The following is a 57,671-nucleotide window of genomic DNA, read 5'->3' as shown; positions in this document are numbered from 1 at the left end:
CCTGGCGAATTAACTTTTTTAAGTAAGCAATGTATTTTAAGGCAGAATTATGGGAAAGTTCAAGTTCGGCCTTCAGAAAGTAAATGAAGCTGTTGATGAACTTAACATCTATCTTATTTAGAGAGAGGTCCTCGGAATTATAGTTTGAAATCATAAATTTTTGGAGGTGTTTCTTGGTGGTCTTATAGCGTTGAAGCGTCCTAAAGGAGAATTCCCGTCCCACCAGTTTTTCCATTCTTTGGTTGTGTTCGTTAAACATTTCCATGATCAACTTTTTATTGGTATTTGCTCCTATAAATTCATCCCTTATTCCTTTTGCCGATATATAATTATTACCATCGTTCAAAAACTTTTGATGGATATCATATATACGATTTTTAATAAAATCCAGTTGACGGTTGGTCTGTTTGGCTTCCGGGGTATAGCCAATAACCTTGTTCGCCTTAGCATTCCATTTGGAAATAGCAACTTTTCTCATGGTACTAACTTCAGCTCTTTTACCATTATAAGTAATTCGAAGATAGATTATGGCCTGGGAAGGATCACTCACCCCCTTTTTTCGTATATAAAACAGAATTGACAATAAATCTTGCATAATTTTGAATTTTTTACTGCCTAAATATAGGGAAATAAAAATAAAATTATGTATCGTAATACGCTGTTTATAAGGTATTTATGATTGATTCGGTGGCACTAAATTCTGGAGTGTTAGTGCCACCGAATGGGACACTTTTTGGATGGTATAATATGGCATCAAATGTGATTAAATAAAATGAAAAACCCTGTAAATATTGATATTTACAGGGTTTTGGTTGAATTTGATATTCAAATCGTACTCGAGGTGGGAATCGAACCCACACTCCAAAGGAACTGGATTTTGAATCCAGCGCGTCTACCAATTCCGCCACTCGAGCAAGGTAACTATTAATTATTTTTCAATTTTCTCAGTTGTTGTTTTCCAACACCTGATTTCCAATATTTTTCTCTTTTCCTACCTTCGGCCCAATTCCCACAACGTTCTGTGAAAATCAATTCGAAGGGTCGGTATGGTTTGGTCGTTTTTTCTCTACCACTATTATGTCTTGCTATCCTTGCCTCCAAATCCGTCGTCATTCCCACGTAGATATAGTTGTTAGTCAAGCTAGATAAGGCGTAAATCCAAACCATCATTCAAAATTTCAATCCGAGCGCGCCTGCCTGTCGGCAGACAGGTCTACCAATTCCGCCACTCGAGCATTTTTGATTGCGACTGCAAAATTAAAGAATATTTTCTTTACTTCAGCAAAAAAATAACAACATTTATACTTTAGCAACCCAAATTAATTTCTAAATTTGCACCTCCTTATAAAAAGGAGTTCCAATAAACTAATAAACAATACGTTAACAATGCCATATCAAGTACCGGAGCCTAAAATTTTTACCTGTACCCAAAGTACTAAGTTATCTGAAAAAATAGCGGAGTCTTTTGGTTCTAACTTAGGCAACGTTATTTTTTCTAGATACAGCGATGGGGAGTTTCAACCTTCCTTTGAAGAATCTATTCGTGGAATGCGCGTATTTATTATTGGTTCAACCAATCCTAGTTCGGAGAACTTGATGGAAATGTTGTTGATGTTGGATGCTGCAAAAAGGGCGTCTGCAAGACACATAACTGCGGTAATGCCGTATTTTGGATGGGCCAGACAGGACAGAAAGGACAAGCCTAGGGTTCCTATTGCGGCAAAATTAGTAGCCAAAATGTTGGAAGCTGCGGGTGCCACCCGAATCATTACTATGGATCTGCATGCCGATCAAATTCAAGGATTTTTTGAAAAGCCGGTAGATCATTTGTTCGCTTCCACTTTGTTTTTGCCCTATTTGAATAGCCTTAATCTAAGTAATCTGACCATAGCCTCACCGGATATGGGGGGATCTAAAAGAGCCTATGCCTATTCTAAGGCACTTAGTTGCGATGTGGTTATATGTTACAAACAAAGAGCACAGGCCAATGTAATTTCACACATGGAACTGATAGGTGATGTACAAGGGAAAAATGTGGTTTTGGTTGATGATATGGTAGATACGGCAGGTACCTTGACAAAAGCGGCCGATTTAATGATGGAAAGAGGAGCCTTAAGCGTTAGGGCAATTACTACCCACGCACTTCTTTCAGGGGATGCATATGAGAAAATTGAAAAGTCTCAATTATCCGAGCTTATTGTAACCGACTCCATACCTTTAAAAAAGGAAAGCAAAAAAATAAGGGTAATAAGCTGTGCGGAGTTGTTTGCCGATGTAATGCACAGAGTACATCACAATACTTCCATTAGTTCCAAGTTTCTAATGTAGGTAATTCAGAATAAGAGAGTAAATTAATTAATATTTAATAAATAAAATGAAGTCAATTACAATTAAAGGATCAGAAAGAGAAAGCGTAGGCAAAAAAGCAACAAAGGCCTTACGTAATGCTGGAAAGGTTCCTTGCGTTATTTACGGAGGGGAAAAACCATTACACTTTTCAGCTGAGGAACTATCGTTCAAAGATTTAGTGTACACTCCAAACGCACATACTGTTGTGGTTGAATTGGAAGGCAGTAAAAAGTACGATGCGGTTATGCAGGACATACAATTTCACCCTGTAACCGATAGCATTTTACATGTAGACTTTTATCAGTTGTTCAAGGACAAGGAAGTTACTATGGACATTCCTGTAAGATTGTTAGGTAATTCGCCAGGGGTTAGAAATGGTGGTAGATTGTTATTTAGAAAAAGAAAGCTTTCAATTAAGGCATTGCCAGATAATTTGCCAGATTTCTTTGATATCGATATCTCTAAATTAAAAATTGGCGGTAATATTTCAGTAGCCACATTAATGAAAGATGAGTTCACCATACTTCACCCAGAAAACACTGTAGTTGTTCAGGTTAAAGCTGCACGTAATGCAGTCTTGATTGATGAGGAGGATGAAGAAGGAGAAGAAGGAGCAGAAGCTACTGCAGAAGCACCAGCTGAAGGCGGTAACGAATAGATTTTATCTAAATTAAGTGTAAAAGCATCCCGTAACTGCGGGATGCTTTTGTATTTTTATGAATTCCTAAAAGAGAACAATGTTCCACATTTTTGAGTCATTTTTTAAAAAGAACAAGACATTGTTGGACGAATCGGACAGTATGAAGAAATTTTTGGTTGTAGGTCTTGGAAATATCGGGGAAGAATACTCGGAAACCCGTCATAACATTGGTTTTAAAATTTTGGATTCCTTATCCAGTAAAGAAGATTTTACCTTTGAAACAGCTAAGTTGGGAGATGTGGGTACTTTTAAGGTCAAGGGCAGGAGTATATTGTGCCTAAAGCCATCTACCTATATGAACAGAAGCGGAAAAGCTGTAAAATATTGGATGGAAAAGGAAAATATTCCTCATGAGAATGTGTTGATCATTACAGATGATATTAATCTTTCTTTTGGAACTATCCGTTTAAAAACAAAAGGAAGTGATGGTGGCCATAATGGATTAAAGGATATTCAACAGCACTTACTCACTACAAATTACAATAGATTGAGGATTGGTGTTGGTTCGGATTTTGGAAAGGGAAAACAAATAGACTATGTCCTTGGGGAATGGAATGAAGAAGAAAAGGAAGCTCTTGTAAAGCGATATGAGCGCATCAACGAGCTTGTCCGTTCGTTTGTATTGTCCGGGGTAAATAGAACAATGAACGAGTTTAACGGTACCTAAATAAGGTCTTAGCGTACTTTAAATTCGGAAATACTATTCGTTGCCGTATTTCCTTCCCGGTCCATGGTAACTACTCTCCAGTAATAGACCGTATTTGCCAATACACTTACCTTAAAATCGGATTTTCCGGAAGTTAGAGTGGCGATTAATGTGGTTGGCGGGTTTTCAGTTGAAAAATATACCTCATAATCTTCCAGGTCATTGTCCACATCTGCACCTTCCCAATCCAAGAGTACTTCATTGTTAAGATCCTTTGTTATGTTAGATCCCGTTTTGGGCGATATAACTTCTGCAGGAAAAGGGGCGTGGGTGGTTTCAACACCGGCGTTATAAAATCGCCAGGTTTCACTTCTTGCCGTTTCTGATACTTTGGTATTTCTGGAAACTACCAGCCATGAATACGGGGCTCCTTTTACAATAGGTAATTTTGCCGAGCTACCATTCACTACAATGGTTTGGGTGGTATTGCTGTTTAAATTGGTGGCCCTTAATTCATAAGATTCTGTGTGGTCCGAAGTTTGCCATCTAAACTCCACCGTTGATGTATTGGTTCCAGTTACATCTATTCCCGTTGTGCATTCGGAGTTTTTTTGAGGAAAGACCAAAAGAGCTGACAATGGTGGTTTTGGAGAATCTTTTCCTCCGCATCCCACTAAGGCCAAAAAACATAAAAATATGGCTATTGGTTTCATCCGCTTATTTCTTTACAACCTTAAAAGTACTATTTATCCCTTCACCCTTTACCTTAAGAATATAAATTCCTGAGGGTAATCCTAGGAAATCAATCTTAATTTCATTGCTATAAAGGGTGTAATCTTTATTACTTATCAATTGCCCATTATAACTAAAAATTTTGGTGTTTATCCTATCCGGGCCATTGTTGAACAATAGGGTTACTTCCTCCTCAAATGGGTTGGGGAACACCAAAGGCTCGTCTATGAGCAACAATTGTTCTTCAAATTTACCTTGACAAGGGAGATCGGTTGTTACCTTAATTTGGTTGATCCCTTTTTTTAGGTCCAATATTATGCTCGAAGATTTGGTTTGAGTTACAATACCATTTAATTCAACATTGTACAAATTGCCTCCTTCCAGATTCAATATGGTCTGATTTCCGTCTGCAATAAGTTTGGATGTCACGCTCAAGGGAGGGGGTTGGGTAACGATTACCTGAAAACAATAAGGTTCGTATACCTTGTCGTCTTCCGTGCCTACAATGCATATTTCATAAGTACCGGCCGCAAGGCCTTGTTCAAAATAGAAATTGGTAAAATTACTGCTCTTATTTATTCCATTACCAGTGAGGGTAACTTCGTAATCCATATTTATACCGGCTACGACGCGGATAGAGCCATTATTTTGGTTGCTACAGGATTCACTGTTGATCTCCACCTCAAAATTATCTACGGGGAATAAATAAACTGGACAACCGCTTAGGTCTACCAGAGCTCCCATTGGGGTGTTAAGGCATAGGTCATCCCCATCATCAAAAACGCCATCTTTATCCTCATCTGCCCTAAAGGTGCCTTCTACACAGATATCCAAAGAAAAGCCATTTATTGATCCTCCGTCCGATGCCGCTATGTCTTTTACCTCCAATATCCAATCACCGTAGGTAGATTCCCCGTTAAACGCTCCCAAAGACCCAAGAGGTCTTACAATACCCTGTATTGCCGGGCTTGTTCCGCAAACAAAGCTATTTCCTGTATCGTCAAATGTCGCCAAAATATCCTGATTTCCCCCGCAGGAATTGGATACGAGAATTACTCGGGTGCCAGCAGGTGAAATAAGGCTTATTTCCAAATCGGCCAGAAACGTATGGGTTATGTCCAAATTAACATTTACATCTGCAATGGGCAGGTCGTTCAATAGTGTAATTACAGAAGTTACCGTAGGGGCACCGGTTGTTGGTATGGTAAGGGGCAAATCCTTAGCGGCTTCCAAGGCACAATTCAATTCTAAAGTGGTAAAGCTAAAGGCTGGGCCAAAAGTCCCTTCCCCACAACTATTTTTGGGTTTAACGCGCCAATAATAAGTGGTTTCCTCTACCAAATTCGTGGTTAAATAGGAATTAAAAATAACACTTGCCGTCTCAATAATATTGGTAAAGGCTGGGTCATCTGCAATCTCCACATCAAAGGAAGTATGTGAAGTATTGGATTCCCACTCCAATAACGATGCTATACGCGCACTAGTAGATCCATTGGTGGGCAACTGTAGCACTATATCTGTAAATGTAGTTTCCAATATTTTCACATCTATAACAACCTCTTTGCTGGCCGTTGCCGAGGTGGCCACTATGGTTATGGGGTAATTTCCTGGTGTTACCAAATCGGTATTGGAAAAGGTAATGTCTACCAGGGTGTCGTTCACTATGGCGGAGGTAGGGGAAAAATCTATGGTCAAGCCCGGTGGCATTCCAGTGGCAGAAAATGTGGCTTCTTCAGAGAAACCATTGAACGTTTGGTAAGTAAAAGGCGCGATCAAGTCATTACCTTGACAAACCTCGTGTTGCAATTGTGCAAAATTCAATACAATGTCCGATGGGCTAATAGTAAAATTGGAGGAATTTAGCGCTAAAAAAATATTATCGTGTGCACTTACCATTATTCGGCCAGAGGGTGTTGCAAAACCCGGAATTAAAATATCTTGCTGTCCGTCATTGGGAACGCTATCAGCTAATTTTATGGGAAAGGAGGCACCTCCATTGGCAGAAAAGTAGATGTCTACCTTTTGTGCGTTCACTGGGCCTTGATCGGTATTGGCTACATCCCAAAGTACCTCTTGTCTGGTGCCCGCTGTATAAATTTCATTGGTTGATTGCGAGGTCACAACAAATGGCCCGGCATTGTCTATTACCGTAACCTTTACAAGGTCCGACGCTACTTGTCCTCCCCCTAAGGCATTGTCCCTTACCGTAAGTGCAAAATCCAGTTCTCTTTCTACATTGGAAACCGTTTCCCATGTGGTATTTACATTGGGATTGGTCTGGGTAAGATTACCAGATACTATACTGCTTAGCCTTGGAAAATATCTGGAAGGTTTTACTGTGGGTTTTAGGGATCTGAAGTTGGCACCACTAAGATTGGTTGGCCCAAAGGTATAGTGGGTAACTATTCCATCATTGATCTGTTCCCAATTGTAGGTAAGTATATCGTCCATATCCAAATCCGTGGCATTCCCCGTTAACTTAAATGCGGTAGATTTTGGAATGGTAAAGTTTCCAGAGGACACTATAGTGGGCGGGGAGTTTAAAATGGGAATTTCTTGTCCGCAACTGGTAGTCTTAATGTATTCCAGGATTTGAAAAATACTGTAATAATGAAAATAGTCGTCTCCGTTTAGGGCAACATTATTGCTGCCGGAAATTCCTGCATAGCCCATTATCGTTGTTCCGCTTCCAGGTTCTGCCTGTACCAGGGTACCTTCGGATTCAAAGGACCAAGTGTGGTTTGCACCAAACTGATGTCCCATTTCGTGGGCTACAAAATCCAGGTCAAAAATATCCCCTTGCGGAATTAATGCCGAAGAATACGCGCTACCTTTTCTGGAATCTATACATACCGAGGCTATAAACCCGGCATTCCCGCCATTTTCGTCCTTTTGAAACAGATGCCCCACATCGTAATTCACAGGTCCAATAACCGTAGTTAAGGTGTTCTGTACTTCTGAATTGAGATTTGATCCATAGGGGTCCGTCTCCTTGTCGGTGTAAATTACCTGATCGGTATTGGCAACAATTTCCAAACTGATTCCCAAATCGGTTTCAAAAATTTCATTAACCCTGGTAACGGTCGCATTTATGGCAGCTAGGGCGTTCGGTATCGTGCCACCATGAAACTCAGTGTATTCCCCCGTGGCGGAGATGGCCAGCCTGTATTTTCTTAGGACTTGACCGTCTACCAATTTTAAGGCAGATGGTCCTTTTTCCTTTTCAATTAGCGATTGGGTTTCACATATGAAATTGGTATTCATCATATAGGCATCCTTCCTGCTGTACACCAAATATTCCTCGTCGGAATTTGAAATTTTTTGCATGAAAGTGGCACTTTTGCTATCCCCGTAGACAATCATACTTTGTATGCCATTTTGGGAGACACTAAATCGAACCCTATCCTTGGCATTGTTTAAACCCCTGCCGACATATGATTTTATTTGCGGGTATTTTTTTGAAAGTTCTGGTGAAAGTACAGAGGATTCTTGAACAACAAACGGAATCATTTCCCCGTCTTCGTCAGGAAAACTCAGTATTTTGGAAGCCTTATTATAATGGGTTGACTTAAGTTCATTGACAAAAACATCTTTTTGCAATGAAAATGTGGCGCCGTGTTTTACCTCCAACTCTTTTGTTTGTCTTTGCGACCGGTTACTCCTAGAATCGGTTTTTTGCCAATATTTAGTTTGCCCAAATCCGCAATAGCAAAGAAAAAATATGGATATTGAAAAAACAAGACGTAATTTTACAACCATCAAGCGGGTTTTTGTACAAACTCAAAGATAAGTTTTTTTATTATTCCAATTTGTGATAACAGTTCAAAGCATCTCCAATTACGACAAAGCGCACCCTACTGCCATTACTATCGGCACTTTTGATGGTGTGCATATCGGCCACCGTAAAATATTGGAACGTCTCATAAATAATGCCAAAGTCCTGGAGCTAAAATCTACAGTACTTACTTTTTTTCCCCATCCCAGAATGGTCCTTCAAAAGGACGTGTCTATTCGGCTTTTGAATACCATTGATGAGAAGATCAAAATTTTAGAGGAAATAGGTATAGATTATTTAATTGTACACCCATTTACCAAGGAGTTCTCAAGGTTGTCGGCAACCCAATTTGTCCGGGATATTTTGGTCAATGATTTAAAGACAAAGAAAATCATTATAGGTTACGATCATAGGTTTGGAAGAAATAGGAATGCCAATATCAATGACCTAATGGCCTTTGGGAATGCATTGGAATTTGATGTGGAAGAAATATCTGCCCAGGAGATCGATGACGTTTCCGTTAGTTCTACAAAAATTAGGAAGGCACTGGAGGAGGGAGATATGAAAACTGCCAATTTGTATTTGGGTTATAAATATATGCTGACGGGAACCGTTGTAAAAGGAAGAGGTTTGGGGCGTAAATTAAACTTTCCCACAGCCAACATATCCATTCCAGAGGAATACAAGCTAATACCAAAGAATGGGGTCTATGTAGTGAGCAGTATTATGGACAACAAAACCGTTTATGGAATGATGAACATTGGTTTTAATCCAACGGTGGACGGCAAGAAGCAAAGCATCGAAATTAATTTCTTCGATTTTGATCAGGATCTATATGGAAAAAAAATTCAGATAGATATTATAGATCGCATTAGGGATGAACAAAAGTTTGCTTCCGTTGATGCATTAAAGATACAGTTGAAAAAGGATCGGGAGACCTCCCTTTCCATAATCTCCATGTAAATGTTAGATCGATTTCTTTTTAAGCAAATCGATAATAGTCCGCTCCTTATTTTTAGGATATTTTTTGGCATCTTGGTCAGTTTGGAATGCTACGGGGCCATTATTACGGGTTGGGTCAAAAGAAACCTGATAGACCCGCAATTTACCTTCACTTTTATCGGCTTTGAATGGTTGCAGCCACTACCTGGCTTAGGTATGTATTTTTATTTTTTTGTGATGGGAACCTTGGGGATATGCATTGCTTTGGGGTATAAGTACCGCTATAGTATTATTGCTTTTACCCTATTTTGGACAGGAGTATATCTTATGCAAAAAACAGCCTATAACAATCACTATTATCTATTGATATTGATTGCCGGCATAATGGCCTTTTTGCCAGCGAATAGCAATTATTCCCTGGACGCCAAAAGTAATCCTTCCCTTAGGGCCTTTAAGATGCCGGCATTTGTGAAATGGGTAATTGTTTTGCAGCTGTTGATAGTTTACACATATGCTTCCTTTGCAAAGTTGTACGGCGACTGGCTGGATTTCAGTGTTATTGGGATACTTTTTAAAAACAAGAGTGGCTACCCTGTAATTGGTGGACTCCTACAGGAACCTTTACTTCATAGGATAGTGGGTATTTCAGGTATTCTATTCGATTTATTGATAGTTCCGGCCCTTTTATGGAAGCCGACTAGAAAATGGGCTTTTGTGGTTTCGATTTTCTTTCACTTATTTAATTCCATCGTTTTTCAAATAGGTATTTTCCCGTATTTAGCACTGGCCTTTTCTGTATTCTTTTTTGAGCCGGAGGTGATTCGGAAAATATTTTTTAAACAAAAGGAACCTTATCAGAATGGTCCAGTTACCGTTCCCCCAAATAGAAAGTTCGTTTTGGGGATTTTGGGCATTTATTTTCTAATTCAATTGGGGTTGCCTTTACGGCATTATTTTATAAAGGACGATGTTTTATGGACAGAGGAGGGGCACCGTATGAGCTGGAGAATGATGTTACGGAGTCGCACTGGAATTACTTCGTTTAAAATAGTGAGCAGTACTACCAAAAATTCGTTTTTGGTAAATTTGGACGATTATCTAACAAAAGCACAAAAGAATAAAGTATCCTCCTATCCGGATTTCATTTGGCAGTTTACCCAACGCTTAAAACGCGAATACGCGGAAAAAGGCGAGAAAATATCGATTTATGTTGATTCCAGGGTGAGCGTTAATGGCAAACCTTACCAGCAATTTATTGATCCGGAGATTGATATGTCCAAGGTGTCCTGGAGCCATTTTACGCACAACGATTGGATATTGCCATCACAACCGCAACAATAGCCGAAAAAAGGAAAGGTGTTGTTCTGTTAAAAGGCTATGGCCCTATGGCACAGTTGCAATGGCATACCCCACGGGTCCCGAAGCATCACCAAATGGCTTCCGTCTGACTTTTTGATTTCCTCTACAAAACTGGCCCCTTTATCCAATAACCTAATTTTATCTTTTTCGGCATTTTTGGACACAAATGCCATATGAAAGGTAAGCGGGTGCTTAGCCTTAAAATTTGTAATTTCTTCATCAGGTCTATGGTAAAGCTCCAGAATTACGCATCCGGAAGAATCTTCCAAAAAAGTCATGAAAGGAGCTTCTGTTTGTTCGCTTACCACTTTTAATCCCACATTGGCAACATACCAATCTTTAATATCCTTGATGTTTTTTACATTTAAGGCTAGGTGTTCAAAAACCATAATTTTTAGAATTACATCTTATATCTAGGCTAAAATTATGCCTAAAATCCGAAGATTAGGTTAAATTTGCACGATAAAATTTTAAAAAAATGTTGCAGTTACAGGCTATCCGTGAAGACAAAGAACAAATTGTAGAAGCTTTAAAAAAGCGTAATATCGACGCTCTTCCACTTATTGAGAACGTACTTCAATTGGATGAAAAACGACGATCGCTGCAAGCACGCCTAGATAATACCTTGGCAGAATCCAACAGTATATCCAAGGAAATAGGGGCCCTTTACAAAAGTGGAAAGGCGGCAGAAGCCAACGTTTTAAAGGAACGTACAGGGAGTTTAAAGGAGGAGTCAAAAGAACTGAACGAGGAATTGACTTCAACAGCAGGGGAGCTTCAGAACCTACTATACCAAATACCAAATGTACCCCATGCGTCAGTTCCAGCGGGAAGCACAGAAGAGGATAATGAGGAAGTTTTTAGGGAAGGGGACATTCCTACCTTGAAAGAGGGAGCACTTCCCCACTGGGAATTGGCCAAGAAATATGATATTATAGATTTTGAACTGGGGGTTAAGATAGCCGGTGCAGGATTTCCCGTTTATAAAGGTAAAGGGGCCCGTTTGCAGAGGGCACTTATTTCCTATTTTTTAGATAGGAATGCTGCAGCTGGATATAATGAAATTCAAGTGCCGCATTTGGTAAATGAAGCTTCAGGTTATGGTACTGGTCAATTGCCAGATAAAGAAGGTCAGATGTATCACGTAGGGGAAGATGATCTTTATCTTATCCCAACTGCCGAGGTGCCTGTAACCAATATCTTTAGGGATGTTATTTTGAACGAGAATGACTTCCCAGTTACGCATACTGCCTATACGCCTTGTTTTAGAAGGGAAGCGGGGAGCTATGGTGCACATGTGCGCGGATTAAACCGTTTACATCAATTTGATAAGGTAGAAATAGTTCGTGTGGAACACCCGTTGAAATCATACGAGGCCTTGGACGGTATGGTGGAACATGTTAAGGATATCCTACGTGAATTAAAATTGCCCTATAGGATCTTACGTCTTTGTGGAGGGGACTTAGGTTTCACAGCTGCTCTTACGTTTGACTTTGAGGTCTTTTCCACAGCCCAAGATCGTTGGTTGGAGATTAGCTCCGTTTCCAATTTTGAAACTTATCAGGCAAATAGGTTGAAATTGCGCTATAAGGACGAAAATGGGAAAAGCCAATTGGCACATACCTTGAATGGTAGCGCTTTGGCGTTGCCACGTGTATTGGCCGGGATATTGGAAAATTACCAAACGGCAGACGGAATCCAAATTCCTGAAGTTCTTGTTCCTTATACCGGTTTTGATAAAATAAATTAAGAGTAAAAGGTTCAAAACCTGTAAGAATAGCCTAAAAGATAATTGCCATTGGTGCTGTTAAAGGTGATTTCCATGTGCTTTTTTTGATATGGCGTGGTAAAAATATAGGAGCTGCCAACACCGATTATGGCTCCTGCCAGGACATCCCATCCGTCGTGTATATCCCCCCTTCAGTCCGGTGTCGCTTTAAAAGCGCAAGAGTGCATTTTCCAAATAGGTGACTATAGATTGTTGTAAAGAAAGTTCGTCCTCTGCAATTAAAAGTTTCATCAAAAAAATATAATATACAAAGTTACATCTTAAATCTAAGGTGAATTTAAAGTTTTGGATTCTGATAATTCTTTGTATTGCCCTTAACACCCACTTTATACATTCTACGTATCTTTGAAAAAAAAAGACCCCTTGCGACTACTTCTTTATATTCTTTTATTAATCTGTTCCCAATCTCTGTTTTCTCAGGAAGACTTCTTGGCAAAGCAGTATTTTGAGGATGGCGCCTATGATAAGGCAGTGGTATTCTATGAGAAGTTAGTTGCCAAAAATCCAATGCGGACAGATTATGGGGAAGGCTTAATTGCCTGCTACCAACAATTGGAGCAGTACGATAAGGCAGAACAATTCTTGTTGAAGGCAGTGGAAGGTCAAAATATATATCCCACTATGCTCATTGAGTTGGGCTACAATTACACCTTGCAGGACCTGCCCGAAAAGGCAACTGAGTATTACAACGCCGCGCTTCAAAAAATAAATGAAAATCCCAATTTTGGCTATGGCCTAGGGTATAGATTTCAAAAATATGCTTTGTTGGATTATGCCATAAAAGCGTATTCCCTCGCTATGGAAATAAATCCGCAATTGGATTATAATTTTCAAAAGGCAAGAATATATGGGGAGCAGGGGAACATAGAACAAATGTACGATTCCTATCTTAAATTAATTAGTGAAGGCAAAGCTTCCCAGGCCAATGTACTTAGGAATATAGACGATTTTATTAGTTCCGATGCAGAAAATCCCAATAACATAAAATTTAAAAAAGTAGTGCTTCAGAATGCCCAAAAAAACCCGGATATTCTGTGGAACGAATTGTTGAGTTGGCTTTTTGTTCAGCAAAAACAATATAAAAGTGCCTTTAGTCAAGAAAAAGCCATTTACAAAAGGGGAGGTGAAAATTCTTTACAACGGCTACAGGGCTTGGGAAAAATGGCATTGGAAGAGCAGGAGATAGAAACGGCAAAGGAAATATTTGAATATATCTCACAAAATAGTGCCGATGCCGTGATGGTCTTGGATGCCCAACTAAGCCTCATAGATATAGATTTACTGGATGCTGATGATAAGGTGCTGAATAAGGTTCAAGGAAAATTTGATGCTTTACTAGGGGTTCATGGTTATGAAATGGAAACCTTACAGCTACAAATTGCCTACGCCAACTTTTTAACGTTTAATAAAAATACCGCGGAACCGGCCATTGAAATCCTACGTCAGAGCTTGGAGCTGCCTTTGAATAATTATGGCAAATCCTATATTAAAAGTACATTGGGCGATATTTTGGTATACGATCAAAAATTTAATCAGGCATTGATCTATTTTTCACAAATACAGAAAGATTTAAAAAACGATGTCTTGGGTCAGGAGGCCCGTTTTAAGGTGGCACAAACTAGTTTTTATAAAGGGGATTTCGATTGGGCGCTCACTCAATTAAAGGTACTAAGAGGCTCTACCTCCCAATTAATTGCCAATGATGCCATGCAATTGAGCTTGTTGATTTCGGATAACTCTTTGGAAGATTCTACCCAAACAGCTTTAAAAAAATATGCGCGCGCCGACTTTTTGGCGTATCAAAACAAGAAGAAGGATGCCGTTGGGCTTTTAGAGGATATCCTCCAAAATCATAAAGGGGAGAAAATTGAGGATGAGGCACTTATGAAACAGGCCCAAATTTTAACCGAATTAAAGGATTATGAAAAGGCAGAATTTAACTATCTTAAAATAGTGGAATTTTACGCTAACGATATTTTAGCGGATGATGCCAATTTCGCCTTGGCGGAATTGTATCGCAATATCTTGAACCTTCCTGAAAAGGCAAAGGCACATTATGAGAAAATCATCTATAATTATCAGGATAGTTACTATTTTCCGCAGGCCAGAAAGAATTTTAGGATGCTGCGGGGAGACAGTATTAATTAATTGTCCAAAAATCCTGACTTATTCTTAAACTAATATAAATATTCCCTTTCGGGAAAGTAAAGAAATAGCATGTATATATACAATGTTACGATGAATATCGAAGAATCGATCCAGAAGGATTGGTTGTCCTGGATGAAGGAGGTGCATATCCCAGAGATGTTGGACACCGGAAAGTTTTCCAAGGCCCTGATGACCAAAGTACTGGTGGAGGAGGAGATGGGGGGTATTACCTATTCAGTTCAATATACTACCGATTCCAAAGAAACGCTTCAAAAATATTACGAGGAAGATGCAGAAAGACTCCGTAAAAAAGTGATGGAACTCTTTGCGGGCAAGTTTGTTGCCTTTAGGACAGAGTTGGCAATCATAAGCGAACACTAATTGTATTACTTTATTACGCAGCGCCATGAGCAAAAAAGGGAAAAAAGCATTTCATTCCAAAAAAGAGAAGTTCAATAGACCTTGGAAGGAGGAAAGCCCCGTTAAGGCTAAAAAGCATTTAGGCCAGCATTTTTTAAAAGATGAGTCTGTTGCCCGGCAGATTGGGGACACACTAACCTTGAACGGATACCGCAATGTCATAGAAATAGGGCCTGGTACCGGGGTGCTTACTAAATATTTATTGGAAAAGGATATCGATTTGGTGGCGATGGATCTGGATGAGGAATCCATAATTTACCTAAACCACAGTTTCCCTTTGGAACACAATAAGGTAATGCAGCGAAAGGGGGAGTTTAAGGTTTTGGAGGCCGATTTTTTAAAGTACGACCTATGGACCCTTTTTGGGGAAGAACAGTTCGCCATAACCGGTAATTTTCCGTACAATATTTCCACACAGATTGTTTTTAAGATGTTGGAATTTAAAGATCAGATTCCGGAGTTTACGGGAATGTTTCAAAAGGAGGTGGCAGAAAGGATTTGTGAAAAGGAGGGGAGTAAAGCCTATGGCATACTTTCCGTATTGGTACAGGCTTTTTACGATGCGGAATATTTATTTACAGTGTCTCCACAAGTTTTTGATCCTCCACCTAAAGTACAGTCCGGAGTGTTAAGACTCGTAAGGAAGTCCAACTTCCATTTGGAAGTGGATGAAAGACTGTTCAAACAGGTGGTGAAAGCAGCATTTAACCAACGTAGGAAGACGATTCGTAACAGTTTAAAAACCTTCAATCTTTCAGATGTTCTCAAAGAAGATGCTATATTTGGCCTTCGTCCGGAACAATTGAGCGTTGAGGACTTTATTTCGTTGACACAGAAGATAGCAAATGATACCATTTAAACTCACTGACGATTATTTAGCTGAAATAGAGCAGCTAATAGACAGCAAGCAGGATGTGCAATTGGCCGCCCTGTTGGCTGAGGTGCATTATGCGGATGTGGCGGATATCATCAATGAATTGGACGAGGATCATGCTACCTATCTAATTAAACTTCTAGATAGCGAAAAAACATCGGAAACCCTTACGGAGTTGGATGTTGATGTTAGGGAGGCCATCCTTGCCAATCTTTCGGCAAAGGAAATTGCAGGGGAGCTGGATGAGTTGGATACGGATGATGCCGCAGATATTATAGGAGAGCTGCCCAAAGCTATGGTCCAAGAGGTAATTTCCGAATTGGAGGACAGGGAGCATGCCAAGGATATTGTTGACCTGCTGCGCTATGATGAAAATTCCGCTGGGGGACTTATGGCCAAGGAGCTGGTTAAAGTCAATGAGAATTGGAACGTACTTACCTGTGTAAAGGAAATGCGGGCACAGGCAGAAAATGTAACCAGGGTACATTCCATTTATGTCGTGGATGATGAAGGTAAACTTAAAGGTCGACTTTCTTTAAAGGATTTGCTGACTACCTCTACCAAGACCCATATAAGCGAAGTTTATATTCCCAAGGTAGACGCCGTTAACGTAAATGAAAAGCCGGAGGAGGTTGCCAAAATTATGTCTAAATACGATTTGGAAGCTATTCCTGTGATCGATGAAATAGGCAGGTTGGTAGGTCGTATTACCATAGATGATATTGTGGATGTTATTAGGGAAGAAGCGGAAAAGGATTATCAGTTGGCGGCCGGTATTTCCCAAGATGTGGAAGCGGATGACAGTATTTGGGACCTGACCCGTGCCAGATTGCCATGGTTGTTTCTAGGCCTTTTGGGAGGTGTAGGGGCAGCCGCCATTATGGGGGGATTCGAAACCCTGATGAGCGATTACGGGGTGCTTTTCTTCTTTACCCCTCTAATAGCGGCAATGGCCGGTAATGTTGGGGTGCAATCCAGCGCCATTATGGTGCAGGGTTTGGCCAACGACGATTTAAAAGGGAGTATTGCCGGTAGACTTCTAAAGGAAATGTTGTTGGCACTGCTGAACGGGGCTGTGTTGGCGACTATACTATTGTTTTTTACATGGATTTGGAAAGGTAGTTTTCTTACCTCCTTGGCCATTTCCATTTCCTTAATAACAGTAACCGTAGTGGCTGGGATCATTGGGACTTTTATACCCATATTTTTGCACAAAAGGGGCATAGATCCTGCCATTGCAACAGGTCCATTTATTACCACCAGTAACGATATTTTCGGGATTTTGATATATTTTTCCATCGCAAAGGTAATATTGGGTATTTAGGGCACTCCACCTTCTTCGGCGGTGGCGGGCTTTCCGCGCTACACGGTAGCCAGCTGCAATCCCTAGTGCAAATACGTCCTGGAATTTATATATAAACCTGAAAAATAGTCCAGTTTCTTGTTTCCAGTAGCAAAGCGGTCTTGTATCTTTACCGCATAATATTAATTTTATGAAAGTTCTACATTTAGATGTAAACCACCCATTGATCATTGAGCAATTCAATGCCTTAGGGTTTCAAAATGATGAAGATTACACTTCCTCCAAAGAGCAAATTGAAAATAAAATCGGTGAGTATGATGGTGTCATCATTAGGAGCAGATTCACTTTAGATGAAGCTTTTTTGGATAAGGCTACCAACCTAAAGTTTATTGGCCGTTTGGGAGCTGGATTGGAAAATATAGACACTGAACATGCCAAACGACTGGGAATCTTTCTAGCAGCTGCGCCTGAAGGTAACAGAAATGCCGTAGGGGAACACGCTTTGGGAATGTTATTGTCTCTCTTCAACAAATTTAACAAGGCCGACAAAGAGGTTAGAAATGGAAAATGGGACCGGGAAGGCAATCGAGGTATTGAATTGGACGGTAGAACAGTCGGGATTATTGGCTATGGCAATATGGGCAAGGCCTTCGCCAAAAAGCTAAAGGGTTTTGATGTAGAAGTTATTTGTTACGATATTGTTGGGGGTGTTGGCGATGACAATGCCAGGCAGGTTGGGATTATGGAATTAAGACAAAGGGCAGAGATACTTAGCCTCCATGTACCGCAGACCGATGCTACCAAGAATATGATCAATGCCGAGTTTTTAAAAGATTTCAAGAACCCGTTGTGGTTGATCAATACCGCTAGGGGCAAATGTGTGGTAACGGAGGATCTTGTGGCTGCAATGAAAGAGGGCAAGGTACTTGGAGCCGGCTTGGACGTGCTTGAATATGAAAAGAAGTCTTTTGAAGATATGTTCAGCGAGTCGGAACTGCCAGAGGCCTTCACCTATTTGGTCAATGCCGAGAATGTGCTGCTTACTCCACATGTAGCAGGTTGGACCGTAGAGAGTAAGATTAAATTGGCACAGACGGTGGTAGATAAGATCAAGGGGAAATTTTGTTAGGCTAGTGGTGTAAAGTGCCACTGAAGTTTTTTTCGGTCCATATGGGTTGCCCTATATTTATGGAATTGTTGTAAATTCTAAAATTCAGGTAATTAAAATTGGACTATTATGAAAAATAGAGTAACAGGATTGGGCGGTTTTTTCTTTAAAACCAAAGACCCCAATGGTATTAAACAATGGTACAATAAACACCTTGGACTTAATACCGATCAATATGGCTGTACTTTTTGGTGGAAGGACAAGAAAGGTAACGATTGTTCTACCCAATGGAGTCCCATGAAAGAGGATACTACCTACTTTAAGCCGAGTAAATCCCCATTTATGATGAACTTCCGAGTGGAGAATTTGGTGGAGCTGCTTAAGGTTTTGAAGGAAGAAGGAGTTACCGTAGTAGGTGATATTGAGGAATACAATTATGGTAAATTCGGCTGGATTTTAGACCCTGATGGTAATAAATTGGAATTGTGGGAGCCTAATGATAAAGCGTTTCTTTGATTGGGAAATAATTGTTACATTTAGTACTATTATTAATCAACTTAAATACAACCATGTCAGAAGAAAATAAAGATTTAGGAGATAAAGCCGAGGACTCTGCAAAAGGCGCTAAGGAATCGGCCAAGGAGTTTGCAAAAGACGCAAAAGAGTCTGCAAAGGAATTTGCAGGTGACACTAAGGAAGCTGCCAAGGATTTTGGACAGGAAGCCAAAAAAACGGCTAATGAATTCAAGGAAGGATTGGCAAGTGCAGGTGGGGATAACAAGAAATTATTGGCAGGAATCCTGGCAATCTTATTTGGATGGTTGGGAGTTCACAAATTTATATTGGGATATCAAAAAGAAGGGATAATTATGGCTGCAGTTGGTGTTTTGGGTTGGTTTCTTTGTGGAATACCAACTATGCTAGTGTCCATAGTTGGCTTAATTGAAGGCATAATGTACCTGACAAAATCGGATGAGGAATTTTATAACATCTACCAAGTGGGTAGGAAACCCTGGTTCTAAGAATGGTATAAAGTCGGATTTTCGTGGTCTGACTTTATTTTTGTCAATATTTATCGTAATATTACGATAAATAGGACATATCATTTTTATGGTTTTGTCCTTATTGGTATTTTAATGGAAATACGAAAAATGACAAATAGCGATTGACCACGGGTAGCCCAAATATATCAGGAGGGCATGGATACGTGTTTCGCTACTTTTGAGAAAGAAGTACCTGCGTTCCAAGTATGGGATGCGGCTCATTTAAAGATAGGTAGATTGGTGGCTGCCAATGCGGAGACCATATTGGGATGGGCGGCACTTTCTCCAGTATCGAGCAGGTGCGTTTACGGTGGAGTAGCAGAAGTAAGTATCTATTTAGCGCAGGAAAGCAGAGGGCAAGGAGTAGGGAAATTGCTTATGCAACAGTTAATTGTTGAAAGCGAAAAAGCGGGATTTTGGACCTTGCAATCGGGAATATTTCCTGAGAATAAAGGAAGCGTGGAATTGCATCTTAAGATGGGGTTTCGCTATATTGGTAAAAGGGAGCGCATAGGTAAACGCGATAATGTCTGGAAGGATAATCTGCTATTTGAACGGAGAAGTGCCCTTGTAGGGCTTCATTAAGTCATTTTGGGCGGCAAAAAGCTCGCCTAATGGACAAAACCTTAGCCTAGGCCTTCATCTTCCTGTTGCCCCTCGGCCAACTTTCGCTCCAATTCTGCCTGGAACTCCTCCATAACCGGCTTTACGGTACTTTCAGGTAAATCGGCTATTTTAATATACATTAATCCGTCTACAGAATTGTTAAATAAGGGGTCTACGTTAAAGGCCACCACCTTGGCGTTTTGTTTAATGTATTTTTTGATCAATACCGGAAGTCTTAAACTTCCCGGTTCCACTTCTTCAATTAGCTTATCAAACTTATTAAGATCGGCTTCACTTTCATCGAATATAAAATCCTTGTCAGCATCGTTGAGCTTAACCTTAAATTCCTTTTTGGGCCTAATGTATTGCGCTACATAGGGATCCCAATAATTACTTTTCATAAACTCAATCATCAAGGACTTTGAAAAGTTGGAAAACTGATTGCTTATACTTACACCGCCAATTAAAAACTGGTGGTCTGGAAATCTCAAGGTAGTATGTACGATTCCCTTCCATAAAAGGAAAAGTGGCATGGGTTTTTGTTGATATTCCTTAATGATGTAGGCCCTGCCCATTTCTATGGATTTGGACATCATGCCATATAGTTCAGGCTCAAATCGAAAAAGATCTTGTAAATAAAATCCGTCTATTCCGTGTTCCTCAAATATCTCGGAACCCATTCCCATTCGGTATGCTCCCACTATTACCTTATCCTCATCGTCCCAAAGAAAGAGGTGGCGATAATAATTATCAAATTTATCCAGGTCAATGGCATTGTTGGTGCCTTCGCCTATGGCTCTAAAGGTAACTTCGCGCTGCCTGCCTATTTCTTTTAAAATAAAGGGCATATCAATTGCCTTGGCCAAGAAAACCTCGTAATTTTTGCTTTGTAACAGCCTGCAATCTTTTTCCCTTAAACGTTCAATTTCCTCTTGTATAATTTCTGTACGTACGGCAGTGGCAATCTTTCTTGGAGCTTTAGGTATTTTTAAACTGGTGGGGATCTGATCCAATAACCTTTCCTTTTCATAGGCGTTGGAAAGCATATAGGTTTTACGGCGCAATAGATCTGCGAACTCGGCCAGATTTTCCTGTTCGTTCTGTGTCTGTACAGAAATGGGCTGCCCAATTCGCACTTTTATGATCCTGTTTTTCTGGGTAGTAACTTCAGAAGGTAATTTGGCCGTACGGAATACATCACTTATCTTGGATAAGCGATAAAATAACCTACTGTTTTTTGCATGAAAATAAATGGGGACCACGGGTACTTCGGCCCTGCGTATCAGTTTTAAAGCGGCTTCCTCCCAAGGCCTATCCACAATTAATTTTCCGTCTTTATAGGTAGATACTTCACCTGCAGGAAAAATTCCCAAAGGATGGCCATCCCTCAAATGTTGCATGGCATTCTTAAACCCGGAAATACTGCTTTTGGCATCCTTATGGGTCTCGAAGGGGTTGACAGGAAGAATATAGGGTGACATAGGCCCTATCCTATTCAATAAAAAGTTGGCAATAATCTTGAAGTCCGATCTATGGTTTAGAAGCAATTTTAGGAGCAGTACCCCGTCTATGCCACCAAGGGGATGATTGGAGATGGTAATATAGCAACCCTGTTTAGGCAATCGTTTAAAATCTTCCTCGGGAATCTCAAATTTTATTTGATAATGATCTAAAATTGCATCCAGAAAGGCAAGTCCTTCCAGATGTTTGTGATCATCATAAAAACGGTTAATACTGGAAATTTTGGTTATCTTCATGAGTAACCATCCAATAAACGTTCCCAGAAAGCCGTATTTATCCAGGTTAATAGCCTTGGCTACTTCCTTTGCGGTAACTAAACCCATGCCTTAGTGTAATTTGGTAGGCGCTAAGATAGGAAAATCGCTACAGCTAACCCGAAAATAACGCCCCAACAAATTATTTAACTGCCTTATTGGACTACCAATTGTACTGTTTCCTTTCCTCGTTGTTCCAGTAATATCTCTTTCCCTTTTTGAAGCGATGTTATGGCTTCAATATCAAAATGTCTTATGGTATATAAGGAAACACCTTCGTGGTGTACCACCTTAAACCTTCTTTTGAGTAGGTTCAAAAGCTCTTCCAATTTACCAAATTTATTATCGACACATACCGAAAAACTAATGGCCGAATTCTGGATCAGATCTACTTTCATCTGATGATCGTGAAGCATTTTAAATAGTTCACTGATGCTGTCTTCCACAATAAACGAAAAATCCAAAGAGGATAGTTTCATTAGTACCTGGTTTTTCTTAACAATAAAACAGGGTACCTTAGGTTCTATTCCTATTCCTTTTCCTACGGTTGTGCCCTTGTCCCTAGGATTGATAAAAGATTTAACATGTAAAGGTATTTCCTTCCTCTGTAGGGGCTGTAAGGTTTTAGGGTGAATTACCGAAGCACCATAAAAGGCAAGTTCAATGGCTTCGCGGTAAGATATGTTGTTCAATAATTCGGTTTTTTCAAAATATCTGGGGTCGGCGTTCAGCACCCCTGGGACATCCTTCCAAATGGTGACCTCTTCCGCATTTAGGCAATAGGCCAATATAGCGGCGGTATAGTCGGAACCTTCCCTACCCAAAGTAGTGGTAAAGTTGTTGTCATCACTGCCCAAAAAGCCTTGAGTTATATTTAATTTACGCTTATCTATCTTTTCGGTAACATTTAGTTGGGTTTTCTCCCAATTTACTATGGCATCCCGATAATCGTCATTGGTTTTGATCAACGTGCGTACGTCCAACCATTGATTGGTGATTCCTATTTCATTTAAATAGGCACTGAGAATGGTAGTGGATACCAATTCGCCATAACCAACCACCTGATCATAAATAAAACCATATTTAGGAGATTTATTCCAGACCAAAAATCCCTGCACTTCATCAAAAAGAGTTTTGACACTTGCAAAAACAGGATGCTTGTCATTGGGAAATAGGTCATGCAGAATTGAATCGTGGTACTGAATAACTTCATGTACGGCCGCGGATAATTTCGACTTATCCTTGAAGTATGCGTTTACCACATCCTCCATGGCATTTGTGGTCTTGCCCATTGCTGACACTACCAACAAGGTATTTTCATGACCAACCTCCTTTAAAACATTAACAACATTCTTTATACTATTCGCATCTTTAACCGATGCTCCTCCAAATTTAAAAACCCTCATAGTTTATTTAAAAATTTTTGAATTCCTTTTTCGTCCAAATGAACTACATTCCAATCCCGCATAACCTTGGCACCTCTACTTTCGTAAAATGTAATAGCTGGATCGTTCCAGTCCAAAACCTCCCAATTAATGCGTTTAACACCAAGATTATATCCATGTTCCACTACCTTGGTCAACAAGGCGGCACCTAGTCCACTTCCTCTCATAGATTCGGTAACGATCAAATCTTCCAAATGAATAATGGGACCTTTCCAAGTGGAGTACCTGTTAAACAACAGGGCCATCCCTACAACCTCACCATCAGCTTCAGCTACATAGCAATGAAATAATTTGTTGGATCCAAAGCCATCCCTCTGTAAATCTTCAACACTTACCTCCACAGCCTTATCTTCTTTTTCGAAAACGGCCAACTCCTTAATCAATTTGTGCACTTGAGCCATATCCGTGGCCTCGGCATCTCGAATGATGTACTTCATAATTGTTACAAATAAAACACAAAGTTATAAATTTAAAAAATCAATATGTTACGAAAACGTTGTAGTTTCACAAATTAACCGATATTTGTGCTCAAATAAACAAAGCTTTAGCAATGCATAGAAAAAATACTACCCTAGGGGAATTCATAATTGAAAACCAATCCTCTTTCCAATATTCCTCAGGGGAGCTTTCAAAACTTATCAACGCAATTAGATTGGCGGCAAAAGTAGTAAACCACGAAGTTAATAAGGCAGGATTGGTAGATATCATTGGCGCTGCCGGGGATACTAATATTCAAGGAGAAGATCAACAAAAGTTGGATGTTTTGGCCAACGAAAAATTTATTCAGACTTTAATAAATAGGGAAATTGTCTGTGGTATCGCTTCTGAAGAGGAAGATGATTTTATTAGCATCAACAGTAGTGACAATAAGCACCAAAATAAATATATTGTTTTGATCGATCCCTTGGATGGGTCATCCAATATAGATGTGAATGTTTCTGTAGGTACCATATTCTCCATTTATAGAAGGGTTACCCCTATTGGCACCCCTGTAGGCTTGGAAGACTTTTTACAGCCGGGGAGGGCTCAGATTGCAGCCGGCTATATAGTGTATGGAACTTCTACCATGTTGGTGTATACTACAGGTGATGGGGTAAATGGATTTACTTTAAACCCAGCCTTGGGAACTTTTTATCTTTCCCATCCCAATATGGAATTTCCGGAAACGGGAAAAATTTACTCGGTAAACGAAGGTAATTATGTGCATTTCCACCAAGGTGTTAAGGACTATATTAAATATTGTCAGAAGGAAGAAGGCGATAGACCCTATACCTCAAGATATATAGGTTCTTTAGTGTCCGATTTTCACAGAAATATGATCAAGGGCGGAATCTATTTATATCCAAAGAGCAGTGTTGCGGCAGAAGGGAAATTGAGGCTACTTTACGAGTGCAACCCTATGGCATTCATTGCCGAACAAGCCAAAGGAAAAGCTAGTAATGGATTTGATCCTATAATGGATATAAAGCCCACGGAATTGCACCAAAGGGTGCCTTTCTTTTGTGGAAGCAGAAAAATGGTAGAAAAGGCAGAGGAGTTTATGCAGGCCTCAAAATAAGAAAAGGAGCCACAGGCTCCTTTTCTTATTTTATAGTGAGAATATTGACCTAGTGTTTTAAAAGGTATAAATAATCCTCAAAATCTATTTTTCCGGTAAAAATATCTATAGATCGTTTAATTATCAGATTGGCACTTTCAGACCTATATCCCAAACCAATGGCGTATTTGGTTATTAAGGCTCGCTCCTCCTCATCAATTACATTATCAACGAAAATAATTCTGAACAGATCAAATAGTCTTTCCAAACGTTCTTCAGAACTGGCAGGTGGGTTAATGGGATATTTATTGTCCGATTTCATAACCTCCTGGTATTCGCTTTCCGTAATATCAAGTTTATTGGCAAAACGGTCCAATAATTCTTTTTCCTTGGTGTTTATTGCACCGTCAATGGCGGCTAAAGTTGCAATGGACGCAAAATGCGCTAAATTTCTTCTGTGCGTTCCAGTACTATATAAATCAACATAAGACATATTCATAAATTTTATTTAAAACAAAGATAAATTTTTTAGAAAAGTTAAATTAGAAATTTCTTTAATTATTTCGTCCTCATTTGAATCCCGATCCAAAAAGGTTGCAGCAATTCCAAGTAGGTGATCGGTAGACCTTAAAGAATTTTTTTAACGCCATATTTTCAATTCACTTTACTTTATTGTTTTTTATGGCAATATTATGAATTAAGTGCCATAATCAATTAGTTAGGATCTATTCACCTTTAAACCGGCCAATTTTACGAATAAATTCAAAGATTGGGCCTGTAGTTGGTAAATTGCCTACATATTATAGGTTTTGTAAAGGGTATTTTTTATTAATTGTAATATCTTTGAACTTATACATAACATGATGGATTCTATTTCACCCCACTAGTCAAGCCAAAAGATGCCCTTAAAATTCTCTAAGAAAGTACTTGTTCTGCCAATATCCGTTTTTGTTGTACTAATGACTGTGGTTTCTATTCTATGGTATAATTCTGTACAGGAGCAGAAAGGGCTTCTTATGGATGAAATTCAGCACACGGGACATTTGCGATTTAAGGAATTTGTCTATACAGGGCAAAGTAGTATTGTGGCACTTGAGAATTTAATGAGACGCATTCAGATGTCCAAGGGGGAATATTTTAAGCACTGGGACAACGAAGCCGAGCTAATTTTAAAGCAAAATAAATCCTTTAAATTTATTGAATGGATAGATAGTTCCATGGTGATTAGAAGAATTACACCAATGGAGGGCAATGAGGCGGCGATTGGCCTAGATCTTTCAAAACATCCGCGAAGCGATGAGTGGCTTCGGCATGTGAAGGATTCTTCTACCAATATTACCTCTTGGACTAATTTAACCCAAAAAGGAGAAGCTTTTTTACTGGATGTCCCGGTCTACTACGATGGTAATTTCCATGGTACCGTTACTGCTGGAATTGATTTTACGGATACGTTTAATCACTTAATGTCAGGAATGGATATGTATGCCATTGAACTCACTGACGATCAGGGAAAGGTGTTTTATTCCTTTAATACTCCCAATCCCAATAGTGAAAAGGATGGCTTGGTTTATTTTCAATCCTACTCCGTGGATGATGTAGATAATCAAATTTGGACTTTTACAATGACGCCGAGTATTGTTGACCTTTATTCCGAGAAGAGGGAAACTATGATGATATTTTTCATTTTCGGTTTGGTATTGTCACTGTTGACCAGTTCATTAATTTATTTCTATCAATCGTCAAGAAAAGAAAACAAACGCTTTAGGGAATTAAATATTAAACTTAGGGATGCCAATACCAGTTTAAAGGAAGAACGAATAAAAGCTGAAAAGTCCTCCAAGGCAAAAACCGAGTTTGTGTCCAACATGAGTCATGAGATCAGGACCCCTCTGAATGCCATTTTAGGTTTTATAGAAGTTCTTAAAGAGTCTAAAATTGATAGTTCCCTAAAGGAATATCTATCCTTGATGGATGTCTCTTCCAAAAAATTGCTTTTGCTGGTGAACGATATCTTGGAGATAGATAAAATAGAATCTGGTCAGATAACCTTTAAAAAGGATGTCTTTTCGCCTTCTGAAGAACTTAGGAATATTATTAGTATTTATAAGCCCAGTATTGAGGCAAAAGGGCTTTATGTGCGATCCGAAATCGATTCGGATGCCAAAACCCACGTTATTGGCGACATTGGGAAGTTTGGCCAGATTCTCACCAATCTTTTAAGGAATGCCCTTAAGTTTACCGAACAGGGTGGGATAGATATTACGTACGAAGAACAAATAACAAACAACTACCTGAATATTAGCATCGGTGTTAAGGATACCGGAATAGGAATTCCAAGAAAAAAGCTCAAAACCATTTTTGACAGGTTTACCCAAATAGATTCCGGTATTACAAAAAGACATGAAGGTAGTGGTCTTGGATTGTACATTACCTATCTAATAATAGAATTGTTGGAAGGACATATTGAGGTAGATAGTACGGAAAATGTAGGTTCGGAATTTATGATAACTCTCAAATTCCCCATAACCGAGGTGAAACCGGAAATTAATGTTCCTGTTGCCAACGATATAGATTTAAGTGGTTTTAAGGTCTTGATCGTAGACGATAATAAGATAAATGTGGTAGTCCTTAAAAAGACATTGGATACTTTTGGAATAAACACCTATTGGGTTGGCAATGGAAAAGAGGCTGTAACGGCCGTGGCCGAAAACGAATACGATTTGGTCTTTATGGATATCCATATGCCAGAAATGGATGGTTTTGAGGCTACCGTGGAAATAAGGAAGACCAATAAGGACATTATTATTATTGGGTTCTCCGCAGATGTTACCAAGGAAACTATCCAAGGGGCCAAAGAGGTTGGAATGAACGACTATTTTACGAAACCTATTTCGTTTGATAAACTTAGGCAGAATCTATCCAATTATCTGGTGAGGGTATAGTACGGTTCACCCTGTGTACTTTATCTATTGAACAATCTTAAGGAGTTGATACTTCTTTACCATAGATCAAATCCTGAAATTTCCTCAAATATCTCATGGCTTCAATAGACTTTCCAAACCTTGGAAAAACAGTCTGTTAACAATCTTATAACCTAATTTTAAAGTCATATCTAACTAAAAATCAGCCTTAAATAGTAATCTTTGAATTTATTTTAATTTTCGGTGCATGAAAATTATTTCTTATTCAATATCGACCTCTAAGGTCAAATTCTTAGTCCTTGGGTCAAGGTCATTCATCTCTCGTGTTAAGTTTCACATAATAAACCAACCAATTATTACTTCATGAAAAAAAGACCTGTGGAATTACTGGTTTTGTCCGATGTGCATTTAGGTACCTACGGATGCCACGCCAAAGAATTGGTCAAGTATCTAAAATCGATCAAACCCAAAGAAGTGGTTCTTAATGGGGATATAATAGATATATGGCAATTTAGTAAACGCTATTGGCCAAAATCCCATATGAAGGTCGTGAAGATTATTATGCAATGGGTTGCCGAAGGGATACAAGTGCATTATGTTGTTGGTAATCATGACGAAATGTTGAGGAAATTTCTAGGATTTAAGTTAGGCTCTTTTAGTGTTGTAAACAAGGTACTCTTGGAGGTCAATGGTCAGAAAGCATGGATGTTTCACGGAGATGTTTTTGATCTTACCATGCAACATTCCAAATGGATAGCAAAATTGGGAGCTACAGGTTATGATATGTTGATTTTGCTTAATAGTGCAATTAACTATTGTAGCAAGAAAATGGGCAAAGGCCCGGTTTCTATGTCCAAGAAAATAAAAAACAGTGTTAAATCTGCTGTCAAATTTATTAATGATTTTGAACAAATAGCGGCCGATATCGCAATCGAAAATAAATATGATTATGTGGTTTGCGGGCATATTCACCAACCTGAAATGAGAGTAATATCTACCCCCAAGGGTTCGGTTATGTATTTAAATTCAGGGGATTGGATAGAGAATTTAACAAGTTTGGAGTTTAATGGTGGGGAATGGAAATTGTACCACTATATAGAAGATGTTCTGGTTATAAATAATGATGAAAATCTTATGGAGCACATGGAAATCCTGGATAAAAACCAACTTTTTCAAAATTTGATAGAAGAATTTAAAATTCTGGCCGCGGGTCAGCATAAATGATTTCTCTTCCCAGTCTTCCTAAAATATAATAAGTATGCTATGAAAGTTCTATACGCCATTCAGGGAACCGGCAATGGTCATTTAAGTAGGGCACGCGATGTTATTCCTGCACTACAGAAAAGAGGGTTGGAATTGGATATTCTGGTCAGTGGTATCCAAGCGGATATTCACATTCCCAACCCTATTAAGTATCAACTTAAAGGACTTAGTTTTATTTTCGGAAAACAAGGCAATGTTAATTTATGGAGGACCTATATTAAGTCCAATGCTGCTAGATTGCAGAAAGAGATAAAGAGTGTTCCAATAGAAGATTATGATTTGGTCATAAATGATTTTGAACCTGTGTCGGCCTGGGCCTGCAAATTAAAAAATAAGCCGTGTGTAAGTTTTAGCCATCAGGCGGCAGTACTTTCCTTAAAGGCCCCCAAGCCGGATAAAAATGATCTCATGGGAAAATTTATCCTAAAAAACTATGCACCCACAACTCAACAGTTTGGTCTTCATTTTCATGCTTACGATGATAAAGTATACACTCCTATCATAAGACAGGATATTAGAAAAGCAGATGTTAAAGAAGGAAATCATTATACAGTGTATTTGCCGTCATATAGTGATGGTAGGATACTGAAATTCCTTTCCGAGATTCCCAATGTAAAATGGGAGGTGTTTTCCAAACACAATAAAGTGGAATTTTTTGGTAAGAATATTAGCATTCGGCCAATAACCAACGAAGCTTTTGTTGGGAGTATGGTAGGTTCTAAGGGGGTATTGTGCGGTGCCGGTTTCGAAACTCCGGCCGAAGCCCTTTACCTTGGGAAAAAATTAATGGTAATCCCCATGAACGGGCAGTATGAACAGCAATGTAACTCCGCGGCATTGAAAGAAATGGGGGTGCCGGTTATTAAATCCCTTAAGAATAAACATTTGGATAAACTTAAGCATTGGATAGAAAGGGATGATAAAATAGAGGTAAATTATCCGGATATAACAGAACAGATTGTCCGCCAGATCCTAGAGGAAGTCGTTCTCGGCTAAACTACCTTAGTTAGTATTTCTATGCCCAACATTCCAGACCATTTTAATTTGAAAGCACGGGACTTTGGGGATAGTTTCGTTTGGGGCGTGTCAACAGCTGCTTACCAGATAGAGGGTGCCCACGATATGCATGACAAAGGACCTTCCATTTGGGACGAGTTTACTTCAAAAAAAGGAAATACCTACAAAGATCAGCATGGTAAAGAGGCTTGTGAATTTTATCACAAGTATCAAGAGGATATTCTTTTGATGAAAAAGATGAACATTAAACATTTTAGATTCTCCTTGTCGTGGTCCCGGATAATGCCAAAAGGAACAGGGTCCATTAGTACAAAGGGGATTGAATTTTATAATGAGGTTATCAATTTTTGTCTGAAATGTGGTCTAACGCCTTGGGTCACATTATATCATTGGGATCTTCCACATGCCCTTGAGGAAAAAGGAGGCTGGACCAATCGTGATATTTTAGGATGGTTTGAAGATTATGTAACAATTTGTGCCAAAAGTTTTGGAGATAGGGTTAAGAATTGGATGGTTTTAAATGAACCAATGGTTTTTACCGGAGCAGGTTATTTTCTTGGAGTTCATGCCCCTGGGAAAAAAGGACTTAGGAATTTTTTGCCCTCTGTACACCATGCGGTATTGTGTCAAGCAGCAGGAGGTAGGATTTTACGTAATTTGGTGTCCAATGCCAACATTGGCACTACCTTCTCCTGTTCGCAAATCACCCCCTACCGGAATAATCGTCGAGATCATATGGCAGCAGACAGGGCAGACGCTATGCTGAACAGGCTTTTTATTGAGCCTTCCCTCGGGATGGGATACCCCTGGGAGACCATTCCAGTATTAAAACAAATGCAACCCTATATGGTGTCTGGGGATGCCGAACGTTCCGTTTTTGAATTCGATTTTATTGGAATTCAAAATTATACGCGCGAAAAAGTAAAGCACTCTTTTTTTGTTCCATACATAATGGCCAGAATTGTAAAAGCAAGTCGGCGCAAAGTAAAAACTACCTTAATGGATTGGGAAGTATATCCGCCCAGTATTTACAATATGATAAAAAGATTTAATGGCTATCCGGGGGTAAAAAAAGTTATTATTACTGAAAATGGAGCAGCTTTTGTTGATAAAATTGAGGAGGGCATAGTGTACGATAAAGAAAGGCTTTCCTATTTACAGGCATATCTTAAACAGGTGCATAAGGCGCAAAGGGAAGGATGGAAAGTTGATGGGTATTTTGTGTGGACATTTACCGACAATTTTGAATGGGCAGAAGGATATTACCCCAGATTCGGATTGGTATATGTCGATTTTGAAAACCAACAAAGAATAGTAAAATCGTCTGGAAAATGGTTTAGTGCATTTCTGGCCTACAAAAAGATTGATTTATAAAGGTTCTTCTTGTAGAATCCGGGTAATTTGCTATTGTTTTTTTATGGTAAGCTTAAAGCCCTGCATCAAAACATGGATAAAAATACTGCATATAAAAAAACCGATGCGAACATCGGTTTGGAGTTGCTAACTCAAATCAAAAAATAAGAACGTATCCTGTATTAGGTTGCAGTAAAAATAGGGCTACACTGTCCATGTTGTCGTTAAGACAAGATAGTCAATTGGTTAGGTTAGTATTAATTATTAAACCATTTGCCATAAAGCAAGTCTAATTAAAAAATATATTACTTTAGTAGGGTGACAGGGATGAGTAATTCACGGAATTTATCATTAAAAAACACGTTTTCTTATGCTTAAAAAGATATTAATAGGTCTAGCCGTAGTATTGGTTTTGATCCAATTTGTCCGTCCAGATAAGAATATATCGGATGATAATACCTACGGGATATCTACTAAATACAAAGTTCCCGAGGATGTTAATTATATCTTGGATGTTTCATGTATGGATTGTCATTCCAATAAAACAGAATATCCGTGGTACTCCAATGTTCAGCCCGTGGCCTGGTTTTTAAATGATCATGTGGTAGACGGCAAAAAACATTTAAATTTTTCAAACTTCACAAAGTTGCCGTTGGCTATTCAATATCACAAATTCGAAGAGATTGTGGAAATGGTGGAAGAGAAAGAAATGCCAATACCTTCCTATACCTATTTTGGACTTCATCCTGAAGCCAATCTTACGCAAGGGCAGCAGGATAAGATTATGGATTGGTCCAAGGCCCAAATGGCATATTTAAAGGCTACTTACCCTGCCGATAGCTTGGTGAGGAAGAAAAGGCCGGGGAAATCCCCCTCAAAATAAAAATTTAGGACGCTGCCCTAATGGGCGGCCTTTGAACGTAGATAAGTCCAGTGTGTGTATCTTTAGTAAGCAACATTGGAGCGGTCTATATTTGAACTTAAGAGTCACCCAACATTTCTTCAATTAAAATAAATTTCTTTTTTTTTATTAAAAACCTAGGGTATTCCAATTAGGCTACGTCGTACTAATATATCACGTAGCATGATTCCATCCAATATAGAAATAGGTATACTTAAATACCTCGATAAAACGGCCACAGCTAAACAACTACAAGAGTTGGAAGATTGGCTGGAAGATCCTTCGAACAAGGAGATCTTCAATGATTATGTGCTCATGCACCATGCAATCAATATGGGACTCAATAAAATGGATAATCAGCCATTGAAGGAAGAATTGATCCGTAAAATTCAGAAAGAGAAACCCGGCATTAACAGGTTGTACCCGCAAATCCTACTTAAAATTGCTGCAGTATTGCTCTTACTCCTAGGATTTGGATATTTTTTCAATCAAAAATTTAATGAAGTCAATGTCGAGGAACAAATTGACCCCAACCAGATTACACTTCAGTTGGATAATGGAAACATAGAGGTCATTAGTGAAGATGGTAAGAGAAAGATAATCGATGCAGAAGGAAATGAGGTTGGAGTGCAAAAAGGAAATACACTTAACTACAATGAAGGCGGTGATCCGGAAAAACTAATCCATAATCAGCTAAATATTCCCAATGGCAAACAATTTGAATTGGTCCTGTCCGATGGCAGTAGTGTATTTCTAAATTCAGGTTCTTCCATAAAGTACCCAGTGAAATTTTTGCCGGGCAAGACCAGGGAGGTATTCTTGAGCGGTGAAGCTTATTTCGAAATAACAAAAGACAGTATTAATCCATTTATTGTCAATGTTGCCGATTTAAAGGTGCGTGTCCTAGGTACGGAATTCAATCTTTCTTCCTATCCCGAAGATAGTCAGGTCACTACAGTTTTGGTCAATGGGTCGGTTGGCCTTTACAGCGGCAATGTTTATGGATCTGAAACTACCACTTTTATGAAGCCAGGTTTTAGGGGGGTGTATGACCATTCCAGTGGTAACATCTCTTTGGACGAAGTGGACACTAGTTTGTATACCAGTTGGAAATCGGGGAAACTGGTGTTCAGAAGTATACAGTTTAAAAATATCATTAAAAAATTGGAGCGCACTTACAATGTTAGTATTGTAAACAATAATAAAGAACTGGACGAACAATATTTTAGTGCCAGTTTTGATAAGGACGAGCTAATGGAGCAAATTTTCGCTTCCTTTAGGACAAGCTATAGGTTTACCTATACGATTGAAAATGAAAAAATAACTATAAACTAAAACTAGATTATTATATGAATTAAAAGAAACAAACCAAAAATCAAGTTTAAAAAAAACTGGAAGATGCGCGAACATCTCCCAGCTAAATACCAATGAGCAAATAAATACTCATCTAAATAATCAATACAAAAATATGAAAATCCTTCTTAAAATTAGGAGTAGGCTTCTATGTCCTCCGGAATTGAGCTTAAAAATGAAATTAACCACCCTTTTGCTGTTCATTGCCTTATTTAATATAAGAGCCAATAATTATGCACAAAACACTCGAATAAGCCTTGATCTTAAAGAGGTCTCTATTGAAAAGGTGCTAAATGAGATTGAATCCCATACAGAGTTTAAATTTCTGTACAATTTAAAGGATGTGGATGTTAGTAAAATTGTTACCCTTAAGGTGAACAAAGAAAAGGTTAGGAGTATATTGAATACGCTTTTTCTCAATACCAATGTGTCTTATGAGGTATTGGACAAACATATTATACTAAAAAGAAACGAGAACAAAAACATTAAAAGTGTTCCCCTTAAAATCGATGATACTCCAATACAATCGGAAATTCAAGGGATTGTTAAGGACAGTGATGGGATGATTTTAGCTGGGGCCAATGTTGTCATAAAGGGAACCACCAAAGGGGTGGTTACCGATTTTGATGGCTATTTTAGTATTGCTGTACCCAATTCGCAAACCGTTCTTGTCTTCTCCTATATTGGAATGGAGACGAAAGAGGTTGTTGTGGGGAACAATACTAATTTAGATGTTGTGATGAACCCTTCTGCCCAAAAAATGGACGAAGTAGTGGTTACGGCTTTAGGAATGAAGCGAGAAAAAAGAGCCTTGGGATACTCTGTAGGAGAGGTTGATGGAGAAGAAATGAACTTGGTGCCTCAAGAAAATGCCTTGGGTGGATTGAGTAGTAGGGTATCTGGTTTGGATATTAGAAGGGCTGGAAACGACTTAAATGCGGAAACCTTTGTGTATATCAGAGGTAGAACTTCTTTGTCTGGAAATGATGAACCTTTGGTTGTTGTAGATGGTTCCCCTGTTGGGAGTACTGCTGTTTTGGGTAATATAAGCGCCATGAACATTGCCAGCGTATCTATACTTAAAGGAGCAAGTGCAGCTGCACTTTACGGTTCCAGAGCAGGTAATGGGGTAATCCTTGTTACTACTAAATCTGGTGAGGGTCTTAAAAAAGGGATTGGGGTTTCATTTTCCTCTACCATCACTTTAAATACGCCCTATAAATATTTTGAAACTCAGGATAGATTTACCAATGGGCAAAGAGGTATTTTTGATGAAGCCACATGGCAACACTGGTACGGCCCTGAAGAAGGAGGCTCTGCCATACAATGGAATAGCAATGGTGAAGCAGTGCCATTAAAGTTTTATGATGACCCCCAAAAAGATTATTTTAGAACGGGGATAACCACAATAAACGATGCTAGTATAAGTGGGAATTATGATAAAGGTAACTTTAGATTAGCCATATCCCATTTGAAAGGAGAAGGTTACTCCCCAGGCACTGAACTTCAAAAGCTTGGTGTCCGACTAAATACGGCCTATAAAATAACGGATAATGTAACCATTTCCACCAATATCGACATTTCTAACCCCAATTCTGACAATAATCCAGTTAGATATCTAAGTGGTGATAATCAATATTTTGATTTATTCAATATCGCACCACATATAAATATCAATGACCTAAAAGGGGAATATTGGGAAACACCTAATGTACAGCAACGAAATGTTACTGATGGGTATAACAATCCTTGGTTTTCCGCCTATGAACGGAAAAACAAATTTGACAAACTAAGTGGTTTTGGAAATATTAAGCTTGACTGGGAAATCACCTCAAATTTTAATGCTATGGCTCGTGTGGCTTATAGTGGTAATTACAATAAAGAGGAAACTTTAAAACCATGGTCTTTTCAAGGATTTGGTGGTGGTACTACAAAACCAACTGGGGCGTATAACCTAGATAATAGTAATTCTAAGGAAACCAACGTAGATGTTTTGTTTTCCTATGATAAGAAATTTGGAGATTTCCGTATATCTCCTTCTGTGGGTGGAAATATATTGAATAGTGAAGTTAACACCTATAGTTCTGGAGGTGACAATTTGGTGCTTCCTGGGTTGTTTACCCTATCCAATGTAACCCGAGGAGGATTGGAATACAATAATGGAACTTTTAAAAAGGCGGTATACAGTGTTTATGGAATGGCTACATTGAGCTATAAAAATATGCTCTTCTTGGATTTAACAGCCCGTAACGATTGGTCCAGTACCCTTCCTAAGGAGAACAGTTCTTACTTTTACCCTTCCGCTTCGGGAAGTGTTCTGGTTTCTGAAATGTTCCAAATGCCATCTTGGATTTCGTTACTTAAATTACGCTCTGGATGGGCTCAGGTAGGAAAGGATACTGAGCCTTATTTAATCCACCCTACTTTAACCCAAGGATTTTGGGGTGATGATTTTACCTATTCACTTCCAAGCAGTATGCCAAATACCAAGCTAAAGCCGGAGATAGCCACTTCCTATGAAGTAGGTGCTGATTTAGGTTTTTTTAAGGGTAGATTGGGACTGGAGGCTACCTATTACAAGACTCAAAACAAAAACCAAATCTTAAATGTGAATGTCTCTCCACTTACGGGGTATACCAGTACCACCATTAATGCAGGGAATGTGGAAAATTACGGGTTTGAATTGGGATTGAATATGGTTCCTATTAGAACTGAAGATCTTGAATGGAACATGAACTTTAATTTCACCACACAGGAAAGTAAATTGGTAGAATTGGTCGACGGTATTGACCGAGTGGATTTTGGTGGAGGAACAGATGGTGGTGCTTTTACCAGGGTAGGAGGAATCATAGGAGACATGTACTCTCCCTATATAAAGAAAGTAGAGGAAGGTGAGTATGCGGGTTGGAATATACTGGATTCCAATGGTAGATGGGAAGTTGATAGAGCTCGGGAAAACCAAGTTAAGATGGGAAATTTTAACAACGATTTTGCTGTTGGGATGAACACTTCTATTCGGTATAAAAACCTTACGTTATCCGCTAGTTTCGACTGGAGGCAAGGTGGGGATTTCTACTCGGAATCTATGAAGAGAATGGCACGTTCCGGAAAAATCGAGGACTGGCAAAATGGGATCAGTTCAAGTACCTATTCAGGGATCTTGGATGCTAATTCTTTTGCTGATGGTGCCGCATTGGCCAACGAAATCAAATCAAATCCTATTTATAGAGACAATGATGTCTGGGTTGGAGGAAGAAATGAAGAATTGGGTGGATTTGAATTTAACGGAAATTTCAACGGAGCTTTCTTTCCGGGGGTAATAGACAATGGCGACGGTACTTATACCGAAAATTTTGGGGATGCTGGCACAAAATTATTTGACGCCTATAGAGTGGTAGAGTCTAGCGGTAGTTATTGGAGAACTGGTTATGCATTTTTGTACGACGCATCCTTTGTTAAGTTAAGGGACATTACCATGACCTATGCATTGCCTGCTCAAGTAGCTAAATTTATTGCGGCTGATAATGTAGCCATTTCCGTTTACGCTAAAAACATCATGCTTTGGACCAAAGCAGGAATCGGAATCGACCCTGAGCTAGCCTATGACCAAGGAGCTCAAGGGTTTGAAGAATGGAATGTGGCCCCTTGGACCGCCCCAGTTGGCCTTAGACTAAACATAAGTTTCTAAAAAAAATAAAGATGACTAGAATAAAGAATAATATAATTGCACTGTTACTGCCAATGGTAGTACTTTTTGCTACATCGTGCTCCGAATCTTTGGAGGAGATAAATGTAAGCCCCAATAGTTTACCGGATACGGAGATAGACATTAAATTTGTGTTGACAGGTATTTTGTCCCAATCTGCAACGATGACTTCTGAGCTGAATATGGGTGCGGCAGAAATTACTGCTACGACCCAATATTTGCAACGTGACTTTACGAGTTACGACCGATTTAATTTTAACTGGCAGGCTTCGAGTTATGCCGGCTATTACGAACCTTTAAAAGATAGTAAATATATCTTCGATCGGGCAGAGGAGGAAAAAACAGGGAAGGTAAAAGATTACTATCAGGGTGTTGCACTAATCATGAAATCTTATTGGTATGGGATGTTAACGTCTCTTTTTGGTGATTTACCTTATACGAATGCCCTACTGGCAGAAAATGGAGGGGACGAATTTTTTAAACCCGCATATGATGATCAACTGACCATTTTTAAGGGAATAATAAACGATTTGACACAGGCAAATTCCCTTCTAACGGGAGCTGGGGTCATACAAGAAGTTGCAGATGCCGACATTGTATATCAAGGGGATGCTTTAAAGTGGCGTAAACTTGCGAATTCCTTACGATTGAGGTATTATATGCGTTTATCAGAAAAGGGAGGTATCGATATTAATCCAGTTGCAGAAATTTCAGCTATAGTAGGGAATAGTGCTGAGTATCCTATTTTAGTAAACAATGACGACAATGCGGCCATTGCTTTTGTGGGTACCAATAGCGACAACAGTTGGTACGGAGGCCCCTTAAGAAGTAGTAACCGCTCCGAATTTTATCGTAGAAAACCATCAGCTACTATTGTTGATGATTTGACCGCCCTGGGAGATCCAAGACTAACGTCCTGGGTACGACCTGTAGATGTTCAAATTTTTGAGGGAGCCACCGATGAAATTGTACAGGAAGATGGTGTGTTAAAACGATATACCACTGAAGATATTAATGCAATAAATAATGATGAAAATAAGGAGAATGATTTGAATACCTCCCTTTTTGTTGGTTTGCCAGTTGCCTTAACGGATCCCAACCAATTTCAGAAATTTGCGGGTGGTATCAATGCTAATGAAGTAATTGCGTCTCTTGATGGAAGCGTCTATCTTGCTGCGGCATCTAACCCTCATGCTTCGTATCTAACTGAAATGTACGCAGAGGATGCCAATCCATTGGTAAAGGCTGTATTAATGAATGCTGCTGAGGTACAATTTATTTTGGCAGAGGCAAGTGTCAGAGGGTGGATATCCAATAGCGCATTGGATTTTTACAATAGTGGCATTCTATTGTCAATGGGGCAGTATGGAATTTCGGACGGAGATCAATCCGCAGTGTATGATAAAACGAACAACACCCTTGTTCCTTTCGATCAAGGAGTGTATATGGCACAGGCGCAACAGATCTTTAATGATGCCACAGATAAAATGGAGCCTATTATGCACCAAAAATGGATCTCTCAATGGCTTACTCCAGAATCATGGTTCGATTGGCGTAGAACTGGATTTCCAAATTTAAGTGTCAATATTATAGCAGGGACTAAAGGACAAGAGATACCTGTTAGGTTTTATTATGATGATCCTTTTAATGAGGAGAATATGTTGCAAGCCATTAGTAAACTGCAGCCTGCTGAAAACGATCAGTGGTCTAAAATGTGGTTACTGCAATAGGATAGACTTTTTTAACAATATTTTACCCAGGCTTGGTTGCTAATTGCATCCAAGCCTGGTTTGTTTTGGGGCATTTCTGGCCTAATTATGCTGTTTTTTGAAGAGCCCATAATTATTTTCAGGTAAAATTTTGAATAAAGTAAAAATTAATTGTTATTATTGCTTAATCGTTAAAGCGATTTTGTTTTGGATTGAGAACACACTTAACAATAAGTTAATGTTTAGTTGCTTAATCGTTAAAGCGAATTTATTTTGAAAAACCTAACATTGTATTGGAAACTGGAGAGGGAAGAAGGAGTACCAATACAATTAATTAAGTCATTTTATAAACTGATGTTGAAAATCCGATTGCCTAAAATAACATTAAAGCCATCCATTAAACTGAAAAATATATGAAATAGACCAAATGAATATCAAAACATTATAATAATTGGAAAATGCGCGAACGCTTTCCGATTAAGAGTAAATAAATACCCATCAAATAATCCACACTAAATTATGAAAAACCTTCTTAATGTTAGGAGTAGGCGGTCTTGCCCTCCTAAAAACAATTTAAAAATTACGCTTACTATCTTGCTGTTCTACGGTGCTCTTTTCAATATTAGTGCACACGTGTATGAAAATAGCGGGTCCATACTTTTTGGACCAGATATCTTTAGTAACGAATTTGGAGCCTTGGAAATTGCTGCGCAACAAATTGAAATATCCGGTACTGTAAAAGATGTTGACGGAGAGGTGTTGCCAGGAGCAAACATTGTTTTAAAAGGAACCTCCAAAGGAGTCGTTTCGGATTTTGACGGAAACTTCACTATTGCCGTTCCTAATGCACAGGCCGTTCTTGTGTTTTCGTACATAGGTATGGAAACCAAGGAAGTGGTAGTGGGTAATCAAACTTCTCTGGAAGTGTTGCTCGATTATGCCGCTGAAAAAATGGACGAGGTCGTGGTTACGGCTTTGGGTATGAAACGGGAAAAAAAGGCTTTGGGCTATGCCGTGGCTGTAGTAGAAGCTGAAGCATTAAATCAGCAGCCCAATACAAATGTATTGAGCGGCCTTTCTGGTAAAATGTCTGGCGTGCAAATAAACGAAATGGGCGGTGACATTAATGCTAAAATAAATGTGATTATTAGAGGTCAGACCTCTTTGACCAGCAACAACGAGCCGTTGCTTGTTATTGATGGCTCACCTGTGGGCAATACTGACGCGATGCGCGATATAAGCTCTTTGGACATAGCCAGTATTTCGGTACTAAAAGGAGCGAGCGCTGCTGCTCTGTATGGTTCAAGAGCTGGTAACGGGGTAATTCTTATTACCACTAATTCTGGTGAGGGTGCTAAAAAAGGAATCGGAGTTTCGTTTACACAGAGTACAACTCTTAGTGTACCCTATAATTATTTTGAATTACAGAATACCTTTACCACGGGTCAAAAGGGCCAGTTTAACGAATCATCTTGGCAGTATTGGTATGGTGCAAGAGCAGGTGTTGAAGCAGTGCAATGGAATACCAATGGGCAACCCCAACCTTTGGTAATGTATGATAATAGTTTACAAGATTTCTTTCAAACTGGGCTGTCGACCCAAACGGATGCCAGTATAAGTGGAAATTATGACCGTGGCAGTTTTAATTTTTCCATTAACCACATGAAAAGTGACGGAATTACCCCTGGAATGGAGTTGAAAAGACTTGGATTTTCGTTGGCGACTAGCTATAAGATAACTGACAAGGTAAAACTCACTACCAATATTACTATTTCTAAACCTACATCAGATAATTTACCATTAACGAACAACGGAAGTGATGATATATATATGGATATTTTCGCTAACCCACCGCATGTGAATATCAATGACCTTAAAGATTATTGGGAAGTAGAGGGTTCGCAACAAAGAAGAGCTGGAGCTCTTCCTAATAATCCATGGTTCTCTGCCTATGAAAGAGACAGAACCTTAGATCAGATCCGCGGCTTTGGAAATGTGCGACTGGATATTGATCTTTTGCCTGGTTTAACAGCTATGGGCCGGGTAGCTTATAGTGCCAATAATGAAAAGATTGAGTCAATTTATCCCTGGTCTTATGACGGATTTGGTAGTTCTGCCGTAAAACCATTTGGAGCATACGAACAAACGAAGCTCGATGAGAGAGAGGCCAATGTAGATTTCCTATTCTCCTATGATAAAAAAGTAGGTGACTTTAGAATTAACCCTTCTGTTGGTGGAAACTATTTGAATAGTACAAATACGAGTCTTTATGGAGGTGGTGATGTTCTTACATTACCGGGCTTATATACCCTGTCCAATGTAGCCAGGCCGGGGCTGGGTTATAACTCAGGCGTATTCGAAAAGGAAATTTACAGTCTGTACGGATTGGCATCCTTAAGTTTTAAGGAAATGGTATACCTAGATTTAACGGCGCGTAACGATTGGTCGAGTACACTACCAAAAGAAAATAGATCTTATTTCTATCCTTCGGCCTCGCTAAGTATGTTAGTTTCAGAAATGACTCAGATGCCGAATTGGGTATCCTTGGTCAAACTTAGAACGGGTTGGGCAGAAGTTGGAAAGGATACAGATCCGTATACAATAAATCCAGTATTGAATCAAACTTTTTGGGGTAACGATATTCAATACTCCGTGCCCGAGAGTTTGCCGAACACTGCACTTAAGCCAGAAATAGCGACTTCTTATGAAGTTGGGGCCGATTTAGGTTTCTTTAATAATCGAATTGTATTTGAAGGAACATGGTATAAGACACAAAATAGGAACCAAATTATTGGGGTAACTACATCGCCTATGTCTGGTTTTAGTAGTGCTACAATTAATGCAGGAAACGTTGAAAACACTGGAATAGAATTGGCTTTGAATACGGTGCCTGTACGTACGGCTGATTTCGAATGGAATTTGGGGGTTAACTTCACCAAACAGGAAAGTAGATTAGTAGAATTAGTGGAAGGTATTGATAGAATCCGTGTAGGTAACGCGGGAAGCTTGACACAGCAGACCAAAATTGGTGGTATTATCGGCGACCTATATTCAACCAGCGTGTTAAGAGTTGAATCAGGCGAATACGAGGGCTGGCCCATACTCAATAATAATGGGGGCTTAACATTTCAAAAAGACGACGCACTTAAACCCAAGGTTGGTAAAAGCACAAATGATTTTAACGTGGGTATGAACACTTCCGTAAAGTATAAGAATTTCACATTATCCGCTAATCTTGATTGGCGACAAGGTGGTAATTTCTACTCCGAAACCATGAAGAGAACAGCACGTTCTGGGTGGGTTGATAAATGGCAAGGTGATGCCGGCACCTTTAGTGGAGTTTTGGGTTCCAATTCTTTTAACGGTGATAGAACCGCACTAGCGAACGAAATTAAATCCAATCCTACCAAATACCAAGCTGATAATGTTTGGGTAGGGGGAAGAGATGCTCAAACTGGTGGTTTTGAGTATAACGGATTTGACAATGGTTCTTTTTGGCCTGGGGTAGTAGATAATGGCGATGGCACTTATACAGAGAACTTTGGTGGTCCCGGAACCGTGTTGTTCGATGCTTATAAAGTCGTGGAACCAGGTGGTGGATTATGGGATGTGGGATCTTCCTTTATGTATGATCTCTCTTTTGTTAAGTTAAGGAATATTACGCTCACCTATGATTTGCCCCAAAAATTTGCCTCAAAAATTTCGGCTCAAAGGGTTTCATTCTCTGTTTTTACAAAGAATATTATGTTATGGAATGCAGCTGATATTGGCATAGATCCTGAACTTGCTTATTATCAAAATGACGGTTCTTACGATATAGGAAAAGAAAAATGGAACGCCCTCCCATGGGTTGCTCCCGTAGGATTTACAATTAATTTGACATTTTAAATAGATAAAAAAATGAAAAAGATATATAAAACTTTAAGATGGTCCATTCTATCAATGAGTATGCTTGCCGTGTGCTCTTGTAGTGATTCGCTGGACGAGACCAATGTAAGCTCCAATACCCTTCCGGAGAATAAGATAGATATTAGATTTGTTCTAACGAATGTACTAACCTCTACAGCTAAAAATGATGTTGAAACCAATTACAAAGCAAGAGAGGTAAGTGCTGGCAGCCAATACCTTCAGCGTGATAATGTTGACTTCTATAGCTTCTATTTTGTTTGGGACACCAAAAATTTTAATAGTTTCTTCCCAATCTTAACCAATAGTCAATATATTTATGACCGTGCGGAAACCGAGAAGGAAGGTGATGAAAAAAAGTATTACCAGGCGGTATCCCTTATTATGAAGTCATATACTTATGGTTTTTTAACTTCAACATTTGGTGATATCCCATACTCGGAAGCCATAAATGGCGAGGAGAGAGGTGATGCATTTGTGCCAAAATACGATGCACAAGAAGATGTTTTCTTGGGCATATTATCAGACCTTTCAACAGCAAATGATATGCTAAAAGGTGTTGGTACCATCGGTATTGCCTCCAATGCAGACGTGGTTTTTCAAGGTGACGGTCAAAAGTGGCGTAAATTTGCCAATTCATTACGCTTGAGATATTGTATGCGTTTATCGGAAAAAACACTTACAGGTTTGGATCCTTCGGCGGAGATAGCGTCTATAGTCAACAATCCTACCGAAAACCCTATTATGACGGATATTAGTGATAATGCTGCGGTAAAATGGGTGGGCTCTGCTTCTGACAACAGTTTTCCTGGGGGACCACTTTCGTATACTTTTCGATCAGAATTCTATAGAAGAAAACCTTCTGCTACTATTGTTAAGGATCTTATCGATTTAAATGACCCAAGATTAACGACTTGGATAAGACCGGTAGATGTTCAAATTTTCCCTGGTGCTACAGATGGTGTGGAATTGGTTGATGGTAGGGTAAGGCGAAACACTACGGTAGATATTGCTGCAAGAAATGCCGATTCAGATTTGACGAATGATGTTAATACTTCGTTGTTCGTTGGACTTGGGGTTGCGCTAAGCGCTCCCAATGATTATAATATGGGAAATACGGTTACCGATGTCCGTTCCGGTATTACAGCGCTGGATCCAGATATTTATTTGGGAGATTCATCTAACCCACATATCTCTTATCTAACCAATATATATTCCGAAAATGCGAATGAATTGTCGGCTACTTTGTTTATGAGTAGCGCCGAAACCCAGTTTATTTTGGCGGAAGCTAGTGAACGCGGTTGGATTGGTGGTAACCCAATGGATTACTACCTGAATGGAATTGAAAAATCTTTTGATCGTTGGCAAATTGCTGACGGTGCCAGCTCCGCGGTATATGATGAAGGTAGCAATTCTCTAGTCGCTTTCGATAAGGCCGCTTATATGGCCAATGCCCAAGCAATTTATACCAATGCATCAAATAAAATGGAACCTATTATGCATCAAAAGTGGATTGCAGGCTGGTTGACAGCTGAAGCTTGGTTTGACTGGAGAAGGATAGGCTTACCAGAATTGGAAAAGAATGTTATTGAAGGTGCTCAAGGTCAAGATATACCTAAAAGGCAAATCTTGTCGGATCCCTTTAATGAAGATAATTTAACCCTAGCTACTGGTAGATTGCAACCTGCTGTGAATAATCAATGGTCGCTTATGTGGTTATTGCAATAAATGCTTACTTTATTTAAATTTTCCAGACCTTTTTGCCGTGAGCAAACAGGTCTGGTTTTTTTTGTGAAATATTCTTGTTGATGCTAAGGATTAGTGGACTTTATAAATAAATCTAGGGGAAGATGCATCTTAAGGTTACAATCTTCTCTTTAGCCATTAGTGAAAGTGGAATAGACCTTGGATTAGGCCGATTTAACCATAGAGAGGAACATCAGGACCAATTTCTTTATTTTGATCTCCGTTCCTTTTCTAATTATGTTGTAGGCATTGGTAATTTGGTATTCAACGGTTTTAACGGATATATTTAAATATGCAGCTATTTCGATATTGGTTAAACCATCTTGCTTACTCAATAAAAAAACTTGCTTACATTTTGTAGGTAAATGCTCCACTTCCCTTTTTACGAGCCTTATTTTATCTTCTAGAAGTTGTCTGTTGGTATCGTCCACAGCAATATTTACCGCATTCCAATATGCCTCATCCAATCTAGTGGTCGGTTTATTTTTTCTGATATTATCAATAAATTCATTGTAAACCGATTTGTACAAAAGCCCTTGAAACGATTCCCTGATATTTATATTTTGTCTGCGTTCCCAAATCCTCAAAAATACATTTTGAACAATATCCTGGGCTTGTGGATAATCATTGGTAAGGCTGTAGGCGTAGATCAATACTTTTTTATGGTAGCCTTCCATCAACTTTTCAAACGCCTGCACTTCACCGGTCATGAGTTGCTCAACTAAAACTACGGTATTTCGATTTGAATTGGTCATTAGGGGGTGATTGTCCAGGTTCTATAATTCGTGCAAGGAACTAAAAAGGCAAGTATTCAAAGTTGCTTCATTGTTAAAAAATCAATATATATAGGTAAATATTATCTATATGATAGGTTAATATACTTAATATTTGATTTTAAAAAAAATAAATTCTATATAACCTAGATTTTCCTAATTCTATGAATTTGCATTTTGTAAGATTACGCCTAGATTGGGCATAATACTTCATAACTTGTCGACTGGAAAAACCTATTCAAGGAGGCACTATTATTGTGTGTAGATTTCACTATATCATAAAAATAGCATTAAGGTTCCTTAATGCTATTTTTGATATTTTTTCCGTTAATGCTGTACTTATTAAAGGCACTTATTGAAAAGCAGGAAGGCCTGTAATGTCCGCACCGGTAATCAGTAGGTGAATATCGTGAGTACCCTCATAGGTAATAACGCTTTCCAGATTCATCATATGGCGCATAATGCTATATTCCCCTGTAATTCCCATACCACCCAGAACTTGCCTTGCTTCACGGGCAATCTTTATGGCCATGTCCACATTATTGCGTTTGGCCATTGATATTTGGGCTGTAGTTGCCCGTCCTTCATTTTTTAATTGCCCCAATCGGAAGGCCAGCAATTGTGCTTTGGTGATTTCTGTAATCATCTCGGCCAATTTTTTTTGTTGGAGTTGGGTTGCGGCAATGGGTTTCCCAAATTGTATGCGTTCTTTGGCGTACCTCAAAGCGGTGTCGTAACAATCCATAGCTGCACCAATGGCACCCCAAGCAATCCCATAACGGGCAGAGTCCAAACAACCTAAAGGAGCACCTAGTCCACTTTTTCCGGCCAACAGATTTTCTTTGGGAACTTTAACATTATCAAAAATTAATTCTCCGGTCGCCGAAGCTCGCAAGGACCATTTATTGTGGGTCTCTGGAGTGGTAAAACCTTCCATACCCCTCTCTACAATAAGCCCATGTATACGGCCTTCTTCATTTTTTGCCCACACCACGGCGATGTCGGCAAATGGAGAATTGGATATCCATAGTTTGGCCCCATTTAGAAGGAAATGGTCTCCCTTATCCTTAAATCTGGTTTCCATGCCACTAGGATTGGAGCCATGATTGGGTTCGGTTAATCCAAAACAACCCATAAATTCGCCAGAGGCAAGTTTGGGCAAGTATTTTTTTCGCTGTTCTTCGTTGCCATAGGTGAAAATAGGATACATTACTAAAGAAGATTGTACCGAGGCAGTGGAGCGTACACCGCTATCGCCGCGTTCTATTTCCTGCATAATAAGCCCGTAACTTATTTGGTCCAATCCGGCCCCTCCGTATTCTTCAGGGATATAGGGCCCAAAAGCACCAATTTCCGATAAGCCCTTAATAATTTGTTTAGGGAATTCCGCTTTTTGGGCATATTCTTCTATGATAGGGGATATATCGCGCTTAACCCACTGTCTGGCTGCATCGCGGACCAATTTATGTTCATCGGATAAAAGGTCGTCTAAATTGTAATAATCAGGTGCTTCAAATAAATCGGGTCGCATACAATCAATTTTATTATCAAAAATAAACAATTAAAGGATTTATTTAAAAATATAACACCAGAAACTATAGTTGTTACATTTTTAAATAAAAGTCTTTGGTCAAATCAACGTATTCCCGGGTATACTTATGTCGCTCCAATTCTATGGTTAGATTGCTGGTAGTACCTGCTATATCCCCAAACTGGAATTCAATTAAACTGCGTTTTATTTCCGATTTAGGATTTCCTTTCACCCTAGTTATCCGTTTTGGAAAAAGATTAAAATTACGGGCCAAATTCAAAAATTCCTCCTCTTCCTTATAAGGGATGATGGTTGAAAAGGTTCCATTAAGGGACATTAATTGGGCAACTCCGCTCAGAAGTTCCTCAAATGGCATGGATTGACTCTGCCTTGCCGTATCCCGGGATTCATCTCCACTGGAGACCATTTCTGAGTAGAATGGCGGATTGGAAACAATAAGATCGTATTTGTCGTCCAATTCATCAACAAACTCATCCAGGGAGGCATGGTAACAGAATAAACGATCGGCCCAGTCAGAGCTTTCAAAATTTTCCATGCATTGCTCATAGGCGTCCTCATTGATTTCCATGGCGTCAATGGAATCTGCATTGCTTCTTTGTGCCAACATCAAAGCAATAATTCCAGTTCCAGCACCTATATCCAAAATAGACAGGGGTTGTTGCTCTAGGGAAGTCCAAGCTCCCAACAAAACTCCATCGGTTCCAATTTTCATGGCACAGCGATCCTGATGAATTTTGAACTGTTTAAATAGGAAGGGTTCGGCCATAAAAATTTTTGTTTTTTTGGATTACTATTTCGTTGACGGAAGGTGGGTTTGTTTACTCTGCTTTTCCTGGTTCCCTGTTTTTGAAGCCTTCCAATTCCAGCAAGGAATCTCCTAATTCGTGGCGCATGCCATTGGCTAGAACCTTTATTTTATCTACCACTTCTGGGTAATCCTCTGCTACATTGTTGGTTTCACTTATGTCCGTTGTAACATCGTAAAGTTCTATCTCTTCCATTTCAATCATTTTATATTCCCCGGGAAGTCCGTCCTTGCCCGGTTTTTGGCCATCCATAGTCCTGTAAGTATGTGGAAAGTACATTTTCCATTTGCCATAACGCACGCCCATAAGTTCGTTTATCCTGTAGTAAAAGAAATAAGCTTCTTGTGGACTTTCCTCGCTTTCCCCTGTTAAAAGGGGCCAAGCACTTTTGCCATCGATGGTTAAATTTGGAAGTCTTGCACCGGTAATTTCTGCAATGGTGGGAAGAATATCTATGGCCATTACCGGCACGTCTATTGTTTTTCGAGGGGTAAGCTTGTTGGGGTAGCGCATAATAAAGGGCTCGCGTTGTGCCCCTTCCCAAGCGGTGCCTTTTCCCTCCCTAAATGGTAGCGCACTACCGGCATGATTGCCATAGGACAACCAAGGTCCATTGTCCGAAGTAAAGATCACTACGGTATTATCTTCCAGTCCATTCTCTTTTAATGCGGCCAATATTTCACCCACGGACCAGTCGATTTCCATAATTACGTCACCGTACAATCCCCTTTTAGACTTTCCTTTGAATTTATCGGAGACAAAAAGAGGTACATGTGGCTGTGGATGCGGCACATATAGGAAGAATGGATTGTTTTTATTTCTGATGATAAAATCTACGCTCCGTTCCGTTATTTGGGTAGTAAGCTGGGACTGATCTGTAAGCGTGTCCAACACAGTTTCATTTTCATATAAAGGAAGGGGCCCAAAATTGAATACGGTGCCCTGCTGCGGGTGATAAGGCCACATGTCATTGGAGTAGGGGATACCAAAAAATTCATCAAAGCCGTGTCTTGTAGGCAAGAACTTTGGACTATCGCCCAAGTGCCATTTTCCATAAATTGCCGTTTTATATCCAATACCTTTTAGCATTTCCGCTAAAGTCATCTCAGTTGAATTTATTCCTGTGGGACTACCAGGTCCTAGGGCGTTGTGTATCCCAATTCTGTTGGGATAACACCCGGTCAATATACCGGCCCTTGAAGCGGAACAAATGGGTTGTGCTGAGTAAAAGCTGGTGAGTTTCACCCCCTCTTTTGCCATTTGGTCCAAATGGGGGGTCTCAATATTTGGCGAACCAAAAGTACCTACATCCTGATACCCTTGATCGTCGGTAAAAATTAAAATTACATTCGGAGGAACCTCCGGTTTCGTTTCTTTTTGCTTTTCGGCACAGGAAAATAAAACTAGGGCAAGGGTAACTAAGGATAAATTCTTAAACATTATTTTGGTTTTGATAAGGCTAAAATAATATTTTGAATCGTTATGGCCCTATAAAGTATTGGTGTCAGCTAAAATTTTATAGCTCGCCAATATGGGTACTTATCGTCCCACTTACTGTGCTTTATAATAATTGTTTTTAATGGAATCCATCATTTTTTTGCCTTCGGAAATGGAGGTAATCAAGTTCCACTGATCATCGGAAATCAAAGGTTTTAAAGGTTGGTCCAATTTTGGGATTTTTGGAAATACCAACTCAAGCTTTTTGTCCCACACTTTGTAATATTTTAAAAGGTCATCCGGATATACAACTTTTCTTTTGGTGCCTTCATCTATGCCCCTAAAAGGCTGGGGAATGTTCAGGTACCCGTAATCGTCCGTGAGTTGTTCGCCAACGTGAATATCGCGAATGGCAACCTCAAAATCGTAAGCCGTGGTTAGGCAATTGGAATTAAAACTGTGGTTCACATACCTGGCATTGTCCCAACAAAGGATAAACCTCCCCTTGTTGTCCCTAAAGGTATAGGTGTCCAAAATAGACTGATAGAGTGGTTCCAAGGATTCAAGTTCGGTCTGGGTAAAATCGCGATCTAACTTGTCCAACACCCAGGTTATGGTACCGGCCGGAATAAATTCGGTGGCTACCACGCCATAGCCAACCTCTTTGTTGATGAATTGTAATTCTGTTTTGGGATGAATCATTTTAAATAATAAAATAAACTCATTAATACTGAATAGTTTCTTCTTTTCTGTTTTGCAATACTTATAATTGTTGCCGGTTGTCAGCACTTGTCGCCATTAGCTAAAGTGAACAAGATGTTTTAGGATTAGACCCAATTAATAAGGAATGCAATAAAGAAAGATAAGCAAAATTACATTGCGATTCTCAGCTATTTAAAAAATAAAAAGGGAGTAGTTTAGGACAAATAAAGATAGACCAATCCTTCCGGGGTGTCAACAAAAATGGTCTTATTTTCACGATCAACCTTAACAATGATCTCATCCCTAACGGGTATAAGTAATTGTTTGTCGTCTTTTTCTACCTCAAATAGGGCTTGGGAGGTAGTGTCGTTAACACTTTGGATGGTTCCTATATTTCCATGAACCTTGTCTTCCATGGCAAAACCAATTACTTCATGGTAATAGAATTTATTGCCTTTTAATTTGGGCAAAAACTTTAGGGGAAGATAAATCTCGGAGCCCATTACCTTATCTGCGTCCGATTCATCTGCAACCTCTTCAAACCGTACCCGTAATAAACTGGATTTGTGAAGTTGGCTTTTTTCAATAAAAAAAGGAACCAGATTGTTTCCTAGAGAAACGAATACTGATTCCATTTTTTCGTACAATTCGGGTTCATCCGTATCCAATTTAATGAGTACTTCACCCTTAAAGCTATGTTTAGAAACGATTTTACCGAGGTAGAAACATTCTTCCTTTGTCATCGTTTGTAATTAGCTATTCTTTTTCTTTAGTCTCTTCTGGAGCTTCAGCTGGTGCAGCAGTTTCCTCTGCTGTTGCCTCGGGCGCAGCCGCTTCAGCAGCTTCTTCTACTACAGGAGCAGCTTCCTCGATTACTTCTTCAGCAGCTGGGGCTTCTGCTTCTGCAGCAGCGGCCATACGTTTTTCGTTAACCTCTTTCTCAGCTTTTAAAGCTTTTGCTTTGGCGTCAGCTTCGGCTTTGGCCAAACCATCTACCTTAGAGGTAACAATATTTGATTTTTCCTCCAACCAAGCGTTGAATTTTTCTTCAACTTGCTCTTCGGTCAAGGCGCCTTTGCGCAAACCACCTAATAGGTGATGCTTCAAAAGTACTCCTTTGTAAGATAAAATTCTCTTTGCAGTTTCAGAAGGTTGTGCACCATTCTGTAACCATTTCACAGAACCATCAACATCCAATTCTATAGTTGCAGGGTTTGTGTTTGGGTTGTAAATACCTAATTTCTCTAAATATTTACCGTCTCTCTTAGCACGGGAATCCGCAGCTACTACCCAATAAAATGGTTTTCCTTTTTTACCGTGTCTTTGTAATCTAATTCTAACTGGCATATCACATTAATTTGTAGGGTGCCCGACCCTTGGTTATTAATTCTTTTTCGCTTTTATAAGTTTAAGCGGGTGCAAATATACGCTATTTCTATTATTGGGCAATAAATATTTTGGAAATAAAGTAGTTATGGCCGAGGTTGATAACTCTTAACAACTAGCGCTTTAATTGTGGCCGTCATTTTTGTAATTTTAACCCACTTTTTAACCGCTGAGGAAACTTCATATGTACCTGATTTTTGACACTGAAACCACTGGATTGCCTAAACGCTGGGATGCGCCATATACGGACACGGACAATTGGCCACGATGTATCCAAATAGCTTGGCAATTGCATGACGCCATGGGTAATTTGGTTGAAAGTCAGGATTATTTGGTACAGCCGGACGGATTTAATATTCCGTATGATGCGGAACAAATTCACGGAATTTCTACAGAATTGGCCCAACAAAAGGGTATTCCAATCGGAGAAGTATTGGAAAAATTCAATACGGCACTTTCAAAAACAAAATTTGTAGTAGGTCAGAATGTGGGATTCGACCTTAATATTATGGGGGCCGAATTTCATCGGTACCAAGTTGAAAATTCGTTACAGGAGTTGCCTGTATTGGACACCTGTACCGAACATACGGCTCAATTATGTCAGATTCCAGGGGGGCGTGGCGGTAAGTTTAAGTTGCCGACCTTAACGGAGCTGCATCAATATCTGTTCGGGGAGCCTTTCGGGGAGGCACACAATGCTACGGCCGATGTGGAGGCAACCACTCGTTGTTTCCTGGAACTGGTCCGTAAAAAGGAATACACGGCAGAACAATTGGATGTTAAGCCGGATTATTTTAAAAATTTCTCCGAAGCCAATCCGCAAGAGATTCAACTAATAGGCTTAAAGCATATCAACCTTAAGAAGGCATCAAAGAAAATAGCCGATGCCCTTTGGGAAAAGGATACAGGTGGAATTTCCAAGGAAGAGATCAAGGAGAATTTAGCAACTTTGGCTACGGCAAATTTTGCCCACCTCCATAATCATACACAGTTTTCCATTTTACAGTCCACGATTAGTATTCCTGCTTTGATTTCGGCGACCGCCAAGGCTAAAATGCCTGCAGTGGCGATGACCGATCATGCTAATATGATGGGGGCCTTTCATTTCGTTAGCGGGGTAATAAATCATAACAAAGGTGTAGTAGCCAGGAACGAAGAAAATTTAAAGAGGTATGAGGCTACAAAGAACGGGACTTTGGAAGAGGGGCAAGAACCCTTGGAAGAACTACCGGAGCCAGAGCTGGAGATTACACCGATTATTGGTTGCGAATTTCAAGTTTGTGAAGATCATACCAATAAATCCCAGAAGGATAACGGGTATCAAATAGTAATGCTGGCCAAAAACAAAAATGGGTATTTAAATTTGGCCAAAATGTCGTCCATTGCCTTTGTGGATGGTAAGTATTATGTTCCGCGTATTGATAAAAAGGTAATTGAGCAATACAAAGAAGATATAATTGTACTAACCGGTAACCTTTACGGGGAAGTGCCAAGTAAGGTATTGAATGTTGGGGAAAACCAGGCGGAGGAAGCCTTGCTTTGGTGGAAGGAAACTTTTGGTGATGACCTGTATATAGAAATTATGCGTCACGGTCAGGAAGATGAAGACCGTGTGAACCAAGTATTGATTCAGTTTGCCGAAAAGCATAATATAAAATTAGTTGCGACCAACAATACCTATTACCAGGAAAAGCAGAATGCGCATGCACATGATATTCTACTCTGTGTAAAAGATGGAGAAAAACAAGCCACCCCCATAGGTCGGGGTCGTGGTTACCGATATGGTTTGCCCAATCAGGAATATTACTTTAAGTCTTCAGATGAAATGAAGGAACTTTTTAAGGATATTCCAGATGCGATAACCAATATTCAGGAAGTTATAGATAAAGTAGAGACCTTTACTCTTGCCCGTGATGTGTTGTTGCCTGCTTTTGATATTCCAGAGGAGTTTAGGTTCGAAGAAGATAAACTTGATGGTGGTAAACGTGGGGAAAACAAATATCTGCGACATATAACCTACGAGGGAGCCAAAAAGAGATATGGTGAAATTACACCTGAAATTGATGAGCGACTCGATTTTGAGCTCAAGGTAATTGAGAAAACCGGATATCCGGGTTATTTCTTAATTGTAGAGGATTTTATTAGGGCGGCACGGAGTATGGATGTGTCCGTTGGTCCAGGTCGTGGATCCGCGGCGGGATCAGCCGTGGCCTACTGTTTATGGATAACCAATTTGGATCCTATTAAGTACGACCTACTTTTTGAGCGTTTCCTAAATCCAGATCGTGTGTCCATGCCCGATATCGATATCGACTTTGATGATGAAGGCCGTGGTCGTGTAATGGATTATGTGATCAATAAATACGGAGCCAATCAGGTAGCCCAGATCATCACCTATGGCACCATGGCGGCAAAATCGTCCATTCGGGATACCGCTAGAGCCTTGGATTTGCCATTGGGGGATGCAGATCGTATGGCCAAGTTGATTCCCAATATGTCCAAGTTGAAAAAGATTATTGGGATCGATGAAAAAACGTTAAAGGCAAAATTCAATAGCGAAGAGCTTATAAAGATCAACGAGTTGCTGGCCATTTCCGAAGGGGATGGCTTGGAGTCAGAAACGCTGAACCAAGCTTATATTTTGGAGGGCTCTGTTCGTAACACAGGAATCCATGCCTGTGGGGTAATCATTACGCCCGATGACATTACCAAGTTCGTACCAGTGGCCTTGGCAAAAGATTCCGACATGTATTGCACCCAGTTTGATAACTCTGTGGTGGAAAGTGCAGGCTTGCTAAAAATGGATTTCTTGGGGTTAAAAACTTTGACCCTAATTAAGGATACCGTTAAAATAGTAAAAGCCAAACACGGCGTAGAATTAGACCCGGAGAATTTTCCTTTAGATGATGAAAAAACCTACGAGCTGTTTCAGCGAGGGGAAACCGTTGGGGTGTTCCAATATGAATCTCCCGGGATGCAAAAACACATGCGGGCACTAAAACCTACCGTTTTTGCCGATTTAATTGCCATGAACGCTTTGTACCGGCCTGGTCCAATGGAATATATACCCAGTTTCATTGCCCGTAAACACGGTACTGAAGAAATTATATATGACCTTGATGCCTGTGAAGAATATTTAGCGGAAACTTATGGGATTACCGTGTATCAGGAGCAGGTGATGCTCCTTTCGCAGAAGTTGGCAGATTTCACCAAAGGTGAGGCGGACGTTTTGCGTAAGGCGATGGGTAAAAAGCAAAAGTATGTCCTGGATAAAATGAAGCCCCAGTTTATAAAACAGGCTTCGGAAAAAGGACATGCCGTAGATAAATTAGAGAAAATTTGGAAGGATTGGGAGGCTTTTGCGGCTTATGCATTTAATAAAAGTCACTCCACCTGCTATGCTTGGATAGCTTACCAAACGGCATATTGTAAAGCACATTACCCCGCAGAATATATGGCAGCGGTTTTGTCCAACAACATGAACGACATAAAGCAGGTAACCTTCTTTATGGAAGAGTGTAAACGAATGGGGTTGGATGTTTTGGGACCGGATGTAAATGAATCCTATTATAAATTTGCGGTCAACGATGCCGGCGCAGTGCGTTTTGGTATGGGGGCCGTAAAAGGGGTTGGTCGAGGAGCAGTGGAAACTATTGTGGAGAATAGAAAGGAAGGAGGACCATTTAAGTCTGTTTTTGACCTTTCCAAACGTATAGACCTAAGGGCTGCCAATAAAAAAGCTTTCGAAAATTTAGCGGTGGCCGGTGGTTTTGATTCCTTTGGGGATACCCATAGGGCCCAATATTTTTATGATGAAGGGGACGGAATTACCTTCTTGGAAAAAGCCATGAAATATGGGGCCAAATTTCAAGAGAATGAAAATTCCTCCCAAGTAAGTTTATTTGGAGAGGCCAGTGATGTGCAGATACCTGAGCCCGTTGTGCCGCCCTGCGAGGAATGGGGAACTATGGAGAAACTGCGTCGCGAAAAGGAAGTGGTAGGGATCTATATTTCCGGGCACCCATTGGACGATTTTAATTCGGAGATAAAGGCTTTCTGTAATGCAAGCCTTTCCAATTTAAATGATTTGGAAGCCATAGTGAACAGGGAAGTTTCCTTTGCAGGGGTAATTACCGATGTGCAGCACCGGGTTTCCAAAAATGGCAAAGGATGGGCCATGTTCACCATGGAAGATTATACGGATACTTTCGAATTTAGAATGTTTGGGGAAGAATATTTAAAATTTCGTCATTTCCTTATGATCAATTCATTTGCGTATGTTAAACTTTTTGTTCGTGAAGGATGGGTGAATAGGGATACCGGTAAAAAGGGCGATCCAAGGATGCAGTTTAATATGATCATGATGTTGCAGGATGTAATGGAAACCTTTGCCAAAAAACTTACCATTAAGTTGGATATATCCCAATTGAAGGAGGAAAGTATTTTAGATCTTAAGGATACCTTGGTTTCTCATCAGGGCAACCACCCCTTAAGTTTTGTGGTATATGAGATGGAGGAACAGATAAAAGTAAACATGACCTGTAGGAAACAAAAAATACAAATATCAAGTGAACTGCTCTTACAGCTTAATGAAAAAGACGTACATTACAAATTGAATTAAGTTTACAAATGGCTATTGTCTGGGTTGTAAATCACAAGAATGGAAAAAGAATAGGTTTTATTGATTTAGTCATAGTCAAAACGAATATAATGTTAGTAAGGAAAAGGCAAAATAATTGTCTAAATTTGTATAATATTTAAAAAAAAACAAACATGGCATTAGAAATAACAGATGCTACTTTTGATGAGGTAGTTTTAAAAAGTGATAAACCAGTAGTAGTAGATTTTTGGGCAGCTTGGTGTGGTCCTTGTAGAATGGTAGGTCCTATCATCGATGAGGTTAGTACCGAATACGATGGCAAAGCCGTTGTTGGTAAGGTGGATGTAGATGCCAACCAAGAATTTGCAGCTAAATACGGCGTAAGAAATATTCCTACGGTATTGGTATTTAAGAATGGCGAAATAGTGAACAGACAGGTTGGTGTTTCCCCTAAAAAGGTATATACCGATGCTATAGATGCATTGCTATAAGTCACAAAATCCCGAACAGGGAATATAGATGATAAAAAGAATCCTGCTTTTAGCGGGATTTTTTTATGCCCAATTTTCAATGAAGTAAATGTTCGAAACCTCTAAAAGTACAAGTTGATTGCAGCGTACTTAATATGGATTTCCATTTTTGGCATTTCTATTTTTCAACCAGGCTATATCTTCATTATCTTAGCACTATGGAGCTACAATCGGAATTACATAAGGCAAGTTTGTTCCAAAACTTGGAATTATTGGCCAATCAGGTGGTGGAAGGATTTATCAGTGGCATTCATAAAAGTCCCTTTCATGGTTTTTCTGCAGAATTTGCCGAGCATAAAATTTATAATAATGGGGAAAGCACCAAACATATAGATTGGAAGTTGTTTGCCAAGACCGATAAGTTGTACACCAAACGTTACGAAGAGGAGACCAATTTACGTTGTCATATGATTTTAGACAATTCCGCATCCATGTATTATCCGGAAGTAGGTGCGCTAAGCTTAGAAAACCTAAATAAAATAGGTTTTGGGGTATTGGCTATTGCCTCCTTGATGAACATTCTTAAAAAACAGCGAGACGCTGTGGGCTTAAGTGTATATTCTGACCAATATAATTTCTATGCCGCTGAGAAGAGTAGTGAACGGCATCATCAAATGCTATTGGCCACTTTAAGTGGGATTAGTATGGATCGGAAACCTGCAAGGCGGACCGAGACCTACACCTATTTGCATCAGATTGCTGAAAAAATTAAAAGAAGAAGTTTAATAGTGCTTTTTACCGATATGTTCCAAGCTTCGGAGGATGATGAAAAATTGTTTGATGCCTTGCAGCATTTAAAATATAACAAACACGAAGTTATCCTTTTTCATGTCCTGGACAAGGAAACCGAATTCTCATTTGATTTTGAAAATACCCCCAAGCGATTTTTGGATGTGGAAACCGGAACTCATATTGATCTTTATGCCGATTCTGTTAAGGATGCGTATGAAAAGGCAGTGAAGTCGTACTTTGATGAACTGCGACTAAAATGTGCCCAGTACAAAATTAAATATGTTGAGGTAGATGTAAAGGATAGTTTCTCCCTGATAATCAACACCTTTTTGGTAGAGCGACAAAAATTTAGGTAGAAACATACATTATTTTTCGAAAATTGTTTGTGCAATTAAATAAGGAGTGTATATTTGCACTCGCTAAACGCCACGGTTCGGTAGTTCAGTTGGTTAGAATACCTGCCTGTCACGCAGGGGGTCGCGGGTTCGAGTCCCGTCCGGACCGCTAAAAGCCTTGAAAACACTATGTTTTCGAGGCTTTTTTCATTTTGGGGGAGGTATAGAGCGACGAATTTTCCTATATTTACCGCAAATTAATCCAGGATCAATCTCAAAAGTTGGGTCTAAAGAGAAAAATAATTTTCTTTGTGCTTTAAATTACATTGATGAATAAAGGCACTGAGTTATCCTTGTTAAGTTTAATATTACCAGAAGGAATATTAGAGTAT

Annotated in this window: 44 protein-coding genes and 2 tRNA genes (1 of these 46 running past the window's edge); 29 read left to right on the top strand and 17 right to left on the bottom strand. The window is 39.5% G+C overall.

Going from position 1 to position 57,671, the window contains the following annotated elements; genetic code table 11:
• The 3 genes from H4O18_RS13915 to H4O18_RS13905 all read right to left on the bottom strand — a co-directional run.
• Nucleotides 1-595 carry the 5' end (the start) of a site-specific integrase gene (locus tag H4O18_RS13915; RefSeq protein ID WP_187585596.1) on the bottom strand. The gene continues 665 nt to the left of window position 1, outside the view, so 595 of the gene's 1,260 nt are visible here — the first part of the coding sequence; it begins with the start codon at nucleotides 593-595; its stop codon lies off the left edge, out of view.
• A 238-nt stretch (nucleotides 596-833) separates the two neighbouring features.
• A tRNA-Leu gene (locus H4O18_RS13910) sits at nucleotides 834-914 on the bottom strand.
• A gap of 10 nt (nucleotides 915-924) precedes the next feature.
• On the bottom strand, nucleotides 925-1,113 hold the full coding sequence (locus H4O18_RS13905) for a GIY-YIG nuclease family protein (protein ID WP_246474283.1): 189 nt from the start codon (nucleotides 1,111-1,113) through the stop codon (nucleotides 925-927).
• A 273-nt stretch (nucleotides 1,114-1,386) separates the two neighbouring features.
• Between H4O18_RS13905 and H4O18_RS13900 the strand changes: the two genes are divergently transcribed.
• The 3 genes from H4O18_RS13900 to pth all read left to right on the top strand — a co-directional run bounded on the left by H4O18_RS13900 (nucleotide 1,387) and on the right by pth (nucleotide 3,716).
• Complete coding sequence (locus H4O18_RS13900) at nucleotides 1,387-2,328, top strand: ribose-phosphate pyrophosphokinase (protein WP_187585594.1); 942 nt, start codon at nucleotides 1,387-1,389, stop codon at nucleotides 2,326-2,328.
• A 46-nt stretch (nucleotides 2,329-2,374) separates the two neighbouring features.
• Entirely contained in the window at nucleotides 2,375-3,007 is a 633-nt protein-coding gene (locus H4O18_RS13895) for a 50S ribosomal protein L25/general stress protein Ctc (protein ID WP_187585592.1), read from the top strand.
• A 79-nt stretch (nucleotides 3,008-3,086) separates the two neighbouring features.
• Complete coding sequence (gene pth, locus H4O18_RS13890; protein ID WP_246474281.1) at nucleotides 3,087-3,716, top strand: aminoacyl-tRNA hydrolase; 630 nt, start codon at nucleotides 3,087-3,089, stop codon at nucleotides 3,714-3,716.
• A gap of 8 nt (nucleotides 3,717-3,724) precedes the next feature.
• Here the strand turns inward: pth and H4O18_RS13885 are convergent, their stop codons facing one another.
• The gene (locus H4O18_RS13885; RefSeq protein ID WP_187585590.1) at nucleotides 3,725-4,408 is read right to left on the bottom strand and encodes a hypothetical protein; all 684 of its coding nucleotides are present in this window, start codon (nucleotides 4,406-4,408) and stop codon (nucleotides 3,725-3,727) included.
• Nucleotides 4,409-4,412: 4 nt separating this feature from the next.
• Complete coding sequence (locus H4O18_RS13880) at nucleotides 4,413-8,186, bottom strand: reprolysin-like metallopeptidase (RefSeq protein ID WP_187585588.1); 3,774 nt, start codon at nucleotides 8,184-8,186, stop codon at nucleotides 4,413-4,415.
• 52 nt (nucleotides 8,187-8,238) lie between these two features.
• On the opposite strand from H4O18_RS13880, the gene H4O18_RS13875 reads away from it, so the two are divergent.
• Entirely contained in the window at nucleotides 8,239-9,165 is a 927-nt protein-coding gene (locus tag H4O18_RS13875) for a bifunctional riboflavin kinase/FAD synthetase (RefSeq protein WP_187585586.1), read from the top strand.
• The gene (locus H4O18_RS13870) at nucleotides 9,166-10,485 is read left to right on the top strand and encodes an HTTM domain-containing protein (protein WP_187585585.1); all 1,320 of its coding nucleotides are present in this window, start codon (nucleotides 9,166-9,168) and stop codon (nucleotides 10,483-10,485) included. It begins immediately after the preceding gene.
• 26 nt (nucleotides 10,486-10,511) lie between these two features.
• Here H4O18_RS13870 and H4O18_RS13865 read toward each other — a convergent pair whose 3' ends face one another.
• Nucleotides 10,512-10,892, bottom strand: coding sequence for a VOC family protein (locus H4O18_RS13865; RefSeq protein ID WP_187585583.1), 381 nt, complete (start codon nucleotides 10,890-10,892; stop codon nucleotides 10,512-10,514).
• Between the two features lie 89 nt (nucleotides 10,893-10,981).
• Here H4O18_RS13865 and serS point away from each other — a divergent pair, with 89 nt between their 5' ends.
• From serS to H4O18_RS13820, 9 genes are all read left to right on the top strand, one after another.
• Nucleotides 10,982-12,253, top strand: coding sequence for a serine--tRNA ligase (gene serS, locus H4O18_RS13860; protein WP_187585581.1), 1,272 nt, complete (start codon nucleotides 10,982-10,984; stop codon nucleotides 12,251-12,253).
• Between the two features lie 402 nt (nucleotides 12,254-12,655).
• Complete coding sequence (locus H4O18_RS13855; RefSeq protein WP_187585670.1) at nucleotides 12,656-14,440, top strand: tetratricopeptide repeat protein; 1,785 nt, start codon at nucleotides 12,656-12,658, stop codon at nucleotides 14,438-14,440.
• Nucleotides 14,441-14,509: 69 nt separating this feature from the next.
• Nucleotides 14,510-14,821: a DUF4286 family protein gene (locus tag H4O18_RS13850; RefSeq protein ID WP_187585579.1), complete on the top strand. Its 312-nt coding sequence runs from the start codon at nucleotides 14,510-14,512 to the stop codon at nucleotides 14,819-14,821.
• Nucleotides 14,822-14,846: 25 nt separating this feature from the next.
• Nucleotides 14,847-15,719: a 16S rRNA (adenine(1518)-N(6)/adenine(1519)-N(6))-dimethyltransferase RsmA gene (rsmA, locus tag H4O18_RS13845; protein ID WP_187585577.1), complete on the top strand. Its 873-nt coding sequence runs from the start codon at nucleotides 14,847-14,849 to the stop codon at nucleotides 15,717-15,719.
• Nucleotides 15,706-17,058 (top strand): magnesium transporter, encoded by a 1,353-nt coding sequence (gene mgtE, locus H4O18_RS13840; protein ID WP_187585575.1) that lies wholly within the window; start codon nucleotides 15,706-15,708, stop codon nucleotides 17,056-17,058. Before rsmA ends, mgtE begins: the two co-directional genes overlap by 14 nt.
• 169 nt (nucleotides 17,059-17,227) lie before the next feature.
• The gene (locus tag H4O18_RS13835) at nucleotides 17,228-18,166 is read left to right on the top strand and encodes a 2-hydroxyacid dehydrogenase (protein ID WP_187585573.1); all 939 of its coding nucleotides are present in this window, start codon (nucleotides 17,228-17,230) and stop codon (nucleotides 18,164-18,166) included.
• A 108-nt stretch (nucleotides 18,167-18,274) separates the two neighbouring features.
• Nucleotides 18,275-18,661 carry a VOC family protein gene (locus tag H4O18_RS13830; protein WP_187585571.1) on the top strand — a complete coding sequence of 129 codons (387 nt, stop codon included), beginning with the start codon at nucleotides 18,275-18,277 and terminating at the stop codon, nucleotides 18,659-18,661.
• Between the two features lie 53 nt (nucleotides 18,662-18,714).
• Complete coding sequence (locus H4O18_RS13825) at nucleotides 18,715-19,167, top strand: TM2 domain-containing protein (RefSeq protein ID WP_187585569.1); 453 nt, start codon at nucleotides 18,715-18,717, stop codon at nucleotides 19,165-19,167.
• Nucleotides 19,168-19,344: 177 nt separating this feature from the next.
• Nucleotides 19,345-19,773 (top strand): GNAT family N-acetyltransferase, encoded by a 429-nt coding sequence (locus H4O18_RS13820; RefSeq protein ID WP_187585567.1) that lies wholly within the window; start codon nucleotides 19,345-19,347, stop codon nucleotides 19,771-19,773.
• Nucleotides 19,774-19,814: 41 nt separating this feature from the next.
• Here H4O18_RS13820 and H4O18_RS13815 read toward each other — a convergent pair whose 3' ends face one another.
• The 3 genes from H4O18_RS13815 to H4O18_RS13805 all read right to left on the bottom strand — a co-directional run bounded on the left by H4O18_RS13815 (nucleotide 19,815) and on the right by H4O18_RS13805 (nucleotide 23,451).
• Nucleotides 19,815-21,638: a GNAT family N-acyltransferase gene (locus H4O18_RS13815; protein ID WP_187585562.1), complete on the bottom strand. Its 1,824-nt coding sequence runs from the start codon at nucleotides 21,636-21,638 to the stop codon at nucleotides 19,815-19,817.
• Nucleotides 21,639-21,724: 86 nt separating this feature from the next.
• The gene (locus H4O18_RS13810) at nucleotides 21,725-22,975 is read right to left on the bottom strand and encodes an aspartate kinase (RefSeq protein ID WP_187585561.1); all 1,251 of its coding nucleotides are present in this window, start codon (nucleotides 22,973-22,975) and stop codon (nucleotides 21,725-21,727) included.
• Nucleotides 22,972-23,451 carry a GNAT family N-acetyltransferase gene (locus H4O18_RS13805; protein WP_187585559.1) on the bottom strand — a complete coding sequence of 160 codons (480 nt, stop codon included), beginning with the start codon at nucleotides 23,449-23,451 and terminating at the stop codon, nucleotides 22,972-22,974. The genes H4O18_RS13810 and H4O18_RS13805 overlap by 4 nt, the downstream gene beginning before the upstream one ends.
• A 113-nt stretch (nucleotides 23,452-23,564) precedes the next feature.
• Between H4O18_RS13805 and fbp the strand changes: the two genes are divergently transcribed.
• Nucleotides 23,565-24,572 carry a class 1 fructose-bisphosphatase gene (fbp, locus tag H4O18_RS13800; protein ID WP_187585558.1) on the top strand — a complete coding sequence of 336 codons (1,008 nt, stop codon included), beginning with the start codon at nucleotides 23,565-23,567 and terminating at the stop codon, nucleotides 24,570-24,572.
• Between the two features lie 49 nt (nucleotides 24,573-24,621).
• On the opposite strand, the gene H4O18_RS13795 is transcribed toward fbp, so the two are convergent.
• Nucleotides 24,622-25,044 (bottom strand): tellurite resistance TerB family protein, encoded by a 423-nt coding sequence (locus H4O18_RS13795; RefSeq protein WP_187585557.1) that lies wholly within the window; start codon nucleotides 25,042-25,044, stop codon nucleotides 24,622-24,624.
• A 406-nt stretch (nucleotides 25,045-25,450) separates the two neighbouring features.
• Between H4O18_RS13795 and H4O18_RS13790 the strand changes: the two genes are divergently transcribed.
• The 10 genes from H4O18_RS13790 (at nucleotide 25,451) to H4O18_RS13745 (ending at nucleotide 44,408) form a co-directional block, all read left to right on the top strand.
• Nucleotides 25,451-27,493, top strand: coding sequence for a response regulator (locus tag H4O18_RS13790; protein ID WP_187585556.1), 2,043 nt, complete (start codon nucleotides 25,451-25,453; stop codon nucleotides 27,491-27,493).
• Nucleotides 27,494-27,835: 342 nt separating this feature from the next.
• Nucleotides 27,836-28,696, top strand: coding sequence for a UDP-2,3-diacylglucosamine diphosphatase (locus tag H4O18_RS13785; RefSeq protein ID WP_187585555.1), 861 nt, complete (start codon nucleotides 27,836-27,838; stop codon nucleotides 28,694-28,696).
• A 39-nt stretch (nucleotides 28,697-28,735) separates the two neighbouring features.
• Nucleotides 28,736-29,731, top strand: coding sequence for a glycosyltransferase family protein (locus H4O18_RS13780; RefSeq protein WP_187585553.1), 996 nt, complete (start codon nucleotides 28,736-28,738; stop codon nucleotides 29,729-29,731).
• A 21-nt stretch (nucleotides 29,732-29,752) separates the two neighbouring features.
• Nucleotides 29,753-31,126 (top strand): GH1 family beta-glucosidase, encoded by a 1,374-nt coding sequence (locus tag H4O18_RS13775; RefSeq protein ID WP_187585552.1) that lies wholly within the window; start codon nucleotides 29,753-29,755, stop codon nucleotides 31,124-31,126.
• 349 nt (nucleotides 31,127-31,475) lie between these two features.
• Nucleotides 31,476-31,988 (top strand): heme-binding domain-containing protein, encoded by a 513-nt coding sequence (locus tag H4O18_RS13770; protein WP_187585550.1) that lies wholly within the window; start codon nucleotides 31,476-31,478, stop codon nucleotides 31,986-31,988.
• 201 nt (nucleotides 31,989-32,189) lie between these two features.
• Nucleotides 32,190-33,341 carry a FecR family protein gene (locus tag H4O18_RS13765; RefSeq protein ID WP_187585548.1) on the top strand — a complete coding sequence of 384 codons (1,152 nt, stop codon included), beginning with the start codon at nucleotides 32,190-32,192 and terminating at the stop codon, nucleotides 33,339-33,341.
• A gap of 193 nt (nucleotides 33,342-33,534) precedes the next feature.
• A complete protein-coding gene (locus tag H4O18_RS13760; protein ID WP_187585546.1) occupies nucleotides 33,535-37,047 on the top strand; it encodes a SusC/RagA family TonB-linked outer membrane protein in 3,513 nt (1,170 codons plus the stop codon).
• A gap of 11 nt (nucleotides 37,048-37,058) precedes the next feature.
• Nucleotides 37,059-38,795, top strand: coding sequence for a SusD/RagB family nutrient-binding outer membrane lipoprotein (locus H4O18_RS13755; protein WP_187585544.1), 1,737 nt, complete (start codon nucleotides 37,059-37,061; stop codon nucleotides 38,793-38,795).
• Between the two features lie 498 nt (nucleotides 38,796-39,293).
• On the top strand, nucleotides 39,294-42,662 hold the full coding sequence (locus tag H4O18_RS13750) for a SusC/RagA family TonB-linked outer membrane protein (protein WP_187585542.1): 3,369 nt from the start codon (nucleotides 39,294-39,296) through the stop codon (nucleotides 42,660-42,662).
• Nucleotides 42,663-42,674: 12 nt separating this feature from the next.
• Nucleotides 42,675-44,408, top strand: coding sequence for a SusD/RagB family nutrient-binding outer membrane lipoprotein (locus tag H4O18_RS13745; RefSeq protein ID WP_187585540.1), 1,734 nt, complete (start codon nucleotides 42,675-42,677; stop codon nucleotides 44,406-44,408).
• A gap of 182 nt (nucleotides 44,409-44,590) precedes the next feature.
• On the opposite strand, the gene H4O18_RS13740 is transcribed toward H4O18_RS13745, so the two are convergent.
• The 7 genes from H4O18_RS13740 to H4O18_RS13710 all read right to left on the bottom strand — a co-directional run bounded on the left by H4O18_RS13740 (nucleotide 44,591) and on the right by H4O18_RS13710 (nucleotide 51,043).
• Nucleotides 44,591-45,181: an RNA polymerase sigma factor gene (locus tag H4O18_RS13740; RefSeq protein ID WP_187585538.1), complete on the bottom strand. Its 591-nt coding sequence runs from the start codon at nucleotides 45,179-45,181 to the stop codon at nucleotides 44,591-44,593.
• 370 nt (nucleotides 45,182-45,551) lie between these two features.
• On the bottom strand, nucleotides 45,552-46,730 hold the full coding sequence (locus H4O18_RS13735; protein WP_187585536.1) for an acyl-CoA dehydrogenase family protein: 1,179 nt from the start codon (nucleotides 46,728-46,730) through the stop codon (nucleotides 45,552-45,554).
• Nucleotides 46,731-46,803: 73 nt separating this feature from the next.
• A complete protein-coding gene (locus tag H4O18_RS13730; protein ID WP_187585534.1) occupies nucleotides 46,804-47,517 on the bottom strand; it encodes a tRNA1(Val) (adenine(37)-N6)-methyltransferase in 714 nt (237 codons plus the stop codon).
• A 52-nt stretch (nucleotides 47,518-47,569) separates the two neighbouring features.
• The gene (locus H4O18_RS13725; RefSeq protein ID WP_187585532.1) at nucleotides 47,570-48,997 is read right to left on the bottom strand and encodes a sulfatase family protein; all 1,428 of its coding nucleotides are present in this window, start codon (nucleotides 48,995-48,997) and stop codon (nucleotides 47,570-47,572) included.
• A gap of 111 nt (nucleotides 48,998-49,108) precedes the next feature.
• Nucleotides 49,109-49,696, bottom strand: a complete 588-nt coding sequence (locus H4O18_RS13720; protein ID WP_187585530.1) for an SET domain-containing protein — start codon at nucleotides 49,694-49,696, stop codon at nucleotides 49,109-49,111.
• A gap of 215 nt (nucleotides 49,697-49,911) precedes the next feature.
• The gene (gene rimM, locus H4O18_RS13715; protein ID WP_187585527.1) at nucleotides 49,912-50,439 is read right to left on the bottom strand and encodes a ribosome maturation factor RimM; all 528 of its coding nucleotides are present in this window, start codon (nucleotides 50,437-50,439) and stop codon (nucleotides 49,912-49,914) included.
• 13 nt (nucleotides 50,440-50,452) lie between these two features.
• Nucleotides 50,453-51,043 (bottom strand): 30S ribosomal protein S16, encoded by a 591-nt coding sequence (locus H4O18_RS13710; RefSeq protein ID WP_187585525.1) that lies wholly within the window; start codon nucleotides 51,041-51,043, stop codon nucleotides 50,453-50,455.
• A gap of 223 nt (nucleotides 51,044-51,266) precedes the next feature.
• Here H4O18_RS13710 and dnaE point away from each other — a divergent pair, with 223 nt between their 5' ends.
• The 4 genes from dnaE (at nucleotide 51,267) to H4O18_RS13690 (ending at nucleotide 57,448) form a co-directional block, all read left to right on the top strand.
• Entirely contained in the window at nucleotides 51,267-55,703 is a 4,437-nt protein-coding gene (gene dnaE / locus H4O18_RS13705; protein ID WP_187585523.1) for a DNA polymerase III subunit alpha, read from the top strand.
• Between the two features lie 152 nt (nucleotides 55,704-55,855).
• Nucleotides 55,856-56,173: a thioredoxin gene (trxA, locus tag H4O18_RS13700; protein WP_031442126.1), complete on the top strand. Its 318-nt coding sequence runs from the start codon at nucleotides 55,856-55,858 to the stop codon at nucleotides 56,171-56,173.
• 197 nt (nucleotides 56,174-56,370) lie between these two features.
• Entirely contained in the window at nucleotides 56,371-57,300 is a 930-nt protein-coding gene (locus H4O18_RS13695; protein ID WP_187585521.1) for a DUF58 domain-containing protein, read from the top strand.
• 74 nt (nucleotides 57,301-57,374) lie between these two features.
• Nucleotides 57,375-57,448 (top strand) — tRNA-Asp (locus H4O18_RS13690).
• Nucleotides 57,449-57,671: the final 223 nt, after the last annotated feature.

The sequence above is a fragment of the Arenibacter arenosicollis genome, assembly GCF_014397245.1.
GTDB lineage: Bacteria > Bacteroidota > Bacteroidia > Flavobacteriales > Flavobacteriaceae > Arenibacter > Arenibacter arenosicollis.
The sequence above is the reverse complement of the archived record's forward strand: the minus strand, read 5'-3'. Positions and strand labels throughout refer to the sequence as shown.

Bases quoted from the DNA above. Each gene is read 5' to 3' on its own strand.
- H4O18_RS13760 (WP_187585546.1), top strand. From the start codon at position 33,535: ATGAAATTAACCACCCTTTTGCTGTTCATTGCCTTATTTAATATAAGA.
- serS (WP_187585581.1), top strand. From the start codon at position 10,982: ATGTTGCAGTTACAGGCTATCCGTGAAGACAAAGAACAAATTGTAGAA.
- fbp (WP_187585558.1), top strand. From the start codon at position 23,565: ATGCATAGAAAAAATACTACCCTAGGGGAATTCATAATTGAAAACCAA.
- H4O18_RS13765 (WP_187585548.1), top strand. From the start codon at position 32,190: ATGATTCCATCCAATATAGAAATAGGTATACTTAAATACCTCGATAAA.
- H4O18_RS13825 (WP_187585569.1), top strand. From the start codon at position 18,715: ATGTCAGAAGAAAATAAAGATTTAGGAGATAAAGCCGAGGACTCTGCA.
- dnaE (WP_187585523.1), top strand. From the start codon at position 51,267: ATGTACCTGATTTTTGACACTGAAACCACTGGATTGCCTAAACGCTGG.
- H4O18_RS13900 (WP_187585594.1), top strand. From the start codon at position 1,387: ATGCCATATCAAGTACCGGAGCCTAAAATTTTTACCTGTACCCAAAGT.
- H4O18_RS13745 (WP_187585540.1), top strand. From the start codon at position 42,675: ATGAAAAAGATATATAAAACTTTAAGATGGTCCATTCTATCAATGAGT.
- H4O18_RS13775 (WP_187585552.1), top strand. From the start codon at position 29,753: ATGCCCAACATTCCAGACCATTTTAATTTGAAAGCACGGGACTTTGGG.
- H4O18_RS13770 (WP_187585550.1), top strand. From the start codon at position 31,476: ATGCTTAAAAAGATATTAATAGGTCTAGCCGTAGTATTGGTTTTGATC.
- rsmA (WP_187585577.1), top strand. From the start codon at position 14,847: ATGAGCAAAAAAGGGAAAAAAGCATTTCATTCCAAAAAAGAGAAGTTC.
- H4O18_RS13750 (WP_187585542.1), top strand. From the start codon at position 39,294: ATGAAAAACCTTCTTAATGTTAGGAGTAGGCGGTCTTGCCCTCCTAAA.
- pth (WP_246474281.1), top strand. From the start codon at position 3,087: ATGTTCCACATTTTTGAGTCATTTTTTAAAAAGAACAAGACATTGTTG.
- H4O18_RS13905 (WP_246474283.1), bottom strand. From the start codon at position 1,113: ATGACGACGGATTTGGAGGCAAGGATAGCAAGACATAATAGTGGTAGA.
- H4O18_RS13720 (WP_187585530.1), bottom strand. From the start codon at position 49,696: ATGATTCATCCCAAAACAGAATTACAATTCATCAACAAAGAGGTTGGC.
- H4O18_RS13725 (WP_187585532.1), bottom strand. From the start codon at position 48,997: ATGTTTAAGAATTTATCCTTAGTTACCCTTGCCCTAGTTTTATTTTCC.
- H4O18_RS13730 (WP_187585534.1), bottom strand. From the start codon at position 47,517: ATGGCCGAACCCTTCCTATTTAAACAGTTCAAAATTCATCAGGATCGC.
- H4O18_RS13880 (WP_187585588.1), bottom strand. From the start codon at position 8,186: ATGGTTGTAAAATTACGTCTTGTTTTTTCAATATCCATATTTTTTCTT.
- H4O18_RS13835 (WP_187585573.1), top strand. From the start codon at position 17,228: ATGAAAGTTCTACATTTAGATGTAAACCACCCATTGATCATTGAGCAA.
- mgtE (WP_187585575.1), top strand. From the start codon at position 15,706: ATGATACCATTTAAACTCACTGACGATTATTTAGCTGAAATAGAGCAG.
- rimM (WP_187585527.1), bottom strand. From the start codon at position 50,439: ATGACAAAGGAAGAATGTTTCTACCTCGGTAAAATCGTTTCTAAACAT.
- H4O18_RS13830 (WP_187585571.1), top strand. From the start codon at position 18,275: ATGAAAAATAGAGTAACAGGATTGGGCGGTTTTTTCTTTAAAACCAAA.
- H4O18_RS13815 (WP_187585562.1), bottom strand. From the start codon at position 21,638: ATGGGTTTAGTTACCGCAAAGGAAGTAGCCAAGGCTATTAACCTGGAT.
- H4O18_RS13695 (WP_187585521.1), top strand. From the start codon at position 56,371: ATGGAGCTACAATCGGAATTACATAAGGCAAGTTTGTTCCAAAACTTG.
- H4O18_RS13740 (WP_187585538.1), bottom strand. From the start codon at position 45,181: ATGACCAATTCAAATCGAAATACCGTAGTTTTAGTTGAGCAACTCATG.
- H4O18_RS13850 (WP_187585579.1), top strand. From the start codon at position 14,510: ATGTATATATACAATGTTACGATGAATATCGAAGAATCGATCCAGAAG.
- H4O18_RS13810 (WP_187585561.1), bottom strand. From the start codon at position 22,975: ATGAGGGTTTTTAAATTTGGAGGAGCATCGGTTAAAGATGCGAATAGT.
- H4O18_RS13895 (WP_187585592.1), top strand. From the start codon at position 2,375: ATGAAGTCAATTACAATTAAAGGATCAGAAAGAGAAAGCGTAGGCAAA.
- H4O18_RS13755 (WP_187585544.1), top strand. From the start codon at position 37,059: ATGACTAGAATAAAGAATAATATAATTGCACTGTTACTGCCAATGGTA.
- trxA (WP_031442126.1), top strand. From the start codon at position 55,856: ATGGCATTAGAAATAACAGATGCTACTTTTGATGAGGTAGTTTTAAAA.
- H4O18_RS13780 (WP_187585553.1), top strand. From the start codon at position 28,736: ATGAAAGTTCTATACGCCATTCAGGGAACCGGCAATGGTCATTTAAGT.
- H4O18_RS13820 (WP_187585567.1), top strand. From the start codon at position 19,345: ATGGATACGTGTTTCGCTACTTTTGAGAAAGAAGTACCTGCGTTCCAA.
- H4O18_RS13885 (WP_187585590.1), bottom strand. From the start codon at position 4,408: ATGAAACCAATAGCCATATTTTTATGTTTTTTGGCCTTAGTGGGATGC.
- H4O18_RS13710 (WP_187585525.1), bottom strand. From the start codon at position 51,043: ATGCCAGTTAGAATTAGATTACAAAGACACGGTAAAAAAGGAAAACCA.
- H4O18_RS13735 (WP_187585536.1), bottom strand. From the start codon at position 46,730: ATGCGACCCGATTTATTTGAAGCACCTGATTATTACAATTTAGACGAC.
- H4O18_RS13790 (WP_187585556.1), top strand. From the start codon at position 25,451: ATGCCCTTAAAATTCTCTAAGAAAGTACTTGTTCTGCCAATATCCGTT.
- H4O18_RS13870 (WP_187585585.1), top strand. From the start codon at position 9,166: ATGTTAGATCGATTTCTTTTTAAGCAAATCGATAATAGTCCGCTCCTT.
- H4O18_RS13805 (WP_187585559.1), bottom strand. From the start codon at position 23,451: ATGAAGTACATCATTCGAGATGCCGAGGCCACGGATATGGCTCAAGTG.
- H4O18_RS13795 (WP_187585557.1), bottom strand. From the start codon at position 25,044: ATGTCTTATGTTGATTTATATAGTACTGGAACGCACAGAAGAAATTTA.
- H4O18_RS13865 (WP_187585583.1), bottom strand. From the start codon at position 10,892: ATGGTTTTTGAACACCTAGCCTTAAATGTAAAAAACATCAAGGATATT.
- H4O18_RS13785 (WP_187585555.1), top strand. From the start codon at position 27,836: ATGAAAAAAAGACCTGTGGAATTACTGGTTTTGTCCGATGTGCATTTA.